Source organism: Streptomyces sp. NPDC001890, assembly GCF_042891445.1.
Taxonomy (GTDB): domain Bacteria; phylum Actinomycetota; class Actinomycetes; order Streptomycetales; family Streptomycetaceae; genus Streptomyces.
In genome coordinates, this window is the sequence record NZ_JBIATE010000016.1 from 122356 (window position 1) to 178147 (window position 55792).

Genomic DNA, 55792 nt, shown 5'->3' on the forward strand with positions numbered 1-55792 from the left:
GCGGCCCGGGGGGGGCGCGGGGGTGGGGGGGGGGGGCCCCACTGGGCGCGCCGTGTGGTTTATGGGCCAGGAGCCCCCCCCCCCCCCCGGGGGGGGGCCCCCCCCGCCGGGGGGCCCCCCCGCCCGGGGGTCAGTTCGTGAACGCCTGCCAGATACTCCACAGGACGAGCAGAGTGGCGACCGCCGCCACGACGACGTCGCCTCCGGAGGGCCTCCAATCGGCCGCCCGGGCGAACAGGTTGATCCCCCCCCGATGCGCTGGATGTGCTCACCCACCGGGTAGTCGCCGTCGTGACGGCGACTACGGTGCCGGACACCGTGCCCTTCCGCGCCGGCGCGGAAGAAGTAGGGCCGGGACACCGTGCCGCAGCGCTTGCAGCAGTACGTGAACGCCACGGACGCCTCCTGATCCGATCGCTGGTCATCCGGATCGTAGAGGGCAAGGGCCGTGCCCACGCACGGGCAGGGGCTCTTTCTCGCCGCTGGCCACGGCGCCGTTGGGACGGGTCCGCGGCGGCGAAGTGGTGTCAACGGGCCGTAGACGGGGGTGTCGACGGCCCGTAGACAGGGGTGAGATGAGCGGTAGATGCCCTGGTAGATGGGGGTGTAGATGGCATCTACGCCTTCACAGGGCCAGATCATGTGATTGCGTCAGGGGAGGGGTTGGGAGCGGTCTGGAGGTCGGGCTGGAGGGGGGTGCTGTGCGCGGCCGCCACGGGGGGTGCGGTGAGGGGGGTGACGGGGCCCGCGCCCGGGGCCTGGACGGGGGTGGCCGGGGGGCCCTCGGAGGGCCCCCCGGAGGCAGGTCGGGCGAAGGCCTCCAGGGCCTCGTCCAACGAGGTGCCGAACACCTCCCGCAGCTTGTCCGCGCGGACCCCCCAGGTGGGCCCCTTTCCCTTGGCCCGGACGTTCCGGCTGACGGGGATCCCCGTGGCGGTGCAACGCTCCCGCAGTTGAATCGGCTTCCAGCCGTCGAAGCCCCGGGCCTCACGCTGAAGCCGTTCGAGGAGCTCGGTGATGTGAACACCCATGTGCTCTGGCGCGGCGTCCCGGACGGCGGCCACGATGAACCGCACGAACTCGCGGGAGACGCGGTCCTGTTCGGATTCCTCGGCCTGCTCCCCCGCAGACTTTTCATGATCGTTTTGGGTGGTAGTCTCCTGCAGCGGGGGAGCGATCATCCATGCGGCGATCGCCCATGCCACTGCGAGGACAGCGGCGCCGACCGGCGCGTACGGGGCGATGTGCGGCCAGACGAGCCACATGAACAGCCAGATGAGACCGGCGATGACGACCCCGGCGAACAGGAAGATCAGGCAGCCCAGACCGACCCGCTCGATCGCGTCATCGGCGGCGACCCGGGACGCCTTCCCGGACGCCTTGGCGCTGCTCGCTGCCGACTTGCTCGCGGAACCGTCGTCGCCGGGTGCGCCGTCCTGTTCCCGAACGGCCGGGGCGGCCTTCGCCGGCGGGGCGTCAAGGTTCGTCGCCGCCGTCCAGCCGAGCTTGATGCCCCGGGCCGTCCTGCGCAGCAGGAACGACGCGATACTGACTTCGGCTCGTCAGGGTGACGTTGGGGTGTCGAGAGTCAGGCCGGTGCCGGCTATGAAGCCGTCGAGGGTGTCGGGCCGGTACTGAAGTCGTTTGAGTCGGTTGCGGACGAGGGCCTCGAGGCGGTCGAGGGCGACCACGGCGAGGTTGGCCAGGCTGCGCTTGACGTGTGCCCAGACCCACTCGACGGGGTTGAGGTCGGGCGAGTAGGCGGGCAGCAGGAACACCGTCAGCCATGCACGCTCGGCGATCAGCTCACGCATGGCGTGGGAGACGTGGGTGTTCAGGCGGTCCCAGACGAGGCTGCAGGACTGCGACCGCGATGGTCGCGGCCCGGTCCGCGTTCCAGGCCAGCTGGCCGATCTGGCGCACGATCCGTGGCAGCCGCGCGAGGATCTGTCCCACCGTGGCCTTGGACGCGGCGCCGTCGTACACGGACCAGTACGCCTCCGCCAGGCCGTCGGCGATGTCACCGTCGTGCGGCCCGGCCGGGACGGCGGCGGGCGGCAGCGGAAGCTCCGCACTGCGCGGGGCGGGCACCGCACCCTGGCGGATGCCGTCTGCGTCACCACCGGTGCTCATGCCCCCCGCCTCGTATCCAGTCGTGCTGAGCGCCGCGCGTAGACGTCGGGCTGCTGCTTCCCGCAGGGCTGGAAGGCGAGCGGGGACCGCCGCCGCTGTTCGAGTTCGCGGCGATGGGTGGGAGTGGGCTCAGTGTTCACGGTGTCCTCCGTCTGTGCGGCCGGTTGGTACTGGTGCTCTAAGAACGCGCCGGATCCGGGGCCGTTACGGCCCCGGGCGGGCGAATCTCTCGAACGTGAATGCGGATCTGCGTCTGGGGCAAGAGCCGCCTGCTTGGTCACTTTTGAACTGACACGTTCGAGTGGTTGACGTCGTGCGGCACCTGGTCAGGGGCTTGCGCGGTCCTTTCGTAGACCTTGGGCAGGAGCGGGGTGCGGTGCCTGGTGACTGACCATGCCCAAGCTCAGCTGGAAGATGACTTGGTTCTCCGCGAGGTTGACCTGCAGGAGTTGGCCGTCTGGATTCGGCGCGTCCCAGGCCGCGGAGGTAGCACCGTGGACGACGGTCGGGTTGAGCCGCAGCCCCGTCCTCCTGCACTGAGGGACTGGGCCGCGGCGGAGGACGCCGACGGCCGTGCGGCGGGTGTTCGGATCAGGCTGTGCGAGAGGGTGTCAGGTGTTGAGGACGGTGAAGGCGACGGACGGGAAGCGGCGGCCGTTGACCTGGAGGGCGAGGGAGTAGGAACCTGGCGAGACCTTCCACTGTGCGGTCGAGCGCAGCGGGTGAGCTTTGGCGAGTGATAGGTCCTCGCCGGGCTTGGCTGTGGCGCGGCGTAGGAAGGAGACCTTCTCCCGTGGTCGGCCGTTCTGCCCCGCGGTGGCGATCACGATCATCGCGTGGACCGGCGTGGTGGCGGTGGCGGTGAGAGCGGCAGAGAAGTTCAGGGTGTCGCCCTCGTGGAGTTCGGTGCGCTCCAGAGTGAGCGGGGAGAGCGCGATGGGCGCGTCGTGGGCGTAGCCGAGGATGGCGTAGGCGGGCGGCCAGCCCTCCTTGAGCCGCTTGCGCAGGGCGTTCCGGGCGATGAAGGCGAAGTGGTCGTCTGCGAGCCGGCCCGACTGCCTCCACCGCTGAAGGGTGGCCAGAGCGAGGTCGGGCCGGCTGGCGGCGATGTCGCCCAGGTGGTTGGCGACTGAGGTGCGGACGTAGAGGTGGACGTCGTTGTAGAGCTGATCGAGGACGGGCAGGCCTGCGTCGACGGGCAGTGCGATCCGTGGAGCCCAGGGCAGCAGGGGCCGGGTGGCCTCACTCGCCAGCCGACGTACCCGGAAGTCCTCGCCGCGGGCCCACGCCTCGACGGCCTTCATCGTCTCGTCGGGAAAGGCGGCGAGAAAGTGCCGGACCGGGAGCTCGGCGGAGAAGTACCCGGTCATGCGGGCCAGCGCGGCGAGAGCCTGGTCCAGGTACTCGGCGGTACGTAGGTAGCGGGAGACATAGTCGGAGTGGGGGGAGTAGAGGTGCAGGCCGAAGTCGTTGGTCACCCCGGCCGCCTCGGGCGTCGGCGGGAGCGAGCGCAGCAGGATGCCGAGTGCATCGGGGCCGGTGACCGGAAGGTGGGCGTGCAGCCCCTCGCTGGTCCGGGCGATCCGGGCGCTCAGTTCCAGCCGGGGAAGGTCGGCCATCACCGACGTCACAAAGCTGTTGGCATCGAACTCGGGGCAGACCGCCTGGACTTCGCGGCCGATGCGGGCGATGCGCTCGGCGTTGAGTGCGGTCTCTTTCAGGGGAACCTTCACGGTCATGGGCAAACCCTAGGGCCGGCTACGGGGGCATCCCTCGTGTTCTCGCCGCGGGCCAACCGGCGGAGTGAACATGAGGTTTTCGGCTATCGGACAGCGGCGCGGTACAGCAGCCGGCGATGGCGGGAGCTGTTGCACGGGGAGGCGGTGTGGAGGGTGGCGAGGTTGTCCCAGACGACCAGGTCGCCCTGCTTCCATCGGTGGCTGTAGAGGTACGGCGGACTGGTTGTGTGGTCCAGCAGCTCGTCGAGCAGGGCCCGGCTCTCCCTCTCGGCAAGCCCGGTGATGCCTCTGATCACCATGGAACCGAGCAGCAGCGAGCGGGCGCGGGTGACTGGGTGGGTCAGGACGAGTGGATGCTCGACCTCCGGGTGGCCGGCCAGGCTCCCGACCGCGATCGACGACTGGCCGCCGCCGGCCTGGCTCTGCAGGACACCGAGCTGCTCGATGGAGTGCACCGCGCGCATCCCCGCGGCGCGCTGCCGCATCGCCGGGGGAAGGTCGGCGTAGGCGCGGGTGGTGTCGGCGAAGCGTGTCTCGCCGCCCTCGGCGGGGGTGACGACCGAGTACAGCAGGGTGGCGGCGGTGAGCTCGGGCTTGAAGCTGTTGTCGGCGTGCCACTCCTCCTCGTGGTCGCCGTCGTAGATGCCGATCGGCGTGCCGTCCTGGTGGATGTTGGAGATGACGGTGAGGCCGGGGAAGCCGGGGACGGTGTAGCGGCGGTCGGTGGCGGTGTCGACGGTGCCGAACAGGGAGGCGGCGGCGAGCAGGTCGGCGTGGTTGAGGTGCTGGTCGGGCAGGACCAGCACGCGGTGGCGGTGCAGGGCGTTGGTGAGAGCGCGCGCTGCGGCCGCTCCGGTCGTGCGGGCGAGGTCGGTCTCGACGCGGGCGCCGAATCCGCCGGGCAGCGGGGTGGTCGCAAGGTCCATCGTGCCTCCGGAGCCTGGGGGCGGGGTGTCAGAACTGGGGGGACTGGAGGAACGGGGTGATGTCGCGCAGTCCGGCGGAGGCGGCGCACAGCCGCTCGATGCCGATGCCGAGGCCGGCGGTGTCCGCGGGTACGGCTCCGGCCGCGACGGCTTCCTGAGCGAGCTGCTGTTCGTCGTCGTAGAGATCGACGGCCTTGGCGCGTTCGGTGAAGGCTGTCCGGTCCGTCTCGTCGGTATAGCCGTGGACGAGCTCGATGCCGTCGACGATCAGCTCGAACCGCTCCAGGACGGCGGTGGCGCCGGGGGCCAGGCGGGCGCACGGCTCGTCGCCGCCGGTCGGGTAGTCGGTCAGGAACACCGCGCGGCCCGCGGTGCCGGCCTCAAGTTCGAGGGCGATGTAGCGGCCGAGGACATCGCGGAACGGGGCATCCGCGTCCACGCCGATCCGGGCGGCCATGCGCGGGTGGAGGTCACCGATGGGCTCGGTGTGCAGGTCGATGCCGAACTCGTCGCGGACGTGGTCGGCGATCGAGAGCCGCTCGGGGGTGTAGGAGGGAAGGTGAGGGCCGACCAGGCGCCAGGCGAGGTCGATCAGGTTCTCGAAGCCGAGGTGTGCGGCGTAGAGGTCGAGCATCGTGAACTCGGCGGCGTGCAGGGCGTCGGGGGACTCGGGCCGGAAGCATGGGCCGATCTCGTACACCCGCGCAAGGTCGGTGCTCACGTTGACGCGCAGCGCCGGGCCGATCATCGCGCGCAGGTACCGGCCTTCGTGGAGGCCGGCGGGCACGCGGCGGCCGGGCCCGAGGTCGGCGCGGCGCGCGACGGGGGTGACGACCTCGATGAAGCCCTCCTCGTGCAACACGGCCCGCAGGCCGTGCAGGACGTCGGCCTTGGCGCGGATGGGACCGGACGGTGCGGACATGCGTACTTCCTCTCAACACAGCTATGGGAAACGGGAGTTGTGGATCCGGGCGCGGCCTGGGCGGTGCGGCCCTCTCGGAGCGCCTCAAGGTAGCCGCACCCCGCCGACGCGCAGAAGACCGCGCGCACCGGCCGAGCGGTCCGATGCACGGCAGAAGGCCGTGATTTGCACGGCTTGCAGATGCGTTTGCCCAGGTCAGCGGCAAGGTGGGCGCAACGCGTACGCAACGCCCCGGCGCACCAGGCGCAACGCCACAACCCGTTGCCGGTGCCCCTGGTGCGGCCCTAGCGTGATGGCACGGCCACTCGGCGCGGTGGTTTCACCAGCGCCCGGCCGGCTTCTTCGAGCCGCGCTCATCTCTGGCTCGACCATCCGATTCACCACGCGTGGCCGCGGCATGCCCGCGGCCCGAGAGGAGAGCAAATGGACCACAACCTGAAGCTCGGTATGCGGCCCTCCGCGGGCGTCAAGCTCGGCATGCGGCCCGGCGCCGCCGTCGTGAAGCTCGGCCAGCGCCCGGGCGTGAAGCTCGGCATGCGCCCCGGCGCCGCCGCCTGACCCCGATCGTTCTGATCGCCTGACGTGCTGCTGGTGGGGCGGGGCGCCCCGCCCCACCAGCAGCAGTTCGGAAGGCCAATGTCCAGTTCCAGTGCAGTGATGTCCCAAGGAGAGCAGATGGGCAGGCCCAGCCGGTGCTCGGTACGCCGGCGCGAGAAGACGCCGAGGCGCACCCGGCACTCGACCGGTGCGTCCGGTCCGGTCCGCAAGGCGCTGGGGCCGAAATTGATCGGCGAGCTGGAGGGCCTGTGCGGCGCTCCGAGCGTTGGCCTGCGGGACGTGGCGTACGACGTCGGCGCGATCGTCGCGGCGGCGCTTGTCGGCTCCCTGGTCGGGTACCTCGTCGGGCCGCTGCTCGCGGTGCTGTACATCGGGGTGCGCCAGCGGCACCTTTCGAACCTGGCCCACGAGTGCGTCCATGCGAAACTGCTGGTCACCGCGCGCGGCAACCGCCTGGTGGGGTACCTGCTGACCGGGATGCTCGGTGAGGGGCTGCGGCCCTACCGGGTCACCCACGGGGTGCACCACGCGCAGCTGGGCAGCGGAGCCGATCCGATGTTCCAGTCGTACCGGGCCGGGCGCCTTCACACCGTCCGGGCGCCGACGAGCCGGACCGCCTTCGTGCTGCGGGTGATCGTCAAGGCCGCGTTGTGGCGGCTGCCGACGTCGGCGCTGCGGGTGCTGCTGACCCGCGGCCCGCGGGAGAGCAGGTGGGCACTGGCCGCGCGCGCGGTGCTGTGGGCGGGCGTCGCCGCCGTGTGCTGGTCCTTCGGAATCCTCGGCGACCTGCTGCTGTACTGGCTGGTCCCGCTGGTGTTCGTCCGGCCGGTGGTCACCTGGATCACCGACCTCGGCAACCATGCCGGCCTGATCCAGAACCGCGACGACGTGCTGCTGCAGACCCGCGGCTGGTCCTCGCACTGGCTCACCCGGCACCTGCTCGGCGGCCACCTCGACGACATGTACCACCCGGTGCACCACTGGTGCCCCAAAATCCCCTGGCGGCGCCTGCCCAAGGCCACCGCCCTCCTCTCCGAGCACCTGGAGCGCTTCGGTGAGGTGCCGTGGTGCTCCGGCTACTTCTTCCGCCGCCGCTCCACCCCAGAGGTGCCGTGCGTGATCGAGGACATCATCACCCGCCTCACCTCCCAGCCCGCGCCCCAGCAGGCCCTGGCTGCCGAGCGTACGGCTGTCTGACCGATCCCCTTCTTCCTGTCCACGACCGGCCCGCCGCAGTGCCGTCCGGGCGGCGCCCCTGTCCACCCGGGCCGTGCCGGCACCCGCCGCCGAGGAGGCGGCCACCCATGACCCAGCCTCAGCTCGCCCCGCCCCCTGCGGGGGTGCACAGCTTCGACGACTTCACCCGGCTGCGCGAGGTCGTCGTCGGCCGAGCCGACCACTACAGCGCACACGACGCCGATCCGACCTGGCGGCTGTTCTACTTCGAGAACGTCGCCCCCCACCTGGCCGACGGACAGCGGCAGTTGTCGATCCCGCAGCAGATCGTCGACGAGCTCAACGAGGACGTCACCGGCTTCGCCGACACCCTCACCGGCTGCGGGGTGCGCGTGCTGCGCCCCTGCGCCCCGGGCAAGGACGTCCAGGTGTCCTCCCCCTGGTGGAGCAGCGGCGCGACGCCGCCGCTGAACGTCCGCGACAACGCGGTCATCCTCGGGGAGACGATCGTGGAGACCGCTCCGCACATCCGCGGCCGGATCTTCGAGAACGACCACCTCAAGCCCCACTTCAACCGCTACTTCGAGCAGGGCTCGAACTGGCTGTCCATGCCGCGCCCTGCGCTCGCCGCCGGCTCCCTCGACACCGCCTACTTCGACCAGCAGGGAATCGACGTCACCGCGGCGACCGCCGAGGAAACCGCTCTGCCGATCGACGGCCTGGGCCTGGAAATGGTCTTCGACGGCGCGCAGTGCGTCCGCCTGGGCCGCGACGTACTGGTCAACGTCGCCAACCACAACCACGAACTCGCCTACCGGTGGCTCGACCGTAACTTCCCCGACCTGCGCCTGCACCGGCTACCAGGGATCGCCGACAACCACGTCGACTCCATCGTCGTCCCCCTGCGCCCGGGCCTGATGCTGCTGCGCTCCCCGCACTACCTGCAGTTCCTGCCGGAGCCCATGCGCGGCTGGAAGGCGATCTACCCGCCGCCGAGCACCGTGACCGAGCAGAACTACGACGAGTTCGGTTTCGTGATCCCCACCGCGTCCCGGTACATCGACATCAACGTCCTGTCGATCGACGAGAACACGGTGGTCGTCAACTCCCTCTACCCGGAGCTGATCGCGCTGCTGGAACAGCACGGCTTCACCGTCGTCCCGGTCCGGCACCGGCACCGGCGCCTGTTCGGCGGCGGCCACCACTGCTTCACCCTCGACACCGTCCGCGACGGCGGCCCCGAGGACTACCTCGCCGCCTGACCCGGCCCGCGCCCGCACACGTCCATTCGGCCGCGCCCGCGCGGCCCGAACCCGAAGGAGTACCCCAGCCATGAGCAGCAGCACCGGAGCGTGGCCCCCGCCCCGCGAATTCTGGACCGACACCCTGCCCGAGAAGACCCACGGCATGACCCGCCCGTATCTGTTCAAGGACGTGGTCCCCGCCTCGGCGGCGAACGCGGCCGCCGTCCTGGACGGCTTCGCCGCGATCCGCCGCGCCCACGCCGCCGGGCAGGAGATCACCGCGAACGCCCGGGTGTACGTGGGCGAGGAGGAACGCCCGGACCTGGTCGACACGGTGCTGTCCGCCAACGGCTGGCCGGAGGGCGGCTTCCCCGCGTGGATGCAGGAGCAGGTCGGCGCCGAGCGGTTCAGCCTGGTCCTCAACACCCTGGAGAGCGTCAGCCCCCCGCTGGCCGCAGGCCTGGGTGAATTCGTCGGCGCGCTGATCGACGGCTGGGGCTTCCCGGCCGGCGGCGCCGAGCTGGTCGCCTTCGTCGGCAACTACAGCGGAACCGCGTTCGGCGTCCACGAGGGCTACGAGAATGCCTTCCTCACCCACTACGGGCCCGGCACCAAGGACTTCTACTGCTGGCCGGCCGAGGAGTACCGCAAGCTCACCGGCGGCAGCGAACCGCTGCTCGGCGACTACACGTGGCTCCTGGAGCACGGCGAGCACTTCGCCCTGGAGCACGGCGACGCGCTGTTCCTGCCCGAGCGTGTCTTCCACGTCGGCCGGCAGAGCGAGTTCTCCGTCTCCGTCGCCATCCCCCTCTACACCTTCCCCGACGCCGCGGTTGCCCGGGCCTGGATTGCACCGGACCTGCTCGGCGCCCTGCTGGTCAGCGAGCCCGACACCGATGCAGGCAGGCCGTCCCCGATGCAGCCCCTGACCGCCGGCCCCGACGAGCTCGCCCGCCGCCTGAGCACGGTGACCGCCGCCGCGTTCACCGCCGCCGCCCAGCAGGCGCCGGCCGCCGCCGAGCAGCACGCCCACCAGCGTTGGTACACCGTCCTCAGCAACGGCGGCTGGCAGCAGACCGAGAACGACCTTGCCCGCGACGAGGCCGCCGCCGCGTTCGCCGCCGTCTCCCTTGTGCCCGGCACGAGCGTCGCGGTCCGCGCCCCATACCGGCTGATGGTCACCGGCGAGCAGGCGTTCCTCCGCAGCTGCGAGACGGCGGCCGACCCCGCCGTCCTCACCCCCGACCTGGTCGAGCGCCTCAGCACCGGCCCGGCCACCCTCCCCGACGACCCGCAGGTGATCGCCGCGATCCGCACGCTCGGCGCCACCGGCGGCCTGACCGTCACCACCACGCCCGAGGAGACCGAGTGACCACCACTACACCCGCGCCCGCGCTCGACACCCTGCGCGGAACCAGCCTCGTCGAGGCGTACCTGCGGGCGAATCCGGAGACCCGCAGCTACATCCACGCCACCATCCAGGGCAACCGAAACAGCGGCGACGACCTCGTCGACAAGCACCTCAAGCCCATGATCGACACGATCTACCGGCAGATCCGAGCCTTGGTCGACCCCGGCACCCTCACCGTGGCCCAGGCCCGCATGTACATCGCGGAGCTCGCCGTCTTCGCCCGGCACAACGCCCAGTTCCTGCGACTGGCCGCCCAGCAGGTCTACGGCTCCTGCCCCGCCCTCGGGCACGAGTTCGACCGCAACTTCCTGGAGGAGGGCGGCGAGCCCGGCAAGGTCCCCGCCCACTACCTCCTCTACACCCGCGCACTGCTCGCCGACCTCGGCCTGCTCGTCAACGGCCACGTCCCCGCCGACGAGACCGCCAAGCTGGTCCTCCAGCACCAGGTTCTCGTGAACTCCCACATGACCGGCCTCATCGCCGGCGGCTACTACGCCACCGAGGGCGTCGCCGTCGCCGAGACCGAGATCCTGCGGGACATCACCAACCAGTACGGCGAGCTGACCACCGGGGCCAGCGGCGCAGCGCTGAAGAACCTCGACTACTACTACCGGCTCCACCTCGACGAGAGCCACGAGGCCGCCCAGATCGGCGGCATGAGCGTGGAAGAGTCCCACATCGAGGGCCTGGCCCGGTTCATCCGTCAGAGTGACCTCTTCCACCTCGACCTGCCGCAGGCCCTGGAGGGCTTCCTACAGATCTTCAACGCGATGACACACTGGTGGACCCAACTGGCTCACCGTGCAAGGGAATTGAACTAATGTCCGAGACTGGCGCCGCCACCGGCTCCGAACCCGAGGTCCGCTCCGGCGGCTGCCTGTGCGGGAAGACCCGCTTCACCGTCACCGGCCCAGTGGACGACCCGCACGTCTGTAACTGCGGGCACTGCGCCAAACGCGCCGGCGCACCGTTCCAGTGGTGGGCCGGGTTCCCGATGGCCGGGCTGAAGTGGACCGGCGAGAGCGGCGAGCCGACCTGGTACGACACCTACCCCGGCCAGACCGCCCGTGGCTTCTGCGGCGGATGCGGCAGCCACATCGCCGCCCGCGACTACGGGAACGACACCATCATCGGCATCCTCGCCACCGCCCTCGACCACTACGGCACCGACTCGGCCCTGGCCCCCACCAACCTCAACCGAGTCGCCGAGGCCGCCCCCTGGCTCGCCCAGTGCAACACCCAGCCCGCCGTGGCCGGCTGACCCCAGACCCTGCGGCGGCGGCCGCGCCTGACAGCGCCCGCCCCCGCAGGCCCGCACCGGGCCGTGCCGGGACCGCCTCCACCCCGCACACCACCGCGCCCAGCACCGACGCCCAGGAGGACCCGTGCGCTCCGACGTCCATGTCGCCACCGAGTACGGATCCCTGAAACGGGTAGCCATGCGCCACGCCGGCGACTTCACCCGCCCCCTGGACGGCCCCGATGTCCATCCGGTCCTCGCCCGCCAGCAGGCCACCAGCAACTGGGCCCCCTACGACCCCGCTACCGTTCGCGCCCAGCAGGACCAGCTGATCAGCCTGCTGCGCGACCGCGGCGCCGACGTGGTCCTGCTCCCCTCGGCACCGGGCTGCTCCACCCAGCACTACCCCCGCGACATCGCCTTCGCCGTCGACCATGTGCTCGTCCGGGCCCGCCTGAACTCCGCGCACCGCCTTCCCGAGACCGACGCCCTCACCGACCCCGCCGTCGGCGGGCAACCCGTCGACCTCACGCGCGGAACGATCGAGGGCGGCGATGTCCTGCTCCCCGACACGGCCCAGGTCCTCGTCGGCCTGAGCGAGGAGACCACCACCGACGGAGCCGACGCGCTTCAGGAGGCCCTCGCCCAGCACGGCATCGACCGCGAAGTCGTCCCCGTGCGCTTCGCGGTCGAGGGGATCGTCCACCTTGACGACCACCTCGCCGTGGTGGCGCCCGGCACCGTACTCATCCACCGCGAGGTGTTCACCGCCGACCAGAACCGCTGGTTCGACGCCCACTTCGACGACCTCGTCCCCGTCACCGCCGCCGAGGCCCGCGCCGTCCAGGTCAACGTCCTGGCCATCGCACCCACCACGGTCGTCGTCGCCGCGGGCAGCGACCGCATCGCCGCCGCCCTGACCGCCCGCGGACTCGACGTCCTGAGCGTCGACTACTCCGAGGTCACCCGCATCCCCGGCTCCCTGCGCTGCACCACCCTGCCCCTGCTGCGCACCTGAAGCTGCTACGCCGAACCACCCGAACCCCGGCCAGCCGTCACCGGGCCGCCACGCCGATCACCCACGCCTCAGAGCCCCGGCGCACCCGAGGGGCCACTTCGCCGCCCGGCCGGCGGCAACTGGGGGACCCCGTTCTGCGGGCGACGAACCGAACCGGACCGACATCCCAGCGAAAGGCGGATCATGCGCGACTTCCAGGAGATCAAGACACACGGACACGCCGTGCGCGTGCACGTGGACCCCGAGCCCGAGCGGGAGGCCCGCCCCGCCCTGTGGCCGACCATCGGGGAGTACCCCATCTACGACCAGTTCCTCTACAAAACCATGACCACCGACGACGAGCGCAACAGGCGCTTTCGCGCCGCGCTGGCCAAGCTGGCGCCGGGCCGACGCGTCCTGGACATCGGAACCGGACAGGACCTCCTCTGGGCACGCGAGAGCCTGCAGGCCGGAGCCCGCAACGCCCTGGCCGTCGAGGTCATCGACGACGCCTTCCACACGGCCGCCAGCAACCTGGCGGCCCTCGACCAGCCGGACCGGATCACGCTCCTGCACGGCGAGTCGACCACCCTCCAGTTCGCGCCCAAGGCCGATGTCTGCGTTGCGGAGATCATCGGCTCCCTGGCGGGCGCCGAAGGCGCGGCAGCCGTCCTGACCGACGCCCGCAACCGCCACCTGGAACCCGGGGGCTTGGTGGTGCCGCACCGCGCGGCAACCCTGGCCGCAGCAGTCCGCCTCTCGGACCTGCTCCCCGGCCAGCCCATCGCGTTCGCCGAGAGCGCCCTCCCGTACCTGCAGAGCATCTTCGACTGGCACGGCAGGCCCTTCGACATACGGCTCCGGGTCGAGAACCCGCACGCCGACGCCCTGCTCTCCGACGGCCGGCCGGTCGAGTTGCTTGAGTTCAACGGCGATCTGCGAACGGAGCAGCGCACGACCACCCGCCTGGCCATCACACGGCCCGGCCACGTGGACGGCGTGCTCACCTGGCTCAACCTTTGGTGCCTGCCGGACGAAGAGCCGCTCGACGCGCTCCGCATGACGACCAACTGGGCCACCATCTACTTCCCGCTCTTCGACGAACCCGTGCCGGTCGCGCCCGGAGACGTCCTGGAACTCACCGTCACGGCGACCCTCAGCGACGACGGCATCCATCCGGACTACCACCTCGGCGCCACGCTGCAGACTGCCGACGGGGGCGAGTGCTACGGCTCCCTGGCATCCCCGCACCACGGCGGCCCCTTCAGAGCGCACCCGATCTACCAGACTCTGTTCCCCACAGCCTGACAGGCCCCGGCGCAGACGCGGCCAGCAACCCCCGCTCCACGACACAACCGCTGGGCCATCGGAGCCGGTGCCACAGCTTCTGACCGGCTGGCCGGTCCTGCCTCGATCCTCACCGACCGGCTGCCCGTACGCCAACAGCCCTCACCGGTGCGCTCCGCCTCACCGGAGCGCCGGCCCTCTCGCCCTTCCCCTCACCCACCACGACCTTCGCCCGGAGACTGCCATTGTCCAGTCCCCTCTCTCACGTCCTCCTCGCCGTTCCTGCCGTGGTGCTGGCCTGCCAGGCCGGCGGCTGGGCCGCCCGCCGGATCGGCCAGCCGCCCGTCATCGGCGAGATGACCGTCGGAATCCTCCTCGGCCCCTCCCTGCTCGGCTGGCTCGCCCCCGGCATCCAGCACGCACTGCTGCCGCCCGCCGTCCTGCCTTTCACCTCCGTGCTCGGCAACCTCGCTCTGCTGGTCTTCCTCTTCCTCGTCGGCCTCGAACTCGACCTGCGCTCTCTGCGCGACACCCGCCATGCCGTGGCCTCCGTCGCCGCCGGCAGCATCCTGCTGCCCCTCGTCCTGGGCGCCGGCCTCGCGATCGCGATGTACCCGGCCCTCGCACCGCCCGGAGTGCAACGCCTCCCGTTCGTCCTGTTCGTCGCCACCGCACTGTCCATCACGGCGTTCCCCGTCCTCGCACGGATCCTTACCGACCGCGGCCTGGCCACCACCCGCCTGGGCACCTTCGCGCTCGCGTGCGCCGCCGCAGACGACGCCCTCGCCTGGTGCCTGCTCATCGCCGTCACCGCCCTGGCCACCGCCGGTTCCCCGCTGGATGCACTCACCGCCCTCGCCCTTTCCGCCGCGCTCACCGCCGCACTCGCAGCGGCGCGCCCCCTCGTAAAGCGGACCCTGGAGCGCACCGCCCGCACCTCCGACGACCTGGTGACGGTGCTGCTGGTCACCGGGCTGCTCCTGGCCGCGTGGGCCACCGACCGGATCGGCGTCCACCCCGCGATCGGCGCTTTCCTGATCGGCGCGACCATGCCGCGTGCAGTGCCCGCCGTCTACCGCAGCGCCACCCGCCTTCAGGCCGTGGTCGTCCCGGTGCTGCTGCCGCTCTTCTTCGTCGACATCGGACTGCGCACCGACCTCGCCGCACTTCCGGCCGATCAGTGGGGCTGGGCAGCACTCGTCCTGGCCGTCGCCGTGATGGGCAAGTGGGTTGGCGCCGCCGGGGCGGCCCGGCTCGCCGGCTGCGACTGGCGATGGTCGGCTCTGATGGGCACCCTGATGAACTGCCGCGGGATCACCGAGATCGTCGTCCTCGGCATTGGCCTTCAACTCGGAGTCATCTCCACGAACCTGTTCACGATCATGGTCCTTATGGCCGTTGTGACCACCGCCGCCACCGCGCCCCTGCTCGACCGCCTCACCCCCAATGCCCCCGAACTCACCACCCCGGCCACCGCCGACGAGCCAGTAGCAGCGCTGCCCGAGGACCCAGGGGCGACCCGATGACCACCGTTCCCGCCGCACGCTCAGCCGCAGGCGACGTCGAGACGGCGGTCCGCGCTCGGCGAAGCACCATCCGCCTCACCGCGCCCGCCCCGAGCCGGGACGAACTGGTCGACCTCCTGTCGGCCGCTGCCACCGCGCCCGACCACGGGCAGCTGCGTCCCTGGCGCGTGATCGCGATCTGTGGCACGGCCCGCGCCCGGCTCGGTGAAGCTGCCGCCGAGGCCGCGCCCACCGCCGATCTGGCCGAAAGGACCGTCACCAAGCACCTGCGCGCGCCGCTGATGCTCGCCCTCGTCTTCCAGCCCCGCGACCATCCGACCATTCCACGCTGGGAACAGCTGGCCGCGACGTCCGCGATGGCCACCACGCTGCTGCTGCTCCTCGACGCCCGCGGCTGGGGCGGCGTCTGGTTCGGCGGCCCGTACCCAAACGCTCCGCAAGTCCGCAAGCACCTTGGGGTCGGCGATGGCGAGCAACTGCTCGGATACCTGCACGTCGGCACCCCCGTACCTGGCGAGGAGCCCCGGCCCCGTGCTCCTGCCGACGTCCGCTCCAAGCTCAGCTGGCTCGGCGACACCGCCCTCTGAACCCGCTCCGTCACCAACCGGTTCGCGCCGGGTCCGGCCCGACTGCGGTCAGAAAGCGTGGAGTGGGCCGCCCGCGACGGCATCGGCCAGACGCCGCGCCAGGCGCCGACTCTTGAGGTACTGAGTGGCCGTCTTCGCCCTCGCCAGCGACTCCTCCCACCCGACCCGGTCACCGCGCAGCCGCGCCAGCTCCGCACCGGTGATCAGCAACTCCACACTGTCGCGCGTTCGCTCCGGCGGCAGTCCCATCGCCACCTTCAGAGCCTCCTCGCCCTCCTCGGCCAGCCCGGCCATCGCCAACGCCCACGCGGCCTGCCCCTCCAACTCCGGGCGGTCCAGCCACGCCATCCACCTCGGGTCCGACCCGCGCCCGGCCCGGTCGAACGCGGCACGCGCCCGCTCCACCGCCGCCCGGCACTGGCCGCCGTCACCGTTGTAGGCCCACGCCCTCGCCTCCGTCACCGCAACGTAGGCCCGCACCAGCGCCGGCGCCCCCGTCGCCGCGACCACCGCACTGCGGGCATGGGTCAGCACCTCCCGGCCCTCACCCCGCACCGCCGCCAGCCGGGCCTGGTGAATGCAGCCACGCGCCAGCCGACCACGATCCCCGATCGCCTGCGCCAGCCGCATCGCCTGCAAGTCATAGCGCTGAGCCAGGCCCGGCAGCTGGTCGTCGTAGGCCATACTCGCCAGCGCAAGCACCGCGTCGGCGACGCTGCCGTACAACAGCCGCCCACGCCCGGCATTGAAACCCCCTTCGAGCAGCGGAACGGCGTGGGCGGAGAGAAAGGCGGCGAACACAGATCGGAACTGCCCGCCCCCGTGCCGGGCGTCCGTCCTGCCGTACAGGTCGGTGTGCGCGTCCAGGAGCTCGATGTCCGCCATGGTCACCCGCCGCTGCCCGCGCCCGGTGACCTCCGTGTCGGGCAGCATGACCAGCGCCTCGACCGCCGAAGGCGTCGATGCGAACGGAATCCTCCGTACCGCCGCACTCCTGGGTACGGCGTCCATCTGCCACAGCCGCCCCAGCATCCGCACCGCGTGTCTCAGGTCGCCGTACTGGAGCGCCTGCTCAGCGACATCCATGTCCTCAGACGACCACCCTAGGGTTTCAGGGGTCACCTGGCGCTTGCAGGCCCGGGTCAGGACGTAGCACGCCGCGGCCGCCAGATCCGGTCCCGGCTGCGCTCCGGCGCACCATCGCGACACGGTGCTCTTGCTTACGGACCGGGGGCGGCCAGTGGCCGCGCAATGCTCGCGGATCCGCTTGGCGAACCCCGACATCGACCACTTGAGCTCGTCCAGCACAATCCGCTCAAGGTCTCCGTTCCGCTGCGAGGCGCCGCGCCCTGAGGCCGCCCCGCTCACGCGGCTGTCCTCGGGATCTGGGTCGCCGTCAGCCCATGCATGCCGGCCCCGGACCTGCTGATCGGGGGACAGATCGGGGCGCAGGCCGGGTCGCGGCCGTGCCGACGCGGGTCTCCTGCCGCTTCACCGATCACGCTTTCCGTGTGGGCGGGTGGTTGAGAATTTCCGTGAGTGTGTCCCGGTGCAGGCTCACCACGACTGTGTGGTGGTCGGACTTGCCCGTCATGTCGTAGACATTGATGTCATGGACAGCGCGCAAGAGCTCCTCGCTGCCGTAGAGCCTGTCGATGCGCGATGCGGGCCCATGCGTGGGGCTGGTGTCGACCGTGGGTGAGACCGCGGTGGTGTCGCCCTTGGTCGTGGCGAGGTGGCGTGCGACGTCGTGCAGGCCCGCGGTGTGAAGGAGCTGGTCCGGCTGGTCGTCCATCCGACGCCTGCCGTCAGGTCCGATGTAGGAGCGGTGCACCCGGTGGGGTTTGTCGGCGATCTCTTCCAGGAGCGGCAGGGCAGGGTCCCCGGGCGCGCCGGGTACCGGGTAGCTGTTGTTGTCGCCGCCGAGCAGCGCGGGGAGCTTGACGCGACGGCCGTCGAGCTGAGTCCACTGGTCGTTCCATGTGGTCAACCACTCGGCTTCGGACAGGCGGTTGCTGGAGGAGGCGTAGTTGAGGTGGTACGAGCCGACGATGAGCGGGGGCGCGTCCGGTGCCGTTCCGTTCAGCCGCAGGCGCTGCACGGTGGGCGGGAGCACCCACATTGGGCCGGTGTCCGTCCACTCGCCGGCCGGGGTGAAGATGGCCGGGTCGTGGTAGACGGCGGTGCAGGACCTCTCGCCGATCAGACCTGCCATGCCCAGGACTGCTTCGGCGGCGTCTGCGAGCTCGCCGCCATTGTCCTGGGCGTCCCACACCTCCTGCCGCAGGAGTAGATGCAGGCCGAGCGACGCGAGTTTCTTGTGCATCTCCTGCCACAGCGAGCGGTTCCCGGCGCCGTTGTTCTCGAAGTTGCAGATTGCTGCCTTGATGAGCACGGTGTGTCTCTCTCAGGAGTAGAAGTGTCAGCGGGTTGGCGTGCGAAGCCGACGGAGGAGCCCGAGGCCGCGCCATGCAGCACGTCATTTCAGATGAGTCCTTGACGCATCGCGTACGCCACCGCGTGCGTCCGGTTGCGCAGTTGCAGCCTGGTCATCACCGAGTGCAGCACGTTCTTGATCGTGCGTTCGGAGTAGGACAGCTTCGTGGCGATGTCCGCGGTGTCGTACCCCTCCGCGACCAGCCTCAGCACATCCACCTCGCGCGCCGAGAGACCGGTGAAGTGCAGCCCGCGCGGGCCGAGCACCTGCTTCTGGAGGCGGCCCACTTCCGTCAGGAGCTGCCCCAGCAGGTCGGGCGGAACACATCCGCCGTCCTGAGCCACTGTCCTTATGACCTCCAGCAGGTGCTCCGGTGTCGACTCGGCACGCTTGACCACGCCGGTGACACCGCACTCCGCGGCGCTTACCAACTTCTGCTCATCGATGTCCGTAACGACCAGGACCGTGCGAGACCTGGTCCGCTGGATCCGGCGCAGCGTCCTCAGCGCCTGTTCGTCGATCTCGTCTGTGGCCACGACCGTGACCTGCGGTGGGCCCTCCTGGTCGCCCTCGTGCATCACGATCCCTGGGTGGAACCGGATTTGTTCGGTGAGGCCCACCAGGGAGATCGGGTCACCTGCTTCGACCGCCACGGATATCCGTGAGTCTGGGACGGAGTTGGTGGTCACGCATGGTCCTTTCCGGTCGCTCCAGGGAGTGCGGGGATCGTGCAGCTCGGTGCCGTGCTGTCACAGCGCGACCCGGATGTTGGGCCGTCCGGCAGGCAGCTTTCCGGGTCTCACGAGGCGAGGGCGGGAGCGGCGGCATGAGCGACTGCCGGCGGCGACGTCTGGGCGGGGAGCGGCTTGAGGGGGTTTCGCGATCGGGTTGTGTTGTCTTACGAGTTCGTCCGGTTGTGCGTAGCCGATCAACGGTCCAGGGGAACGGCCCCGCTCGCCATGGATTGGCAGACGAGCAGACGGTCGGTTTGAACGCCGGCGGCGGCCCGCGGGTGGGCCACGTACCCGCGAACGGTCGCGGTGCGCGGGCCGAGTCCGGCAGCGATTGCAGGGACGCTGGCTCCGGCGGCCCGGAATCCCACGGTCTCGCGTCGCCGACGAGTCAGGAGCGGTGCTGGCGGACGAATTTCTTCCTCACGGGGTGCGGTGTTCACGGACCCAATCCGGGTGCCGGCCTGTACGTCTGTACTCCTGGACCGCCTGGACGTCCCAGATCATTCCGAGGGCATCAAGATCCTTGACGCGCTCGGCTGACAGTTGGCCACGGTTGTGGCGGGATCGAGCTTTCGATACCCATGCTCCGATTCTAAATTCCTCCCCGTCAGAGTTGGATATTGTCCTGGACGCAGGCACGTCAAGATTTCCGAATCTCTTATGCCATAGGCGTGCGAAGGTCATAGCCCGCAGCCATGCCTGTTCATTTGTGTCCACTTTCCTGCCCAGGCCTTTAATTGCCGCGGCTCGTTCGGTGTCGAGTTTTCCGGCTCTGATTGCTCGGTGCTGGCGCTGCAGCCACTGGCCTAGGGCAAGCTTTTCGCCGTCAGCGAGTTCTTCGACGTGACTCAAGCTAATAGCAAGGACGCCGTGTCGCTCGTGGAAGGCTTGTGCTGCTGCCAAATAACGGTGCCATTGGTCATCGACAGGATTCCAGATCATGCCCAGGGCGTTGAGTTCGTCCACTCTCTCTTTGGTCAACTTCCCGCCCTTGTGCGCCTTGCGCTTATGGGATATCCATGATCCCAGGGGGTAGCCCTCAGGGCGTTCCGGCATTTCTTGAAGCTCCTTGCGCTGGACGCGAAGGTGCCCATTCTGAAGCCGATAGGCTCGGGCGGCGGCGATGCCTTGCGCCCAGTCTTCTTCGTGTGTGTTCCACAGCATGCCGAGCTCGTCCAGCGCATTTCTCTGCCAGGAAGAAAGTTTCTCCTTCCGGCCTCGGACTTGATGGATCCACTGTCCGAGAGAGAACCCTTCCGGGGTGGAGGTGGCGAAGTCATAAGGGACGCGCAGGTGTCCGTTTCTCGCGCGGTACTCGGCCGCAGCGGCAAGGTTGCGCATAAAAACTGCCTCTTTGGCGTCCCAGACCATTCCGATCTCTTCGAGCTGGGAAACCCGGGCGGGAGACAGCATATTGTGTTTGTACTTCCTGCGAGCCCAGTGAATCCACTGCCCCAGGGCCAGCCCAGATTGGGTGACAAAATAATTCCGGACCAGCAAGTCGCCGTGCTCGGCGGCGTAGGCCGCAGCGGCGCCCACATGCTCTTCCCAGGAGTCGGTGGTCGAACGGACGGCCTGCGTCGTGATCGCCTCGGCGAACCGGTCCGGCACCGGCATACCGCTGATGTGCAGCCAATCGGGCACATGAGAGAGCGTATTCCGGTCGGGATGGTAACTGCTGGCGCCCAATTCGCGACGCCGGGCCTCCAGGTCAGCGCGGAGGTCGTCGTCATGGGCCGCCAGCGCGCTCACCACATTCCAGACAGGGGCGTACGCGGAGTCCTCCAAAGCGCTGACGGGCTCCTGGCCGGCCCCCATCAGCACGGGCACCAGAATGTAGGCCGTCTTTTCCTTCTCATCTCCCAGACGCAGGGCCCGGCCGACCGCCTGCACGTTGTCGATCGTTGACTTTCGGCAGTCGATGAAGGCAACGCCGCCGACCATGGGTGCGTTATAGCCTTCCTGAAGAACCCGAGAGTTGGAGATGACCACCCGATCAAGGCCAGGGTCGGATAGCTTCGCGAGTTCTGCGCGACGGTCCCTGCGCGATTGGGAACCGTGAACGAAACCGGTCGTCAAAGCGCCTGCCGCATCCAGTCCGAGCAATGCATCAGCCTTGGGCAGCGTCTGCGAGAACCAGCGTGCGTCACGCACCCGATGGTGATAGGTGAGCATGCGACGGATTCCGTACTCCCGTGCAGACTGCAGAACCGCGATCTGACGCGCCAGCACGGGAGCGGACAGCGCGGAGGATCCCAGTTCCAGGTACGGGGCGCCTTCACCGTCACTGACCAGACGGTGCACCTCCTCGTCAGTGACGACGGCGACGAGGACCTGGTAGTCAGCCAAGAGCCCCTGCGCCCGAGCCGTCGCGTAGCTGAGCCGGTACCCGACACGTCCGAAAATCTTCCCGTCATCCATGCTGACGACCTGGGACAGGTCACCCTCACGCGCAACCACCAGGCGCGGAGTAGCCGTCATGTACAGACGAAAAGCCGCAGGCACCAGTCCGTCGTCGTGGATCATCGACCACTGTCGGCCCGCCGCCCCGGCCGAGCGGTGCGCCTCATCGACCACGATCAAACGCCACGGCATCACACCGCCGAGCCGATGAGCATCGACCACCTTTGACAGGCTCTGGTACGTCACGGCCACGGTGCTGCGACCGCTACTCGCGCGCAGCAGGTCAGCGAGCCGGACCGGATCGGAGGTGACCTCCACACGAAGGGCCGTCAAGTCCTCGGCCGCGTCGCGGTCCCGCACCTCTTTCTCGCCGCACACCGCGATGACCTGCCCAATCGCCTCGTCTCCGAGCGTTCTTGCCCACGCCGACAGCGTCTGGGCGACCAGGTCGAGCGTGGGTACCACGATCAGAACAGGGTCGGACGGTGCCACCAGCCGCGAAACCTCGGCCCCGACGCGCGTCTTACCTGTGCCACACGGCATCACAGTGGTGACGCGACCTGCCGAGGAAAACTCCGCAGTCAGCCTTTTTACGGCCTCTCTCTGGTGGTCCCACAACGGTTCTTTGCTCCGCGGGTCGGCCTCACCTGTGCCAATGACGAGCGGGTTATTCATAACGTATAGCTCTCCAGCCAGAAGTTTCGTTGATATCGCTGTTCACACTTCAGGAAGACGGTCTCCTGCACTTGTTGTGAGAGTGCTAACAATTTTGCGCAACCACCTTTCGTATTCATCGGGGGTGCGAGGTACGCGCCTGGACTTTATCCAGTCGTAAAGGTATACAGATCCGTACTGCTTCATGATGTCGACCAGGTCAGGGGGAGGGTTCGCTACCACAGCCTGGAAGACCTTCAGTTCCTCGGAGGCCTGAACAGGATTTCGTGAAACTAATCCTTCCCAAGATCTGAGAGTTTGGTCCTCAGATTTGTCCAGGAAGTAGACGGGGAGCAGTGCGATGAATCTATCCATTCCCGGCGAGATGCCCGTGTATGGTTCGCTGGGGTCGCGATAGACTTCTCGTTGCTTTTTGTGGCGTTTCTTCTTCGGCATGAGGAACTTCCTCTGTATGGATGCTGGCCAATGGGCCTCGGTGAAGCTGCGGGGAGGGGCCTTTCACGAATCTGGGAACCCGGGGCGTGCAGTGAGAAGTTTGTTGCGCCGATCGGGCAGGTACGTCGGAAGGAATGCGGCGTGCCGGGTGGCCTGCGGCTCATACATCGCCGCGGGCCGGTGCAGGATGGTGAAGTCCCGCAACGCCGGCGCCGGCTTCACCCGGCTGAGTGCGCCGGACGGGTGCTGTGGGCGGCCGCTGCTCCGGACGGCGGCGCCAGGGGCTCCCGTTCATCGCTAGCCGCGGCAGCTTGCGCAGGGGTGAGGAAGCTGGCCAGGATTTCGGGCTGCCAGTACCCTCCGTTGCCTTCGAAGGCCCAGTACAGCCGGGTTCCGCCGCGGATGGAGGGCGCGGGGATTCCTCTCAGGAGAGCGCCGCGCCGCCACAGCCTGGCCCCCGCGGTACGCCAGCCGTCGGGCAGCACACCGGGTTTCAGGAGGAAGAGCGCAATGGAGCCTTCGACGTCCCCCAGCACCGGCCCCCACTTCTGCTGCCCATTGCGGAGCAGAGTGGTCAATGCGGTGCGGCAGGCATCCGGGGTCGCGCGCACCACGTCGACACTGAGGCCGGTGACGACATGTCCGTTCAGAATGCCGAAGCCATCAGGCTGCCAGGGCATGGACGCCGGCACGAGACCGAGCGGATCAGTGCCTGCGGGCCGAAGGGGCCGACGGTGTGCGACCGGTTGCGGCACCGAGCGGGGCGGTGGAGTCGGCTGTTTGCGGACCTTGCGTAGCGGGGGCTGCGTTTCCTCCCGCCCGGTGAGAACTCCGCATGCAAAGCCCCGGGCGATCAGCTTGCAGTCGCTCTCGCCCTCGGATCGCAGGAGGAACAGGGCGGTGTCGACCCTTATCCCGGGCAGGCCGGTCTGCACCACAATGTGGGATGCCAGGTCGTCGTCCGGGACGTCGTCCGCCAGGTGCCGCCACACCTGCACCACGTCGGCGGGCAGCTCCGCTACCTTCGCCCCGGGTATGGGTACGACGGTGATCAAGTTGTTCCTGACCGTGGCGCGGGCCAGGGCTCGGTCCGTCTTCACGGAGAGGCCCACCCGACAGCAGCGGCGATAGTCCTTGACCGTGGTGATTCCCCGGTTGTGTTCCTCGGCATGCTGGGCAGCACTCAGACCCTGCACCAGGCCCAGCAGCACCCGGTGCTGGGCAGGACTGGGCTTCCAAGCGCCCGGCGTCTCCGAGCGGTTGGCGGGAAGCCCGATGGTGAACGGCATCCGCAGTACGGACAGGGACATGAGCGGGGACCTCTCTGACGGGTGATCTGGACTCGCAAGGCCGGCATGCGGAACTGGAGCGGAGGCTGTCTACGAAGGAGGCCGCAGCCCTGCCCTTTTGCGTTCCAGGAGGAGTTCCATGGGGAGTGGGGCGGGTCGCCGGGGCCGTCCCAGAAGCACGATCAGCACGGCCCCCACGATGATGCGCCCCATGGTGTGCAGACGGCTCAGCAGCACGGCGAGGCCCGGACTGCGTAAGGCGCTCGCCATTCGCAGGAGTACCACGGCGCAGGCGCGTACGGCGTGTACGGGACCAGACATGAGGGGCACTGTTCTGCGGCCCCGGAAGCAGACCGGTGCGGCGCTGAGAGCACCGCGCTGCCGCGGTTGGCCGTGGGCGACATGAGTCACGTGACCCACCGCTTGCCGGTCGGCAGGTAGAAGGCGTTCCCGTGGGGTCCGTTGGGCTGGTGAACGACCACGCCGGCAGTGGCCAGTTCCTTCAGGGCGCGGTTGACGTCAGCGGACTTTACACGGAGGCGGTGGGCGATGAGGCCGGCCGGCAGTGCCTGGCCCGGACGGTAGTCCTGCTTATTCAGGTACCCGTACACGGCGCCTGTGAGACCGGCGGTCGGGCCGGCGCCGGGCGCGGCAGAGGTGGGCTGGGCTGGTTGCGGACGGTTCACCATGGCTTCCTTCAGGTCGGTGGGCGGCGTGGTGTGCGGGGGAGGGGGAGGGGCCGGCGTGGTCATCGGCGGGGGTTCTGGGCGGTCCGGGAGGGGGCGGTGATCTCGTCGGCGAGGTCCGAGAGTGCCGTCGCGAGAACGGTCACCCGGTACAGCCGCTCGTGCAGAGGCACGTCCTCGGTGGGCAGATCCCAGCAGGCCAGTACCCGGACGGCAGCCTGGCGCAGGCCGGGGTGCTCATGCGGGAGCTGTCGGACTGCCCGGTCGTAGGCGTGGGAGGCCAGGCGTTCGAGGGCCTCGTCTTGGCGCGTTTCCTGCCGGGTCATGTCCTTGTCCGGCAGGCATGTGCCCTGCCGCCAGCGGTTGATGGCGGCGTCCCGGGCGGCCTTGATGTCCTGCCGGTTGAAGGGAGCGCTGTGGCGCGGCCGCGTGGGATGGTTCCGGGCGATCGCATACATGCGCTCCCGCCACACGGTGAGGCGTCGGCCGTTTGGCGGGTTCACGACGCGCGGCTGGGAGGTGCCGGAGAAGTACAGGATGCGCTGGTCGGCGAGGAGAGCCAGAGCCTGGGTCACAGCGTCTGCGGGGGCGAGGAGGATCCGGGTGAGTTCTCTGCGTCCGGGCAGGCCCGTGTCGGGCGGGTAGGCGCCCTGGCCGATGACCGCGCCGAGCAACTGTGCGGCCCGGCGGGCGGCATGGCCGGCGGGCCGGTCGTCCACGACACGCCACCGTCCCTTGACGGCCTCGATGATCCCCGTCGCGGCGAGCTGGTCCAGGGCCGGGCGAAGGGCGTCGGCGTCGCACCCGGTGGCATGGCACAGTTCGGTCAGGGTCAGCCGGGAACCGGGTACGTAGCACCCGGCGGTGACCCGCTCCCTCACGACCGCGACGAGCTGTGAATCCGGCGATGGTGGACAAAGTGCTCGGGACGGGGTGGGCGTGGTGGGTGCCGGCTCGGGGCGGGTTCCGGTGAAGGGTGTGAACGGGCTCACGGAACTCCGATCTCAGCGCCGGGGGAGGGTCGCGGCAAGGACGATCATCGCCACGGCCGCGAGCCCGGACAGAACGGAGAACAGCAGGGGTGTGCCCCTCGATGCTGACGGCTCGGAGTCCGCAAGGCCGTGAGGGGACCCGGGAGGCTGTGGCTTGTCGAGCTCGTCGGCTGAGGAGTTGTGGTGCGCGCGGTGGCTCAGGTCAGCGGACATCGGCGATGGTTCCTTCGGTGCTGGTCTGCCAGGAGGTCTGTGCGGGTCCGGCCTCGACGAGCGCGAGGTGGAAGGCGGCCGCCTGCCGCAGGGCTTCGTACGACGAGTAGTGATCGGTGACGGCGAGGGCGGCATCGATATGGGCGAACAGGGCGCCGCTGCGGTGGTAGTCGACACCCTGGCCGTCCTGCTGGGCCATGATGCGGCCGGCAGGCAGCTCCATCTCCACCAAGTGACCAGGCAGCTGAGGTATCGGATGGTCCTCGCCCACGATCCGGATATCCGCGCCGCGCTCCATCAGCCGCAGCAGATGTTCCACCTGTTCGGCCATGAGCCGTGGGGTGCCGCTGCCGCGCCGGATGACATGCACGTCCAGGACGTAGACCGGGCAGGCCGCGGGCGGCACCGGCGCGCCGCTGCGGTACGTGGAGTGCTCATCAACGGCGCGGGCGTAACCGGGGGTCTGCAAGGGGGCGGGGAGCAGTGCCGTCGACAGCCAGCGCACACGACGGGCCTGGCGGACACAGGCGTCCAGGCGGCGGGCATGGCCCGGCTCATCGTCCCGGGCAGTCCGCGCCTGCGCGGCGGCGTGAATCAGCAGTCCCCACAGCGGCTGCCGGTCCTGGCCGCACCGGTACAGGCGGATGAGTGCCGTCAGCTCCGCGACGGTGATACTACGGTGGCCGTCCTCCATGTCGATGACCGCCTGCGTGGGGACACCGAGGTGTTCAGCCGGCTGCTCGGGCAGCATCATCCGGCGCAAGCGGGCAGTGCGCAGCATCGCGCCGACGGCCTGGGCTGCCGGTTCGGGCGTCGTCATCGGACACGCCCCAGTACCTGGGGGCCGGGTGTGATGAGGGCGGGGAGATCCGCGGAGGCCCCTGGCCGTGCGGGAACGGGCTGGTGCCGGGCGAGTTCGGCAATGACAGCCTGGTCGACCTCGCGGACCCTCTGAAGATTCCGTACGAACCGGGTCGCCACCGCAGCGGACAGCTCCCGCTCGTTGTCGAGGAGGACCAGCTTCTCCTGCACCACCTGCCCGGTGACCGGCGGGAAAAGCGTGCCGTAGATGCCGACGAGATCCGCCTCGGCCACCCACAACAGTTTCCGTCCGGCCTTGCTGAGGACGGGGCACCAGTGGAGTGCACACCGGGCGCAGGAAGGCGGCATGTCGGTGTATCCGGTCGTGGCCGCCGGCCCGCCGGTGCGGCTGGTGGCGCGCAGGACCCACAGCCTCCAGCCCTCGGGGCTGATGGCCGCGGGAGCACCGCACCCCTGGCACAAGAGGTTGAGCATGCAGTGGGCCTGCCGGAACGGGGAGAGAAGGTTCCCGTCCGGCCGCCCGGACGGGACCGCCCCGACGGTGCGCATGAGCAGGACCCCGGAATCGGGGTACCAGTCGTACGGCGTGGGATACCGGTAGTTGACCCACCCGTCGGCCCCGATCACCAGCTCCGGCACATGCAGGCGCTGCTCGCCTGCGGTGAGGGCGATGTAGGGCATGTGAGCGGTGTCCAGCGGTCCCGGTGTGCCGCTGGCGGTGAGGAGCGCGGGGCCGGGCTGCGGCCCGGTCGTCACGGGTCCGCCCGGCGGCGTGAGGCTGTGCATGTCATCCATTTCGGGTACGAGGCGAGTGAGGGTGGGTCAAGGGACCACGGGCGGGAGGGGGTGTCAGGGCAGGCGGAGCCGGTCCCCGCCGAGCGCCTTGTCCCGGGCCAGCCGCAGACGCTTCAGTGACTCGTCCTGCGACAGGGACGCTTCGGTGACACGGGCGAGAAAGCCGCCCATCCGTCTCTCGGCGGTCAGCCCGCTGTAGTACGTCGCGTGGTCGCTCTCGGCGGCATACACCTTGGCGCCGTTGGGCAGCAGGAACTCCGCGAGGTGCTCGGGGAATTCCCCATGGACGGCGGAGTCCAGCGGCAGGACGCGCACCGTGATGAGCTGCTCGGCGACGGCGCCGATGAGGTACGTCATCTGTTCGGCAAACAGGTGCGGGGCGCCGAGGAGCCGCATCAGCACGGACTCCTCCAGCACCACCGTCGTGCGCGTGCCGATGGCAGCGGGGCGTGTGATCTGCAGGTCGATGGGGTCGGGCTGGTCGATGATTCTCGTGCTGTAGCCCGGTGTCCGCAAGAACGCAGGGACGAGCCGCTGGGCGTAGACGCATGCTTTCGTGGCCCGGTGTTCGAGTGCAGCGAGCCGGTCCGGCCATCCCGTGGTGTGATCGACCGCCATAGCGAGGGGCAGCATCTCGCGGTGCTTGACGGCGCAGGCCGTTTCAGAGAGGAACCGGGCGAACCCGCGACGCCCGGACTCCGGCACCTGGTAGGGGCCGGCGAGCAGCGTCTCGGCCTCTTCCTGGGACAGCGGCCTGGCGCCCGATTCGGTACGGCTCATCGACGTGTGCGACAGGCCGGCCAGCCCGCAGACGTCCGCGTTCCGTAGTCCGAGGTTGTCACGGAGGTAGCGCACGTAGTTGCCCGCGATGATCTGACCGGTCGGAAGTTCGGGCAGTTCCCAGTTGCTGAGGCCGGTCATGAGGCGTCCGTACGGCGTGCGACGGTGGCGTAGGCGTGCGACTGGTCTGCGCCGGGGAGCGAGTACTGCGGGGTCTTCGGCCAGTGCGCGGTTGCGACGAGGCCCGGGGATACCGGTTCCCACGGGCCCAGGAGCTGGCGGATGTGCTCTTGTGTACGGGGCCGGAACACGATGCCGTGCTCGGCGTAGAGGTCGGCCAGCGCCGCCATCGCGCCGGGGAACGTGTCGGCGGAGGCGTGGGAGATGGACAGGGCGCTGCCCGGCGCGAGGCGGTCATGGAGGTCCGCGATGCAGCGGGCGGCTTCCTCGTCGCTCATCCAGGCGAACAGGTCGTTGCCCAGAACGGCGACCGGGCGCCTCACGTTGATCACGGACAGCAGAGCCGGGTCGGCCAGGAGGCGGTCGACCTGACGTACGTCGGCACGCACCGGGGCCGTGCCCGGATGCTCGGCCAGGCACATGTTGGCGTGCCCGTACACCATGGGGTTGTTGTCGACGTATGCGACCCGCGGGTCACAGAAGTGCTTGGCCGCGTCGTAGGTGTGCAGCGGCTTCTCCGGCCGGGCGTCCGGGTTGAAGGGCAGCCCGCACCCCAGGTCCAGGAACTGAGTGATCCCGAGAATGCCCGCGATGTGCTCGACCGCCCGCTGACCGAAGTGGCGGTTGATGAGCAGCATCCGCGGCAGCCAAGCAGCGACTTGCCGGAGCTGCTCGGCCAGGAGGCGGTCCACTTCGTAGTTGTCGGTCCCACCGGTGAAGTGGTCCGCGATCCGGGCGCTGCTGGGCACACACGCCCAGTCAGGCATGCGGTAGGGGGGACTCTGTTCTTCGATCACGAGGTTCCTTCTGCGTAAAGGGGTTGGGGCCGGCTGCCCTGGATCGGGGCTGGTCCAGGGGCAGCCGGGGCGCAGGGCTGCGGGCGGGCTACGCGGGGGTCGAGCCCGCCCGGGGTTGCGCCGTCCTGTCCGGTGCCGGTTTCGCCGTGCGGCCTTGCGGCGGCCGCACCGGCTGGACAGGACCCTGGGGAAGCCGTGTCCGTGAGGAGGGTCTGTCCTCACGGACACGGCTGGCCGGGGTGGTCAGTGGTGTGCGTGCTCCGGGTGGATGAGGACGGCCGCGTAGCTGCCGCTGTGGTGATCCGGGACAGGCGTGCGGTATCGGGCCGGGTGGTACGTGCTCACCGGCACGATGCCGGGAGAACGGATGTGCCAGGGGCGGGCGGCGGCCTGTGTGAGATCACGTATCTCCTCCGCGGTCCGCAGGCGCACGGGCAGCCCCGCCGCGGTGAAGCAGTGTGCTGCGGCCGCGGCAGTTCCGTCGTGGCACAGATCGGCGGTGGAGTGGGTGAGCGAGAGGACACTGCCGGGCGGCGCCCAGTCGAGGATCGCCTTCATGCTGGCGCGGGCGTCCGCATCGTCGGGTATCCAGGGCAGGACGTCGTGACACAGGAATCCTGTCGGCCGGGACGGGTCCAGGCCGTGAAGCGGCAGTTCACGCAGGATGTAGAGCGTGTCCCGCAGGTCCGCGTGCATGAACCGGTGATTCGTGGACCGGCTGCCGCTCAGGAATTGGGGTCCGTGTTCGATGACGGCCGGGTCGCAGTCGACGTGGATGACCGTGGTGTCCGGTCCGGCGGACAGGGCGGTGTGGGGGAAGCGCGGGTTGGCGGCCGGCAGGCCGCTGCCCAGGTCGACGAACTGCCTGATACCCGAGGCGCGGAGCATCGCCACCGTCTGGTGTGCGTAGAGGGCGTTGATCTGTACGGCGTCCTCGAACCAGGGTGCTGCGCGAAGGACCTGCTTGCCCAGATTCCGGTCTGCGCGGAGGTGGTGTCTGCCGCCGAGCAGCCAGTGCGTGAGCTTTGCGACGGACGGTGCGGTGACGGGGGCGGGGCCGCGTGCCGTGACAGCCGCGGTGAGCGTGCTCACTGTGCATCCCCCTCGGGGAGGGGCTCCAGGACGACGTCCAGGCGCGTAAGGGTGTTGGAGATGAAGCTGGGCACCGGTGTGCGGGTGTCGCTGTCGGCGAGACGTGCGTGGGGGTAGCGGGCGAAGAACTTGTCCAGGGCGATCGCACCCTCGGCACGTGCCAGGGGTGCCCCCAGGCACAGGTGGGCGCCGTGTCCGAAGGCGAGGTGCTCCTTCTTCACGCGCAGCACGAGGAACTGGTCGGCGTCCTCCCCGTACTCGCCCCGGTGACGGCCAGCTGCGCTGTAGCAAGGGAGGATCGGATCCCCGGCGCGGATGACGGTGCCGTCGGGCAGGGCGATGTCCTCGGTGGCGTAGCGCATCGGAAGGTTCGCGATGGGGGCGTTACGGCGAAGTGACTCTTCGACGACATCGCTCCAGGTGGCGCGGCCTGCGCGGACGTGGCCGAGCTCCTCGGGGTGGGTGAAAAGGTTGAAGCCTGCGTTGGTGATGAGCCCGACCGTTGTTTCGAATCCGGCGGTGATCATCAGCAGGAGTGTGTCGGTGAGCTGCTTCTCGCTCAGTGTCCCGTTCTCGTCGTCCCGTGCGGCAACGAGGGCACTGGTCAGATCGTCGCCGGGATTCTCGCGCTTGAGCGCCACGAGGTCACTCAGCAGTGCGTAGAGCTCTGCCTGGCTGGCCTTTTGTTCTTCCCAGCTGTACGACGTCGAGAAGATCACGTCGGCGAGGTGCCGGACCCGGTCGTGTTCCTCTTCGGGCAGGCCCATGAGCCGGCAGATGAAGAGGATGGGCAGGCGGCGGGCATAGGCGGCGACCAGGTCGACGGGTTCACCGGGGGCATGTGTGGCGTCGATGTCGTCGAGGAGCTGGTCGGCGATCGACTCGATGACGGGGATCATGGCCGCCGTGCGGCGGGCGGTGAAGGCCTTCTGGACGAGCTTGCGCAGGCGCCGGTGGTCCGTGCCGTACGCCGTGAACATATTCTCAACGCTGACCCACAGGGCCAGCGGCCACGTGGCCACGATGTTCTCGAAGTCGCGGCAGTGGTCCCGCGCGCTCTTCGACACCCGCGGGTCTTTGAGCAGTTCCCGAAGCCACTGCGGGTCGTTGACGGCCCAGGCCTCGACGCCGAGGACGTCGACGCGGGTGATCGGGCCGCGCTCCCTGAGCATGCGGTCTTCGCCGGTACGGTCGGGCGCCTGGGGGTTCAGTGCGTAGACGCTGCTGTCCATGCGGTTCTCCTCCGTGTGTGCTGCTCAGTTGGGCAGGGGGGCGGTGGGTGCGAAGGACACGGGCAATGAGGCCAATGCCCGGTGGAAGGGGCCGGGACGCCAGCGGACCTGGTCCGGCGGGATGGCGAGCTGCATGTCCGGCAGCGCTTCGAGGACTTCATCGAGGGCGGCCTTCGCGATGACCATGGACATGTCCGCGGCGGGGCAGGCATGGGGACCCGCGCTGAAGGCGAGATGCGCCCGGTTTCCGAGCCTGCGCTCGGGGCTGCCGAGAGCGGGGTCGTTGTTGCAGGCGGCGAGACTGATTACGACCATCTGGTCCGCGAGCAGTACCTGATCGCCGATCACCACCGGCTGCGGGGGATAGGAGAGGCAGTAGTTCGCCATCGGCGGGTCATTGAACAAACCCTCGAACAGGGCTTCGCGGACACTCAAAGATCCCCTGGAGACACCGTCCCTGACGTGTGCGCTGGACTGGATCCGCAGCGCCGTGTTGGCGATGGTGTTCGTCGTCGGTTCATAACCCGCCCCGAACAAGGTCACCAGCTGCTGGGCGAGCTCAGGACCGGTGAGCTCGGTTTCGTGGGCGATCAGCCGGGTGACGAAGTCGTCACCGGGGCGGGCCCGCTTGAGCTCGATCAGGTCATGCAGCGCTGCCATCAGCACGTCGTTGGCGAGCCCGGCGTCAGGACCGCCTTCGAAGACTGCGGCCATGGACATGCCGATCCGGCCGGCCACCTCGTCCGGGGCACCCGCCAGGTCACTGATCGTGGCGAGCACCACCGGTTTGGCGAACTCGTTCAGGAAGTCGGCCTCGCCCTTCTCGCAGAAACGGTTGACGGCCTGCCGCGCCCTGCGCTGCACGACCCGCTCCAGCCGGTGCAGCGCCACCCCGGCGAGCGCGTCCACGTTCGAGGCCCGGAACCGGGCATGCTCGCGGCCCGCACTGCGCAGGGCGTTGGCCCGGTAGCCGACCATCGGGAGGATCGGGCAGTCGGCAGGCACGGACCGCTGCCACACCCGGGGGTCTGCGGGGAACCTGACCGGATCGTTGAGGATCTTCACCGCGGTGTTGTGGTTGACCACCAGGGTCGCCTCCAGCCCGGGGTACAGCTCCACCGGCACCAGGGCCCCGTGCTCCTGGCGCATCTTCTGGTAGGCGGCATGCGGGTCGGCGGCGAACTCCGGTGTGTACATCGGGTACCGGCGGCAGGGGTGGGTGTTCACGGGCGCTCCGGACGGTTCGACAGGGAAATGAGGTACTCGAACAGGACGATCAGCGCGTCGCGGCCCTGGGCGGCATTGCGTGCGTCGCACCGGACCAGCGGTGTTTCGGACTCCAGATCGAGAGCGGACCGCACATCCTCAAGCTCGAACCTGCGGGTCCCCTCGAACTGGTTCAGGGCCACCACGTAGGGGATGCCGCGGTTCTCCAGGAAGTCCGCCACGGGGAACGTCCTTTCCAGGTGACGGGTGTCGGCCATGAGCACCGCGCCCATCGCTCCCCGCGCGTACTCCTCCGCGATCGGCTGGAACCGCTCCTGCCCCGGAAGACCGAACAGGTACAGCGCGATCTCGCGATCCAGGGTGAGGCGGCCGAAGTCCACCGCGACCGTGGTGGTGGTCTTCGCGTCGCTTTCCATGAGGTCGTCGACCCCGACACTCGCGGCGGTGATGGGTTCCTCGGTGCGCAGCGGTTCGATCTCCGAGACGCTGCCGACGAGCGTCGTCTTGCCGACACCGAAGTGACCGGCAATCAACACCTTGACCGATATCGCTTCCGCGGGCACGTAGGCGCTGTCAGGCAGGGAGAGCGCGGAGGCCATGAAGAACCCTTTCCAGGAGAGAGCCCGAGGTGGTGTCCGGCGGGGTGGAGACACCGACGAGGCCGCTGTCCGCGAGACCGGAGACGAGGATCTTGGCCAGAGTCGGCGGCTGGCCAAGGTGCGCGGCGATCTCGGACACCGACATAGCCCTGTCGGGCCGGCACACATCCAGCACGGCCTTCTCGTCGGGGTTGAGGCCGACGTGGGGCGGACCAGGAGTCTCTGCCGTCGTGACCAGGGACTCCAGCCGCAGTTCCTCGCGTGAGGGTGTGGTACGCCCCCCCGTACGGACATGGGGCCGTACGAGACCGCCGTCCCCGACGGCCGGGCCTGTCACAGCTGCCCGGCCGCGCCGGACCCGAGTCCCGTGCCTCCAGGCGTCTCGGTCCGGGCCTTGGAAGCCAGCTCCTGGGCCAGATTCGGTGCGACCGACATCACCTTGTTGGTGATGACCTCGACGTTCCCGTCGTGCGTGTACTGCACGACCAGCAGCGAGTTCTCCGCCACCGCCGTCGCCATGATCATGGCCTTGTCGTACTCGGCCATGCACTGACGCAGAGCGCCGCCGCCGAACTGGCCGAGCGCCTTGGCAACCGAGACGTATCCGGCCCCGGCCGCGGAGATGCTGTCTGCCGTGTCCCTGTCGAGGTCCTTGCACCGGGCGACCACCAGGCCATCGCCGCTCAGCACCACGGCCCAGGTGACGCCCTTCAGGCTCTTGATGTCGTCGAGGATCCACGAGGCCTTCGTCTGGGCCTGGCGATCGGTGAAAGTCGTCATCGAGATCACTCACTCTTTTCGGAATCGGAAGTGGAAGCGGAATCGGCAGGGGAGGGCGTGCGGCGTGTGCTCCTGATCCAGGCGGTGGCCACGTCGGCACTCCCCGGCTGATCGGACAGCCGGAAAGCCGCCTCGCCGGCTCCGCTGCCCGATGCCGCGGAGACAGAGGCATTCCTCCGCCGCTGGGGCAACCCCGAGGCATGCCGACCATGCCGCCCCGGGCCGGACGGACTCTCCACCGCGACAGGGCGCGGACCGGCCACAGGCCCCACCGCGGTACCGTGCTGCCCGGCACCGGCAGGACTGTTCACCGCGACAGGGCGCGGGCCTGCCACAGGCTTCACCGTGTTCAAAAGGGTGTCGGGCAGGAAGAGAATCTGACGCATCCCTCCCCACGCACTGGATGCGTCGAGATGTGCCGTGAACCCGTAACGGGCTGCCAGAGCTCCCACCGTCCAGAACCCGATCTTGGGATGCGGGCCGAGCTCGTGAAGGTCCACCGGCTCGCCGGACAGCGCCTTGCGCGCCAGGGCCTGCTGCTCCTCGTTCATGCGTACGCCCGCGTCACTGACGATCACCGTGACGCCCTCGTAGGCCGACTCGAAGGTCACATCGACTGGAGCTTCCGGATGGGAGTACCGGGTCGCGTTGTCGAGCAGTGTGGCCAGCGCGTGCACGACGGGCTGCATCGCCCGCTGGTTCACCGCGCGGTGGTCCAGCTCCTGGTACCGCACCCGCTCGTGGGCACGGATACTGCCCATGGCCCCGCGCACGACCGCGGTCAGCGGCTGAGACGTCCAACGCCGTCCTGGATTCCCTCCGGACAGCACAGCGAACGACGCCGCCACCCGGCTCATCACTTGTGCCTCGTGATCGATCCGCGTCAGAGTCCCGAACGACGAGTCGTCCTTGTGCCTGATCAGTCCTTCGTCGATTACCTTGATCAGCGCCTGGCAGGGCGCCTGCACGGACTCGGCCACCGCTCGCACGGTCGCCGCGGTCGCTTCCTGTGCTTCGCGCCGCGCCTCATGGCGGGCCGCCGCGGCACCTTGGTTCTTCATCTCGATGAGCGCCGAGACCACGGCATTGCCCGCGGCTTCCAGGTGTTTCGCGAAGTCGGAACCCGAGAGCCGGGCCTCGACGATGAACTCGGTGGAGGTCGGCGAGCCGCCGGCCGTCACCGCGTCCGTCCACGCACGCACACCCTGAAATGCGAACGCTTCCAGAGCCATATCCCGGCCGCTGCAGTCCTGTTGAGACTGCATCAGCCTCCGATCAAGTTCGCTCTTGTCCCGGAGTAACCGGCTCACCTGCCGGCGAGCCCGTCCAGCGGCGACCGAAGCGATGACGGCGACCGTCAGGACGCAGACGAGCACGACGGCGAGTGCGAGTATCTGGGAGGTCATATATCTCTCAACTCGTTCGGACATCGGGGACCTGAACAAACAAACGGATCAGATCCCCACAGGAATGCGGGAGCAGGAAGAGGAAGCAGAGGCCGGAAGGACTGTGGGCGGGACCGGCGTGAGCAGCGGGAGTACGGCGCCCAGGGGTACCGGCGCGGTGAAGACACGGTGGTACTCGTTCCCGCGCCTGCCCCAGTGCAGGGACTCCTCCGCGGTGGCCGTCCACGGAGGCACGGTCAGCAACCCGGCGTCGCGGAAATCCGCCGGCCACGGCCAGTCGGTTTCCTTACCGGAGCCGGGCGGCAGGATCAGCACCCACTCATTCCCCCGGGCGATGGCCGCCCCCACCGGGTGAGGGTGCAGATGGTCACAGAGATCGAGGAGCCGGCGGGCTGCGGCCGCCGGGAGTGCCACTGTGTCGAAGGCCTCGCCGACCGTCACGTCGAACGGCGAGACACCCACGACGTCGGGGAAGAGATCAGCGACCGTGGGGCCCACAGTGCTCATGCCGCGATCACCGCCATGGCCGCCTGCTCCAGTGCATGCAGGCGTACGGCACACTCCACAATTCCGATGTGGCTGAACGCCTGGGGGAAATTACCGAGTTGCTGGCCGGTTTCCGGGTCGTACTCCTCGGCGAGCAGCCCGAGATCGCTGCGCAGCTCCAGCAGACGCTCGAACAGTGCGCGCGCCTGGGAGAGGCGGCCGGTGAGGGCGAGCGCGCTGACCAGCGAGAACGAACACAGCAGGAAGGAGCCCTCACTGCCGGGAAGCCCGTCCAGGCCCTCGCCGGCCGCGGTGGTGGGATAGCGGTGTACGAGGCCGTCGGGCGTCGCGAGCTCCCGCATGACCGCGTCGACCGTGCCGATCACCCTGGGGTCGTCCGGGGGCAGGAATCCGGTGCTCGGGATCAGCAGCAGGGATGCGTCCAGCTCCTTCGAGCCGTAGGCCTGGGTGAAGGTATTCCGCGTCGCGTCGAAACCGCGCTCGCACACGTCCGCATGGATCTCGTCACGCAGCTCCACGAGCTCGCCGAGGTCCGCATCGAGTACCCCGTCCTCAACGAGGCGGATCGTCCGGTCGACCGCGACCCACGCCATGACCTTGGAGTGGACGAAGTGACGGCGCTCACCGCGGACCTCCCGGATCCCGTCGTCGGGGTCCTTCCAGTGGTTGCGGACGTAGTTGACCAGCCCCAGGTGCAGCGCCGCGGTGTCGTCACACCGTTCGAGACCCTGTTCGTGGGCCACGAAAAGGGTGTCGGCGAGCTCACCCGGAATGTCGAGCTGGAACTGCCCGGCGGCGCCGTTGCCCACCCGGACCGGAGCAGAACCCCCATACCCCGGCAGCCAGTCCAACACCCGCTCAGGCAGCTCACGCTCACCACCGACGCCGTACATGACCTGGAAGTTCTCCGGATCACCGGCCACGGTACGCAGCAGCCATTGCCGCCACGCCCCGGCCTCGCCCCGGTAGCCGGCGTGCAGCAGAGCGGACACAGCGAGCGCCGAGTCCCGTGGCCAGGCGTAGCGGTAGTCCCAGTTCCGCACGCCGCCGATTTCCTCCGGCAGTGAGGTTGTCAACGCGGCGACGACCGCCCCGCTCGGCGCGTAGGTGAGCGCCTTCAGGGTGATCAGGGAGCGGACCACCGCCTTGCGGTAGGGGCCGTCGTACGTGCACTGTGCCACCCAGTCCCGCCAGAACACCCGGGTCTCGGCCAGCGCCGCTGCGCCGTCGCACACTGCTGGCGTGCCGGTGTGGGAGGAGGGCTGCCAGGTGAGGGAGAGGGCGATGCGCTGGCCGGCCCGGACGGTGAAGCGGCTGTGCGCGACGCCGTCCTTCTCCGTCGTGGGGGTGTCGAGCCACAGTGCGTCCGGTCCCCATTCCGCGACCGTGTAACCGTTGGCTTCGTGGATCCAGGGGAGTTCCTTCCCGTACCCGAATCGCGGGCGGAGCGCGGAGTCCATCTCGACCTCGCCGGCCACACCGTCGACGATCCGGATCACCTGCGAGGAAGAGCCGTTGTGGGTCGGCATGAAGTCCGTGACGCGCACGGTGCCGCCGCCCGGGGCGTCCCACTCGGATTCGAGGATGAGGGAATCGCCCTGGTAGCGGCGCCGGTCGGCCCGCGGGGCCTGCTCGCCGGGCCCGACGGCGGGGCCTATCTGCCAGTAGCCGTGCGCCTCGGTACCAAGGATCCGTGCGAAGACGGCCGTGGAGTCGAAGCGCGACGGGCAGAACCAGTCAATCGAGCCGTAAGGGCAGATCAGAGCGCCGGTCAGCCTGTCTCCGATGAGCGCGTATTCCTCGATCTTGCCGGGCATGGAATTCCGATCTCTGCGGGTGAGCCCGGAGTCCCGGGCGGTGCGGGTGACTTGACGGCGGGCCCTGTTTCGGGCGGGTCCGGGGCTGGGGGAGGTCTCCGTGGCGGCGTTGTGTGCCGTCCGTTCACCGATGAGGGTGAGTGCTCCCATGGCCGTGACGATCAGGCTGGTGATGAGCCCACCGGCGATGGTCGGCATCGGCCGGGCCTCAATGCCGGGGCGGGGATGCGGAAGCGGTCATGCGGGCCACCGCTGTGGTGAACGGGGCCGTCACATGGCGGTGAAGGGGGCCAGACCGGCGGTTCCGGCGAAGTCTGCCGGGTGTATCACCGTGCGCGGCCTGGCTCCGAACCGCCTGGATCAGGTTCTCTGTCGCCAGGGCCAGGTCCCGCAGATGCCTGCGCGACGGCTCGTACCCGTGAGGAAGGCCAGTCACGCCGAGAGTCCAGGCAGCCCGAAGGATCGGGTGCCCCGCGTGCACGACGGCGCCCAGTTGAGTGATGTGGCCGCGCAGTTGCTTGGCCAGGTCTTCCACGTCCTGAACGGAGGCCAGGGCGGATGCGTCGTTACTCAAGACCAGAGTGACGGTCTCGGTCGCCGCGGCGACCGCATCCCGGGCAGGCCGCTTTCCGCGACCGCGGCCGGCCCGCGTCATGGCACCAGGCGACGCAGCGGCGAAGCGAGAGGCCACTAAGCGACGAAACACGGATTGCCTCCTGGAGGTGAGTCGGATCCTGGGGAGCGACGAGCACCGTCGACGGATCGCGTGAGGATGTGAACGCACCCTGAAAACGGCTACGTTGAGACAACCGTGAAAATCCGTTGGTGGGCAGCCCAGGAACGTGGGCAACCTCGCCAAAGGCGCCAAAGATCGTTTCGAGGTCGGGGATCGTCCATGGCTCGTACGCGCAACGAAGCGCTGGCAGCTCGAATCGCGGAGACCGGCTGGTCGCAGCCGAAGGCCGCCGCAGCCGTACTCCGGGTCGCTAAGGAAGCCGGAGCCACCGAGCTCTACGGCATCAGCCGGTCCCACATTTCCATGTGGGTCCTGGGGACGCGCCCCAGCGGCCCGGCACCCCATATCCTCTGCGAGGCGCTGACGCGGAAGCTCGGCCGCCCCATCACCCTGGACGACATCGGACTGGAACCCGGCCCGGGCCGTGCGGCGGGCGACAGCGCCGACTGGAGCGCCGACACACAGATGATGCTGGCCGAGTTGGGAAGAGACGACCTCGACATGCTGCACCGACGCCAAGTACTGGCCGGCACCGCGTACTCCGTGGCCGGACTCGCCATCCCCAACCCCTCGTGGTGGCAAGAGGCTCCCGAAGCCGCCACGAGACGCCCCGCGAAATCGTCCCAGACCGTCACCACGGCGGACATCGACGACGTCCGCCAGACCACCACCTTCTTCTCGGCCCGCGACCAGCAGCGCGGAGGCGCCGCCGGCCGCTCCGCACTCGCTGCGCACTTGAGCCTGGAGGCCGCCCCGCTCCTCTCCAGCCGCTTCCCCACCGAACAGATCCGCCGCGACCTGTACTCCGCCGTCTCCGAGATGGCCTACCTCGCCGGATGGATGGCATTCGACGCCTCCGAACACCGACCCGCACAGCGCTACTTCACCCTTGCAGCGAAACTCGCCGCCGAAGCCGGTGACGGTCCCCTCGCCGGACACATCCTGCGCGCCATGGCCCACCAGGCCGTCGACCTTGGACACCCCCGCCAGGCCCTCGACCTTGCCTCCGCGTCGATGGATCCGAAACGGTACGGCCGGGCGAGCTGGCGAGAGAAGGCACTCCTGGGCATCGTCCACGCCCGGGCCCTGGCTGCCTCCGGCGACCGCAAGGGCACCCTCGCCGCGATCAGCCGCGCCGAACGCGACCTCGGCCGCCATACCGGAGACGCCCCTAACCGGGTCGGCTTCTTCGCCGAAGCATCCCTCGCGCACGAGACCGCCTGCGCCCTGCGCGACCTCGGCAACCCCCGCGACGCCGAACTCCACTTCCAGCGCAGCGTCGCCACCCGACGCCGCCAGCTCTACGCTCGCACCCACAGCGTGACCCTGGGCTACCTCGGAGCCGTCCAGGTCCGCCAAGGCCGCCTCGACGAGGCTTGCCACACCTGGACCCAGGCCCTGGACGCCATGACCGGCATCCACTCCGGCCGCACCCGCGACATCCTCGTGCGCATGCAGCAAGACCTCTCCCCGGTCCGCCAACGCGGCGGCCACCACGTCGCCGAACTCGACCAGCGCGCCCGCGAAATGCTGCGCACCATAGGCTGACCGGACCACGCGACCGGCTCCCCGCCGCCACACACGTACAGAACCGGCGGTTCCGGGGACGGAAAGGAAACAGCCGTGACAGCAGAGAAGCCGATCGAGATCGTCCCCATCGCCACCGTGGTGGGCGGCCACACCAGCGTCCTGGACGACTACCAGGGGGGAACCGAAGCGATCATCCGTCTCCACCACACCTACCCGGTCGAGACCCTCCAGGGCATCGAGGACTTCAGTCATCTGACAGTGACCTGGCACTTCCACCTCGCGCGCCCCGAAGACGTGCAGCTCCATGCACGCAGCCCACGCAGCAACACTCGATGGCCGGCGACGGGAACATTCGTCCACCGCAACCACCGACGGCCAAACCAGCTCGCGATCAGCTACCCGCGCCTGCGCGGCGTGGACGGCCGGGACCTCCTGGTCACCGATCTCGACGCGGTCGCTGGCACCCCCGTGATCGACCTGGCACCCTACTTCGGGGAGATGGGACCGCGGGGCCCCGTGCGGCAGCCCGCCTGGCCCGGCGAGATGCTCACGCACTACTGGGACGAAGCCAACAGCCGGTAACCCGCCCACGATCCCTGGGACACGACACCCGCGCTCGCCCACCGGCCAATCCCATGGGGGGCGCGGCAGCCGGTGAAGGGGAGCGGCCAACATCTCCGGGACTGGCCCCTTCTCGCCGATCTCCAGGGTGAACGCTTCCGCGGCGCGGGCGACGACCGACCAGGAAGCCCCAGGACCCGAATCGTTCCAGAGCAGGAACACGCTGTCCGCCAGGCCGACGAGGCGCGCTGCCCGGGCACTGAGACGCTGTTCCATCAGGCGCATCCCGACAGAGCTTCCCAGCGGCGTGGACACGGTCCCTGCCGTGCCGCTTCCGCCACCGATGACAGGCCGAAAGCTACGCGTGCATCCGGCGGAAAGCCGGGCAGAACGACCACGATCAGACATGAACATCCTCGGACAAATTAAGAAGAAAATGGAGAAGGGTCACCGGGGCGAGCGAGGCTGGACCGCTACCCGCAGGGCCGACGTACGGACCGCCACGCACCGCCCCGGTGACCGGTCGAGGGGCTACGACGTCCGTCTGCCGGGCAGCCGGAGAGCTTCGCGGACGTGCGGTGCGAGCAGGGAACCGGCCAGCAGCGGGAGGTGATCCTGGGTCTTGGTGTCCCACGGGGGTGTGTCCCACTGACAGTTGGATGAGGGCGGAAGGGGCAGACGCCCTCCGGGCCCAGACTCGACCGACACGTCCGGCGACAGGGCAAGTGCTCCGCCGGTTCCCGCCTTCACGAGGAGGACGGTCAGCTTCTGATCTGCGATCAGACACGGCACAGGTCCCAGGCCGGACCGGTCGAGCAGGACCATCATCTGGCCGCCGACCGCGTATGGAACCGTCACAGCGTCAAATCCGGAGCACGTTGTTCTCAGACCGGTTCGGGGACGTGCCGCCAGTTCGGCGACGGCCCCGTGCGGCTGCATGACCGTCGACCCTACGATCAGTAGCCAACCCAGCTCTCCGTACGCCCGGATAGTGGCGCTGAGGTCAGATGCCGTGGGCGGCCAGCTCGCCAATGTTCTCACCGGACTTCTCCAATGCCGCTGCCGGAAACGGACCGCTCGACCTGCGACGTTGCCGCACCTGAAGGATTGGCTGTGCGGGAAATCCGTGCCGGAGCACGTCCTGCTTCAGGGCAAGACACGGAGGCTATGCCCCTCTCGCAGACGCCGAACCCGGGACGCATGGGGAACAGCGGCATGCCCAGAGCGCGCACGTACTCCCGCGGGCCGACGAAAGCGGCACGGGCATGGAGGTACCGATGGTTGTCGATCAGGTACCCCTGCCCCGGGGACAGGATGATGGGGCGCTGGTGAGCTGCGATGGCCTCCCTCAGTTCCGGGAGGAACCGCTGCACCAGGGGGCTGAACTGGCCGAGTTCGTCCTGCCGGAACCGCAGGGATACCCGGCCTCCGGGGTGCCGGGTGAAGATCTGTGAAGGGTGTCCGCCACCGTCGCCGTAGAAGGCGGTGCCGGGCAGACTCAGGTGCTCGACAGCTTCCGGGTTGTCGGTCGCCAAGTGATCATGGATGGCCTGCCCGTCGGTGAGGAGGGACTCGCCTCCGGTCACCGACGGCCGGTGGCAGACCAGCAGCATCAGCCGTGCGGGATCGCGGACGTTGGACTGCTCCGTGTGAGCAAGCAGTTCTCCGCATCCAAGTCCCGCCAGCCCCGGCTGCTGTGCTCTCCGACCGATGTCCCGGATCGTGGTGAGGGCGTCTGGATCGCTGTCCCGGTGCGGCACCAGCGACATGATGCGCTGAGTGAAGTCGTGGACGGCCTTCCGGGACGTCAGCCCGTTGACCGTGACGAGGCCGCGCTCGCACAGCTGCTCGGCGATACCGCCGGCTCCCGCTATCTGCTGCCGGCTGCATGGGGCTGCGGATCCGGTGGTGCGCAGACACGTCAGCATCGCTGTGCTCCTTCGCGATTCGGATACGGCTCGACCAGAGTCCGAGGACGACGGGGCCGGGTAAAGCGACAGACTGTCGACCCGGACAAATCGGGTACCGACTCCGTAGCCCCGTGGCGGACTGCTACGGTCCGACGAACCGGCCCTACCCGTCACACCCTGGGAACCTGGATGTCGTACAAACCGTCGCTGTGGCCGGTCTCGGCTAAGGGCGTAGCTCTCGACCGGCAAAACCGCGTGGTCCTGCTGTACAACGAGCGCGGAGAGTGGGAACCGCCCGGTGGACGCCTGGAGATCGGCCCGCCGTCCGGGTCGAACCCCGCCGATCACAGCCTCGAAGAGGCAGTTGAGCGAGAGCTCAGGGAAGAAACCGGCTGGGTGGTCAAGGCCGAACAGCTCCTCGACACCTGGATCTACGTTCCGATCCCCGGCCGCCGGGTCCTGATCGTCACCTACGCCTGCACAGTGCTCACGCCGGACATCCCGCCAGTCGTCAGCGACGAGCACTCCCGCGTCGAGCTTTTCGCCGAGCACGAAGTGCCCGCGCTGAACATGCCCGACGGGTACAAGAAGTCCATCGCCGCGGTGTACGCCACCAGGACCAAGAGGTAACCGAACATGGTCTTGCGTCCCTGCGTCCGGCACGCTGCCTGGCATTGGGCCACACCAGAAGCCCAAGCCGTCCTGGCTACCCGAGACCTCGCAGCAATCCTGCGCTTCCACCGCCGAGTCCACGGCCAGAGCCAGGCCGAGACCGGAGACCTCATCGGCTACGACAAGACCTACGTCTCCGCGATCGAGCTTGGCAAGCGCCGCCTCACGGACGTCACCGCCCTGCGACACATCGCTGAGCGTCTCGCCCTGCCACCGCACGTCCTGGGCATCACCGACCGCACCGACACAGACTTCCGCGCCGTGATCCAGTTCGGCCAGTCCACCGTGCGTCTCGCTGAGATCGCCCGCCAGGCCGGCCACGCCTCGGAAGCCGTCGCCGAACTGTGGCCCCTCGTAGCCCGCCTGGAGGCCCGCGCGCGGGACGGCCACACCGAGCGCGAAGCCCTGCGCCTGCTGGCCGACGCCCGGCTGGGACTTGGCACCGCGCTGGGAAACGTCCTGCCCGAAGAGCGACTCGCCACTGCCGCACACTGGACCGCCAGGAGCCTTCGAGTGGTGAGTTTCCTCGACGACCCCGAACTGACCGCCACGGCGTTGCGAATGCACGGCAACGAGCTGCGCAAGGCCGGACTTGTCGGTGCTGCTGTCAGCCGCCTCGTCTCCGCCGCGGCTCTCGCACCCAACCGTACGAGCCGTGCCGCGGTTCTTCCCCTTCTCGCACGGGCGGCCGGTGCGCTTGGCAACGCGTCGCTCCTCGACCGCACCGTCCAGGACATGAGGGCCCTGCTGGAGGAGGTCGACCACACCAGCCTCGTCAACCCGGTAGCGCTGTACGAGATCGAACTCCGAGGCCTGATCGGCACCGGCCGTGCCCGCGCGGCCATAATCCGAGCCGAACAGGAAGCACCCGCACCGACGATCGCCGTCGCACCCCAGTGGCGCGTCATCGAGCTCATTACCAGCGGCAAGGTCCGCCTCCTGGGCGGAGACACGCGCGGTGCCGTCGAGCTGCTCACCCAAGCCGTGACCCAGGCGCACGCTCAGCGGCTTCCGCATCAGCTGCAACGCATCATCCGTACCGGTGGTGACGCCCTGGCTGAGGTCAGCGGCAAGGCCGAGCAGGCCCTCGCGCAGCTTCGGATTGAGTTGGCCGCGTAACGCCCACGCGTCGTGCCCGCGGGCGGTCGACGTCTCGGCCTCGTTCGAGCGTTCACAGTCCGGCTGGGGCCGTGCCGACCCGAGCCACTGCTTCTGCCGGAGGTGGAAGGAGCGGTGGCGCGGGACGTCGATGGCCACAGACGTGACAGTGTTCAGAGGAGGGCGGGCTGCGGCGGTGGGTGGTTGGAGGGCCATTATTCTCTCGCTTTGTCGTGAGACCTTGACCGGTGGCTATTCCTGATACGTGTGAGAACTGAAAACGGGAAGCGAGTTAGATGGCGGTGGATACCTGATTGGATCCCGGTACCTGGATTTCGTTGATGATTTTCCGGGTGATTCTGGCGAGTTTTCTCAGTTGAACGCGCAAATCTGCTGGGTCCTCGCAGTGCGGCTCGTCCCGCATCCTCCGGGCGTATTCAACGAGACCTGTGGGGTGTCTGGGGTGGGCGAGGAGCAGGGGGAGGAGCTCCATGACGTGGCCGCGCAGCCGCATCATCAGATCGCTGTCGTCCGCCCCTACAGTGCCGCTTCCCGGTGGTTCTTCGCCGAGCGCGAGCGCCACGGTCTCCAGTGCCGAACGCACCACGCGATCGCCACTAACCGCTCGGATGTTCGCGTTCTGGCCAGTGGGCGATGCTATTTCGCCCACGGAACGGTTGTGTGGAGTGCTCATGGGGAACCGCCGGCAGTGCAACTCTTCATGCATCACTCCGGGAGATGAGATTGATAGACCACGAACCAGGAATGGAATTCCCGCAGCCAACTCATCCGTCGGCTGCCCTGGATGGACGGTGAGCCGAGGTGGCTGGAAGGTGAAAGCGAGAAGCATTCTGCAACGAACAGCCGATGATTTGTTATTGCAGCTGCAATATTGCAGCTGCAATAACGAACATTTCGGGCATGGTGGAGGTGGGTGTGAGCCTCTGAGCTGCGCAAACGGAGGAAATGCATTTCCTCGAAAAACTCTGGCCGCAGCAGGAGGACGCCTGAGTCGACGGACGGATCTTCCCACGTACTCCGCAGGTGTCTCTTCGCCCGCAGCCAGGTACGGAAGGAGCATCCAGGTAGCGCCGGGGGGCTCCTTTCTCTTAGAGCCGGTCGCGAGTGCTTCCCGGAGGCGGTAGATGTCTTGGGACGCCGGTGACTGAGAACGGGACGACATGGGAAAGCAGCCACAGACACTGCTGACGGCTCTCATGACAGAACGCGGCCTGGACTACGCCCGCTTCGAGGAGTTGTTCCAGGCTGCTGCCAAGCGCTACGGTCCCCGTGAACGGCCGTCACACCAGCGGGATCCGGGGCTGACCGGCCACGGTTGAACACGGTCACCGACCAGCCCCGGCTGATGACATCTGCGACAACCGCCCTACCCAGAAACCATGTTCCGCCCAGCACCAGAATCCTCATGACCCCGATTCCGTCCCGTCTGGTCATCTCCTCGGACTGAGGTTGCAAAGAGCCGGGGCTCTGGACCGGGCTCTGACCCACAGCAGCGGGAGGTATTCCATGGCACACCGGCGAACGTGCTCCTGCGGAGCGCCTCTGAGTCAGTACAACCCCAACAAGCAGTGCAGGTCCTGTTTTGGATCGTCTCCCCTACCGATCATTCCGCCAGGGATCTGGAACGATCCACAACTGACTGCGGCCTTGGCAGCCGGAGAGCTGGGAGAGCTGACCAAGCGGTTCCGGCACGTGGCAAGGCTGACCCAGTCCGAATTCAGCAGGCTCACTGGGTTATCCCAGAGCCACTTGTCATTGATCGAGGGCGGAAGGCGACGACCCAGCGATGCGAAGAAGAAGGAGGTACTGGACCGCCTGGCCATTCCCGACCACCTGCGGACCACCGGCCCTGGGGCACCGACAGTCCTCCCGTCCGTGGGCGAATCCGACGACAGCCACTGCGGTGACCTGCCCGGCCTAGCCGTACGGGCCGCGGCGCAGTCCCTTGAGTTCGCCGACGAGCAGCTTGGGTCCGGCAGCCTCCACTACGGGACCACCGAGCGGCTCAGAACCACCATCGCCGTGATCGCTATCGACTACGTGCACGCCCCTGTCGAGTCCGTCTTCCTCCGCCTGTTGAACGCGCGGGATGAGCTCTTCGGGCACCTCCGCCAACAGCAGAAGCCCGACGAGACCAAAGAGCTGCTCTTCCTCGCCGGCACCACCTGCCTCCTTATGGCACATGCCAGCCAAAACCTCGGCGATGAACGCTCCGCCCACGCGCAGATTAAGACGGCGTGGACCCTCGCGGACCGCGCCAACCACAACGGGCTCAAGGCCTGGACCCGAGGCACCGCAGCACTTGTCGCGGAATGGTCTGCGCACGCCCAATCAGCAGTCAGCCACACACGAGGCGCTCTCAAGTACGCGCCTACCGGCGAATCCCGAGCCCGTATTGCCGCGATCCAGGCCCGGTCCGCAGCCCGCACCGGTGACCGCCATCTCGCCCTCACGTCACTGGAAGCCCTTTGGCAAGCGCGAGAGCAACTGCCCGAGACCGACAGCCTCCAGGTCGAACAGTTTGGCGGACTTCTCACCTTCCCCGTAGCGAAGCAGGACTACTACATCGGCGGCACCTACGCCCTCCTCGGCGACTATCAGCAAGCCGAGAAGCACGCACTGGCGGCCATCACGGCCTACCAGACCGGTCCCGCACACGAACGCTCCTACGGCGACGAAGCCCTCGCCCGGCTGGATATCACCACAGCAAGAATTGCCATGAACGCGCTCGAAGGTGCCTCCGAAGAACTGACCAAGGTCCTTGAAATGCCACAAGAGCTCCGGATCCGACAGCTCGGTACAGCTGTCCGAAATGTAGCCGCACTCCTCAAACATCCAAGGTTCCACGGAGACCGCCAGGCACGCGAACTCGTGGATGCGGCTTTTGAATACCACGCCATAGACACCACAGCGAAGGCATCGATCTCGTGAACCACCCGCCCGCCGAGGCCGCCGCCCGAGAGGCCGCGCGCCAACTCGGACTGAGTACCCGCTCCCTCACCACACTCCACACCCATGCCACCGCCGTTTTCCTCCTTCCGGCAGAGGACCTGGTACTGCGAGTTTCCCCAGCGGTCCGAATCACGAGCCTGACCAGAGCCGTAACCCTGATGCGCTGGCTCTCCCAGCACGGACTGCCGGTGCCCGAGGCCGCCGATCTTTCCCAGCCCGTGCTCGTTTCCGGACACGCAGTGACCCTCTGGACGCACTATTCCCAGCGCACTGGGACCGGTACCCCCGGGGCCGAGCACCTCGGCACCCTTCTTAAGCAGCTGCACGCCCTCCCGGAGCCGCCCCTCGACCTGCCAGCCTGGCAACCACTGTCCTCACTCCACCAAGCGCTGAAGGACAGCACAGCCCTGCGCGACGATCAGAAGGAATGGCTGCTGACAAGGCGCGCCGAACTGCTCGGTCAATACCGGCAGCTGGAGTTCCCCCTCGGGACGGGATTGCTGCACGGTGACGCCTACCCGGGCAACTGTCTCTGGGACGAGACTACGTCCCCGCCGACCGTACGCCTGGGCGACTGGGATGAGGCGTCCACCGGACCTCGCGAGATCGACCTCGCGAACACATATCAGGGCGTACGGTTCGGCCGCACCGAAGGAGAGCTTTCCGCATTCAGTGACAGTTACGGCTACGACATCACCACATGGCCCGGCCTGCCCGTACTCACACAGATCCGCAGCATGCACACCCTCGGTGCCTACATCAAACGCGCAGACCGAAACGATCAGCGGGCACTAGATCAGTTGAACTTTCGCATCAGCACCCTGCAGAGCAACACTGCCGCTCTCTGGTCTGCAACCTGAACCCACGACTGGACGCTATCCGCGCCTCGCTGGGCGCTGGGAGACGCGCTCGAAGCTGGCCGCGGGCTCCGCGAGAGGCAGGCCACGACCGCCGAGGGCAAGGGATGGATGCACACCTCGGGCGGGCCTGGTCGCAGTGGGGCAAGCTGGAGCGGACGGCCGCCGAATGGCTGTCGGCGGCACGCGTCTCCCCGGGCGAAGTCCGGGGACCAGCTCGCGATCCTGTAGATCGTCGGCGACCTCCGCTTGCGTCACCTGCGGGTGGCCGGCGCGCGCAAGCTGGTGGCGGCCGCGGGACTGGCGACCTGACCTACTGCGCGCGCCAGGACCGCAGGCTGTGGGCGATGGCGTAGCTGTCGAGCCGGAGGGCGCGAATGTCGTTGATCAGGTCGCGCCACAGCTCGTATGTGGTGTCGACGCGTTCGCCGGATGCTTCCAGGTAGGCGACGGCGATGCCGTACCCGTATACCTCGTTCCGCGCAGGGAGCGGGCGCAGCAGCACGCACTCCTCCAGGAACACTGCCGCCCGCCAGAAGGCGTCAGGATGTTCTTGGTCGAGCCGCGGGGGGTCGACCCGGTGCCGGGCCGCCATGCCGACGAGGATGCTGAGGTCGTTGACGGTGAGATCGGTGCGGAGGACGTCCTCCTGGCGGGCCAGGAGCCATCGGTAGTCGACGAGCAGATCCACGAGGTCAGGCCGCCCGCGGGGTCTCGTGCGCGGCCGGTCCCGGGAGGCCGCCGAAGTCGGCGTCGAAGCGCTCCAGGACGCTGGGTTCGCCGATGACGCGGCGGAAGGACGCCGTCGCGGTGTCGAGCGCCCGCTCGTGCTCTACCCTCTTCGCCAGGTCGGCGAGGTAGTGCTTGAGGGGCTGCCCCCCGGCGAGCGCCCGGAGACGGTCCGCCGTTTCTCTGTCGATCTTGACGCTGGTGTCTTCCATGAGTCCAGTATGCCCACCAGCATGCCGCCGGGTATACCCCTCGCGCCACCTGCGGGCTGACCTGCGGAATTACGGAGACCCCCGGCCCCAGCCGAGGGTCTCCACCCCATGACAGCAGGGTGTGCACTGGAAGTGCCGCCCCTGTGTGCGTTTCGATCCTCTCGGCCGTTGTACGAGGCTCGACGTCCGCAACGTCTACGGCGTGCTGGTGCCCTCCTGGGACGGGTTCGCGGACCCCGGCGCGGGCATCGGCCCCGCCGACGTCGGCGCGCACTGGCAGGAAATGGCCCAGCACACCGGCCAGCCCATGAACTCCTCGCTCTGGGAGAACGACCCCGTCTCGTCCACCATCCCGGCCACCGCCGCGCTGCTGCGCGTACGGGACCTCGCACCCGAGGCCGAGCACACCTACCTGCGCCGTCTGCGCGAGCTCGTCATGGCCAAGGGCCGCAACATCGCTCGCCCGGAGCACCTGGCCGCCGCCGCGCTGAACATCGGTCTGAGCGAGGAGACCGCCCAGCAGGTGGCACTGCCACTGGACGCGACCGACCTGGAACGCATCAACCAGGAACGTCGGCTCATGCACGAGCTGGGCGCCACAGCCTTCCCGACCCTGGTCTTCGAGTCCGCCGGGCAGCAGATCCGCCTCACCGGCGTCCGACGCTACCAGGCGCTCGTCGCGGCGCTGCAGACGCTGGACGAGGACGCCGGACCGGGCACGACCCTCAAGGCCCCCGGGAACACACCCGTGCACCTGGACCAGGCGTTCGCCCAGGTCCTGGACACCTACCCCCGGGCTACCACCCGCGAGGTCGCCGCCGCCGGACAGGACGACCCTTCGACAGAGACCGCCCTGGACCGGACGGCCGACCGCACCGGTCTGCTGTGGGCCTGGCGGCCCACCCCCTGACCCCACACCGGACCCCTCCCTCTCACACCCCCGCGAAAAAAGAACCCGCCATGAGTAACATCAAATCCATCCTGTTCCTCGGCTTCCCCAACTTCGGCGAGCAGGACCTCCTGGCCCCTGGGAACGGCTGCACGCCCTGGCCTTCACCCTCAACCAGCAGGGGGACGAGCTGGAGGTCACCCTCGCCAGCTTCGAGGGCGGCACCATCACCACCCACATGCGCGCCCAGATCGCCAGCGAGCGCACCATCACCGCCGATCACCGCTTCGACCTCCTCTACATCCCCGGCGGCATCGGCGCCGGGGCAGCCTCACAGGACGAGCGTGCCCTGGAACTCGTCCGCGCCCACCACCGCGAGGGCCGCGGGTCGCCGCGAACTGCGCCGGCACCGGTATCCTGCACCGCTCCGGCATCCTCGACGGCATTGAGGTGACCAGCTCCGCCACCATCGAGCGCAAGATCAGCCATGAAGGGCACCAGGGTCCTTTCCCCGCGCCGGGACTGGCACGTGGACGCCGAAAACAAGATTTTCACGGCGGGCGGCGCCGGAACCGTTCATGCCAGCACCATCGCGCTGGTCGACGAGCTCTTCGGCCGGGACCAGGCACGTGACCTCGCCGCAACCTGGGACAGCCTCCCCTTCTACGGAGAGGCACTCTTCAACCCCGAAGGCCCGGTCATGAACGATGAACCCGAGGGCAAGGCCGCACTCCAGGACGCCTGGGAGAACACCTTCCTCCCCGAGTAAGACCCGCACCACCCTCATGGCCCCTTGTTCCCCGTCCCGGCCAACAGGCACCGGGGCGGCACAGAGCCCACTCTGGCGTTCCGGGCGACGGTGCCGCCGCCCGGGCACCTCTGCCGGCGGGGCAGGCTGTGGCTCTGGGCTGGCGTGAAGGTCACCTTCGGACAGGCCGGGTTTCGCAGTACAGGCGCCGTACGGACAAGCCGATGTCCAGGGGTCGGTCTCCGAGAGCAACATCTGCGAGGTGCCGTACACACCGGCTGTGGTCCCAGTCGCTCAGGACGCCACACCCGCTACGTCCTGCGGGAGCACAGGAGCGCGAGCCAGGAAAGTCCGCACGGGCCGACAAGGGGGTACCGGGCTGCGGCCGCTCACATGCCTTGGAGGGCCTTACGGAGCCGTTCCTCCAGGGCGTCCCGGGCCGACTTCCATGGCTGGGCGGCTTCATTGATGTCTGTCAGGTCTGGACAGATTCTGGTCGTCACCCAGGAGTTTTCATAGGGACCGATGTCGATGCCATGCTCGGAGCGGTCTCGCTCGCGTTCCTCCTCCCACGTGCGTCGGTCCTCGCCTGTGTGATGGTCGATCCATGTCAGTCCTTCGAGGAACTGCCGGGTCAGCCGGTGCTCCTCATCGTTCAGGACTTCGCTGTGCCTGATCAGAAAGGTATTGATCTTCGGGATCTCGGCCCTCAGATCCTGACCCCCGGGGTGCCACCGTGACTGGATCTCGAGTTCGCGGAGCGCTTGGAGCAGATCCTGGAGGGCCTCCAGCCGTTTTTCGTCATACGGCCCACGGGCGGCGCGGCGTCGCTCCGACTGCTCCAGTTCCTGACGCACCTCCTCGTTCTCGGCTTGTCGTCGCTCGCTGTGCCGCCACTGGAGAAAGCCCATGATGGCGACCAGCACGGTTGCGCTGACAGAAAGCGCGGCAGTCACTAACTCCACTGCGGCATTGTGCCGATAACGGTGTCCCGCCCACCAGTCCCGGGGACCGATCTGCTGCTTAACGGTGATCATCCATCTGGCCGCGCCGTTGATGCACAGGCCCAGCAGCCAACCGTAATGTCAGAGGTGAAGGCCGTTTCTGACAGGACAACGGCTGGCGGTCCCGCGACCCTTCGCACGTGACGCGGGACCGCCACACCCGCTGACGGCCCATCTGCTACTCCGGACCCTTCCTGCCCCAGCGCCAAGAACTGTGCTGTGGGTCGCGGCACCAACTTGTGCCCTCGGACGATCAGGCTCGCGGAGGAACGAACTCCAGTCCCGTTGCCCGGGACCGAGGACAGGAGGCGTCCCTGGTAGGTGATGGCCGCATTCCCCCAGGGCACAGCGCACTGGGCCGGGTCCGTGATCACAGTCCCCCCGGCCGGGACCGTGAGAGGCTCGGTGTTCGGCTCCTGCGGGCACGGGTCATGAAGGAACCCGTTGGCTCGCCCGGCGGGTCTTCCATCCGTTCAGAACCGCCCCTCGGGCTTGGCGATGACGTCATCCTCGCTGCTCCAGAGTGCGACCAACTCCCGTATTCCGCAGCGCCAGAGGCATCTCGGCGAGCTTCTCATTGGTGACCGGCACAGCCTCGCCCGTGGCGCCCTCGCAGCCGTTGCCGACCTCCTTTTGCGGCCGCTACCTACTCCTCGACCTCAGAGGCCTCGCTGAGAAGGATAGGTTGGTTCTATGGCCGCAGCACCCTCGCGCAGACCCCCCTTCCGGACTGCCGAATACTGGGAGACCCTCAACTTCGTCGCGGACAACCTCATCAACGAGACAGATCCCTACACACAGCACCCACGCGGGAACGCACCCGGTGCCCTCCGGAAGCTGTCGAGCCTAGGCTTCGGGGCTCTCAGCCTCTTTGACCTGTGCGCTCTGTTGCTTCTGGCCGCACCTCGGTCACCTGCCGAGCCCTGCAATTCGGGCGATCACGTTCCGAGGAGGCAATCGCCTATCGAGCCGGACCCGACCGCACCGGCCTCCGGCCCAGTCACGGAACTGAGAAGGGGCCCCGTCACGGTGGCCGCACACCCGACCGAGCATCATGTCCAGCACCTGTGGGAACTCGAAGCAGGGGTGGCTGACGCCCTGCTGATCAGTCCACAACATCCCAGAGCGCGCACCGCTGTGCGACGGGCGCTCATGGCCAGAGGCAGCACAGCCCACGACGCGATCGCAATCTACGGGATCGTTTGCGAGATGATCACTGGGGCACCACGCACATCCTGAGGCCCATGCCGCGGCGCCCCTCGAAACTCCGATTCCCACAGTGGAGCTCATGCCTGCCACTGACGACTCTGGGACCACAGACAGCGCAGGACGCAGGATGCTGCTACGCAGCTTGGGGTTTGGAGGGGCCACCGCCGATGGGGCCGGGCGGCCCGGCTTCGGTGATCTTCTTACGGTAGGCGGGGTCGGTGCCCCAGGTCGTCCTGGACTTCTGCTGGTGGTAGCCGTTGGTGCATTCACCGAGCCACATGCGGCCGATCCGTTCGATGCCGCGGGACCAGGCGTCATGCCACAGGTAGGGGCCGGCAGCCGCGTCCTCCTCGTTGCCGTAGGCCGACTCCCAGCCGGTCCACAGCGAGGTCAGCTCCGCCACCACGGCGCCGTGCTCCCACCAACAGGCATGCGGGAGCTGCTCCGTGGTCAGCTCGTAGGTGTCGGCCATGCGGATCACCCACGCGGCGAAGTCGGCCCATAGCTCCTCGCGTTCGTCATCCTTGACCTTGTGCCACACGACAGGTGCGCCGCGGACACGAGCGCTGTCACTGCCTTCTTCCTTCCCTGAGCTTCCCTGCTTGGCCCCACGAATGGCGGCGCCATCTTCCAGTTTCGCCAGGCGCGCGGCGAATCCGGTGAGTTCGCCGTTGATGGACTCCAGCGCGTCGAAGAGCGGGCCGAGCGGATCAGGCATGGGGCACCGCCTTTCGCGTATGGCGGCTTCGTGCCGCACGCGTGGCCGCGTCCTCGAGCCGGAACAGGCGCTCAGCGAAGCCGGTGAGTTCGTCGTTGATGGATTCCAGGGCATCGAAGAGCGGGGCCAGCGGGTCGCCTTGCGGACGGTCAGGCCGCACGGGGCTGGGGGAGGGGGCCTCTTTTAGGCGGATCAGGCGGGTTTGGAACTCGCGATGCTCGCTGTTGAGGGCCTTGAGAACGTCGAAGAGCGGTCCGTGCGGGTCGTCGTGCTCAAGGCAGGGCTGCGCGGGAGCGGGCGCGGGGGAGGGCTCTGCCAAGTGGGCAAGGCGTCGCCCGAGGCTGACGAGCCCGCCGAGCGCGGACTGCAGGATGGCCTTGGACCGCTCAGGTGCTTGCGGCATGGCTGTTCACCTTCTCCAGGGCTTCCTTGGTGGCTTCGCTGATCTCCTTGGCGCGGGGGCCTTCGTGGATCCGCTCGAATTTCACCCGGGTGACGGGGGTACGTCTGTGCACGACCAGGCCTTCGCGTTCCTTGATCTGACGGATGTCGCCGGGCTCGAGCACGGCCCGGCGCCGGGTGGAGATGCTGATGGAGGCGCGGTCTCCGTCGTCGCTTATCGACTCGGTGTCTTCCTCGAACTCGCCGGCGAGCTGGGAGTAGGTTTTGAGCTCCTGCTCGTCCGAGACACCACCCAGGATGACCTTGATGGTGGCGGCGGCGAACATTTTGCGGACGCCCAACTCGCCCCATCGTTCGTGGGCCTGGGCGAGGTTCTGCAGCACGGCGACCATGAAGATGTTCTGGGAGCCGGAGACGGACATGAGGCTGGGGATCTGCGGCAAGGGAGCCACGTTGGCCAGCTCGTCGCCGAGCAGTGCGAGGGGTGGGTCCAGGCGGCCGTTGGGCATCCGGGCCGCGATCACCTTTGCAGTGTCGAGGATGGCACGTGAGAAGGCCGCCAGGATGGGAGCCAGGGAGCTGCCCTCGTCTTCCTCGCCGATGAGGAAAACGGTGCCGCCCTCGGTGAGCCATTTGGTGATGGAGAAGTTCTTCTCGTCACGAGCGGATTTCCCGAAGATTGCTGCGACCTTCTGGTCGTACAGGGCGAGGATGCTCTGCTCGGCGGTGCGCCAGCTTGCCGACCGCTCCTCGGGCGCCGCGGCGTGCTGGGCGGCCAGGGCCCGGGCGAGGTTGGGCTGGTTGTGGGAGGACAGGATGTCCACCGGCTGCCGCTCGGTGGGAGCGGTGGCCCAGCGCAGGATGTCCATGCCGCTCAGGCCGTCGAGCGCTGCTGCGTGCAGCCAGCACGTCATGAGCATTTGAGCATTCATGACGAAGTATCCACCGTTCTTTGTTCCTTCATCCGATTTGGCGGTTCCGGTGAGAGTTTCGGCACGCTTTCGGGCCACGGTGAAGTCCTCGCAGCCGTCCGTGATGGCCCACTGCAGTTGCAGCGGCCAGTTCGACAGACCCGTCGGGTCCAGCACCATGACCGGCCCGTACCTCTCGCGGCTCTTGGCTGTCGCGTAGAGGACGTCGGTCTTGGAGGACGTGGCGAGCACACTGCCGGGGAAGTCGAGGATCCACGGCATGATCAACTGTGACGTCTTGCCCTCGCGGGGAGGGGCGACGATCAGGACGGTCTCCTCGAACGGGATGTACAACTTCACGCCGGTCGGGATGGCGGTGCCGCAGAAGACGGCGACCTCGGTCACCGGCACGTCGGTCACCTTCGGCGGAGTACTGGAGCGCCACGGCAGCGCCCGCGCGGGGCTGGCCGCCTTGTCGAGGGAGCGCCGCGGGGTGGCCAGGCTCGGGCGCAGCGCGCCGAGTCGGGACATGGCCTTCACCTCGCCCATGGCCTCTTCCAACTGGCCGCTGGTGGCCATTCCATCGGTGCCCTCATCACGCGCTGTACGCCAGCGCCGCCACCCGGCCCGGGCTCCCCAGCAGGTGCCGACCGCTGCAGTGAGGAAGGGCGGGTAGAAGGCGAACGGCCCGCCCACCCCGGCGCCGGCCGGGTAGGCGTCCTGCGGGTGCAGCGGATCGGTGACCAGGGCGGGGATGGCGGCCGCCGTCTCGTTCCACGACAGCATGGCGGGCGAGGCGTGTGCGAGCAGACCGGAGAGGACTGCGGCCACCCAGGTCCAGAGGGTGAGAGCAACTGCAGCGATGCACAGCGCGATCCACCAGGCGTCCTTGTAGACGTGCAGGCGGTTGCCCGAGTGCGGGGTGACGACCTTGGCCACTACCGTGCACCCCCGCCCGCAGGTATCGGCTCACAGTCGGCCGGCCGACT

56 protein-coding genes and 1 pseudogene are annotated in these 55792 nt (G+C 68.6%); 20 read left to right on the forward strand and 37 right to left on the reverse strand.

The window, feature by feature from the left end; all coding sequences use genetic code 11:
* Positions 1-638: 638 nt before the first annotated feature.
* The 6 genes and pseudogenes from ACFYY1_RS30145 to ACFYY1_RS30170 form a co-directional block, all read right to left on the reverse strand.
* Positions 639-1265: a hypothetical protein gene (locus ACFYY1_RS30145; protein WP_388591201.1), complete on the reverse strand. Its 627-nt coding sequence runs from the start codon at positions 1263-1265 to the stop codon at positions 639-641.
* Positions 1266-1562: 297 nt separating this feature from the next.
* Positions 1563-1853 (reverse strand): annotated as a pseudogene (locus ACFYY1_RS30150) (transposase); the annotation flags it as partial.
* Positions 1807-2133, reverse strand: a complete 327-nt coding sequence (locus ACFYY1_RS30155; protein ID WP_388591312.1) for a hypothetical protein — start codon at positions 2131-2133, stop codon at positions 1807-1809. The pseudogene ACFYY1_RS30150 and the gene ACFYY1_RS30155, both read right to left, overlap by 47 nt.
* Positions 2134-2744: 611 nt before the next feature.
* The gene (locus ACFYY1_RS30160; RefSeq protein WP_388591203.1) at positions 2745-3872 is read right to left on the reverse strand and encodes a hypothetical protein; all 1128 of its coding nucleotides are present in this window, start codon (positions 3870-3872) and stop codon (positions 2745-2747) included.
* Positions 3873-3955: 83 nt separating this feature from the next.
* Positions 3956-4798 (reverse strand): TauD/TfdA dioxygenase family protein, encoded by an 843-nt coding sequence (locus ACFYY1_RS30165; protein ID WP_388591204.1) that lies wholly within the window; start codon positions 4796-4798, stop codon positions 3956-3958.
* Positions 4799-4826: 28 nt separating this feature from the next.
* The gene (locus ACFYY1_RS30170) at positions 4827-5720 is read right to left on the reverse strand and encodes an amino acid--tRNA ligase-related protein (protein ID WP_388591206.1); all 894 of its coding nucleotides are present in this window, start codon (positions 5718-5720) and stop codon (positions 4827-4829) included.
* A gap of 423 nt (positions 5721-6143) precedes the next feature.
* Here ACFYY1_RS30170 and ACFYY1_RS30175 point away from each other — a divergent pair, with 423 nt between their 5' ends.
* The 10 genes from ACFYY1_RS30175 (at position 6144) to ACFYY1_RS30220 (ending at position 15746) form a co-directional block, all read left to right on the forward strand.
* Positions 6144-6278 carry a hypothetical protein gene (locus ACFYY1_RS30175; RefSeq protein WP_388591208.1) on the forward strand — a complete coding sequence of 45 codons (135 nt, stop codon included), beginning with the start codon at positions 6144-6146 and terminating at the stop codon, positions 6276-6278.
* 117 nt (positions 6279-6395) lie between these two features.
* A complete protein-coding gene (locus ACFYY1_RS30180) occupies positions 6396-7475 on the forward strand; it encodes a fatty acid desaturase family protein (RefSeq protein WP_388591210.1) in 1080 nt (359 codons plus the stop codon).
* A gap of 107 nt (positions 7476-7582) precedes the next feature.
* A complete protein-coding gene (locus ACFYY1_RS30185) occupies positions 7583-8716 on the forward strand; it encodes an inosamine-phosphate amidinotransferase 1 (protein ID WP_388591211.1) in 1134 nt (377 codons plus the stop codon).
* Between the two features lie 70 nt (positions 8717-8786).
* Positions 8787-10070, forward strand: a complete 1284-nt coding sequence (locus tag ACFYY1_RS30190) for a hypothetical protein (protein ID WP_388591212.1) — start codon at positions 8787-8789, stop codon at positions 10068-10070.
* On the forward strand, positions 10067-10930 hold the full coding sequence (locus ACFYY1_RS30195) for a DUF3865 domain-containing protein (RefSeq protein WP_388591213.1): 864 nt from the start codon (positions 10067-10069) through the stop codon (positions 10928-10930). The genes ACFYY1_RS30190 and ACFYY1_RS30195 overlap by 4 nt, the downstream gene beginning before the upstream one ends.
* A complete protein-coding gene (locus tag ACFYY1_RS30200; RefSeq protein ID WP_388591214.1) occupies positions 10930-11370 on the forward strand; it encodes a GFA family protein in 441 nt (146 codons plus the stop codon). The genes ACFYY1_RS30195 and ACFYY1_RS30200 overlap by 1 nt, the downstream gene beginning before the upstream one ends.
* Before the next feature lie 124 nt (positions 11371-11494).
* Positions 11495-12367, forward strand: coding sequence for a dimethylarginine dimethylaminohydrolase family protein (locus tag ACFYY1_RS30205; RefSeq protein WP_388591216.1), 873 nt, complete (start codon positions 11495-11497; stop codon positions 12365-12367).
* 183 nt (positions 12368-12550) lie between these two features.
* Positions 12551-13654, forward strand: coding sequence for a class I SAM-dependent methyltransferase (locus ACFYY1_RS30210; protein ID WP_388591218.1), 1104 nt, complete (start codon positions 12551-12553; stop codon positions 13652-13654).
* Between the two features lie 224 nt (positions 13655-13878).
* The gene (locus ACFYY1_RS30215; RefSeq protein WP_388591220.1) at positions 13879-15159 is read left to right on the forward strand and encodes a cation:proton antiporter; all 1281 of its coding nucleotides are present in this window, start codon (positions 13879-13881) and stop codon (positions 15157-15159) included.
* A complete protein-coding gene (locus ACFYY1_RS30220; protein WP_388591221.1) occupies positions 15156-15746 on the forward strand; it encodes a nitroreductase family protein in 591 nt (196 codons plus the stop codon). The genes ACFYY1_RS30215 and ACFYY1_RS30220 overlap by 4 nt, the downstream gene beginning before the upstream one ends.
* 48 nt (positions 15747-15794) lie before the next feature.
* On the opposite strand, the gene ACFYY1_RS30225 is transcribed toward ACFYY1_RS30220, so the two are convergent.
* The 23 genes from ACFYY1_RS30225 to ACFYY1_RS30335 form a co-directional block, all read right to left on the reverse strand.
* Positions 15795-16832, reverse strand: coding sequence for a transcriptional regulator (locus ACFYY1_RS30225; RefSeq protein WP_388591223.1), 1038 nt, complete (start codon positions 16830-16832; stop codon positions 15795-15797).
* Between the two features lie 412 nt (positions 16833-17244).
* Positions 17245-18141, reverse strand: a complete 897-nt coding sequence (locus ACFYY1_RS30230; protein WP_388591224.1) for an endonuclease/exonuclease/phosphatase family protein — start codon at positions 18139-18141, stop codon at positions 17245-17247.
* 89 nt (positions 18142-18230) lie between these two features.
* Entirely contained in the window at positions 18231-18761 is a 531-nt protein-coding gene (locus ACFYY1_RS30235; RefSeq protein WP_388591307.1) for a response regulator transcription factor, read from the reverse strand.
* A gap of 576 nt (positions 18762-19337) precedes the next feature.
* Positions 19338-21995, reverse strand: a complete 2658-nt coding sequence (locus ACFYY1_RS30240) for a Helicase associated domain protein (RefSeq protein ID WP_388591226.1) — start codon at positions 21993-21995, stop codon at positions 19338-19340.
* Between the two features lie 42 nt (positions 21996-22037).
* Positions 22038-22430 carry a hypothetical protein gene (locus ACFYY1_RS30245; RefSeq protein WP_388591227.1) on the reverse strand — a complete coding sequence of 131 codons (393 nt, stop codon included), beginning with the start codon at positions 22428-22430 and terminating at the stop codon, positions 22038-22040.
* Positions 22431-22648: 218 nt separating this feature from the next.
* The gene (locus ACFYY1_RS30250) at positions 22649-23719 is read right to left on the reverse strand and encodes a helix-turn-helix transcriptional regulator (RefSeq protein WP_388591229.1); all 1071 of its coding nucleotides are present in this window, start codon (positions 23717-23719) and stop codon (positions 22649-22651) included.
* A gap of 407 nt (positions 23720-24126) precedes the next feature.
* Complete coding sequence (locus ACFYY1_RS30255; protein ID WP_388591230.1) at positions 24127-24471, reverse strand: hypothetical protein; 345 nt, start codon at positions 24469-24471, stop codon at positions 24127-24129.
* Positions 24468-25397: a GntR family transcriptional regulator gene (locus tag ACFYY1_RS30260; RefSeq protein ID WP_388591232.1), complete on the reverse strand. Its 930-nt coding sequence runs from the start codon at positions 25395-25397 to the stop codon at positions 24468-24470. The genes ACFYY1_RS30255 and ACFYY1_RS30260 overlap by 4 nt, the downstream gene beginning before the upstream one ends.
* 12 nt (positions 25398-25409) lie before the next feature.
* Positions 25410-25610 (reverse strand): hypothetical protein, encoded by a 201-nt coding sequence (locus tag ACFYY1_RS30265; protein ID WP_388591234.1) that lies wholly within the window; start codon positions 25608-25610, stop codon positions 25410-25412.
* Positions 25600-26430, reverse strand: a complete 831-nt coding sequence (locus tag ACFYY1_RS30270; RefSeq protein ID WP_388591236.1) for a Scr1 family TA system antitoxin-like transcriptional regulator — start codon at positions 26428-26430, stop codon at positions 25600-25602. The genes ACFYY1_RS30265 and ACFYY1_RS30270 overlap by 11 nt, the downstream gene beginning before the upstream one ends.
* Positions 26427-27218, reverse strand: coding sequence for a hypothetical protein (locus tag ACFYY1_RS30275; protein ID WP_388591238.1), 792 nt, complete (start codon positions 27216-27218; stop codon positions 26427-26429). Before ACFYY1_RS30275 ends, ACFYY1_RS30270 begins: the two co-directional genes overlap by 4 nt.
* A gap of 63 nt (positions 27219-27281) precedes the next feature.
* On the reverse strand, positions 27282-28148 hold the full coding sequence (locus ACFYY1_RS30280; protein ID WP_388591240.1) for a Scr1 family TA system antitoxin-like transcriptional regulator: 867 nt from the start codon (positions 28146-28148) through the stop codon (positions 27282-27284).
* Entirely contained in the window at positions 28145-28954 is an 810-nt protein-coding gene (locus ACFYY1_RS30285) for an SAM-dependent methyltransferase (RefSeq protein WP_388591242.1), read from the reverse strand. Before ACFYY1_RS30285 ends, ACFYY1_RS30280 begins: the two co-directional genes overlap by 4 nt.
* A 273-nt stretch (positions 28955-29227) precedes the next feature.
* Positions 29228-30076: an SAM-dependent methyltransferase gene (locus ACFYY1_RS30290; RefSeq protein ID WP_388591244.1), complete on the reverse strand. Its 849-nt coding sequence runs from the start codon at positions 30074-30076 to the stop codon at positions 29228-29230.
* Positions 30073-31308, reverse strand: coding sequence for a cytochrome P450 (locus tag ACFYY1_RS30295; protein WP_388591246.1), 1236 nt, complete (start codon positions 31306-31308; stop codon positions 30073-30075). The genes ACFYY1_RS30290 and ACFYY1_RS30295 overlap by 4 nt, the downstream gene beginning before the upstream one ends.
* Positions 31309-31332: 24 nt before the next feature.
* A complete protein-coding gene (locus tag ACFYY1_RS30300; protein ID WP_388591248.1) occupies positions 31333-32535 on the reverse strand; it encodes a cytochrome P450 in 1203 nt (400 codons plus the stop codon).
* Positions 32532-33134: an ATP/GTP-binding protein gene (locus ACFYY1_RS30305; protein WP_388591250.1), complete on the reverse strand. Its 603-nt coding sequence runs from the start codon at positions 33132-33134 to the stop codon at positions 32532-32534. Before ACFYY1_RS30305 ends, ACFYY1_RS30300 begins: the two co-directional genes overlap by 4 nt.
* The gene (locus tag ACFYY1_RS30310; protein ID WP_388591252.1) at positions 33109-33471 is read right to left on the reverse strand and encodes a DUF742 domain-containing protein; all 363 of its coding nucleotides are present in this window, start codon (positions 33469-33471) and stop codon (positions 33109-33111) included. Before ACFYY1_RS30310 ends, ACFYY1_RS30305 begins: the two co-directional genes overlap by 26 nt.
* A complete protein-coding gene (locus ACFYY1_RS30315; protein WP_388591253.1) occupies positions 33468-33914 on the reverse strand; it encodes a roadblock/LC7 domain-containing protein in 447 nt (148 codons plus the stop codon). The genes ACFYY1_RS30310 and ACFYY1_RS30315 overlap by 4 nt, the downstream gene beginning before the upstream one ends.
* A gap of 5 nt (positions 33915-33919) precedes the next feature.
* The gene (locus ACFYY1_RS30320; protein WP_388591254.1) at positions 33920-35320 is read right to left on the reverse strand and encodes a hypothetical protein; all 1401 of its coding nucleotides are present in this window, start codon (positions 35318-35320) and stop codon (positions 33920-33922) included.
* A 48-nt stretch (positions 35321-35368) separates the two neighbouring features.
* Entirely contained in the window at positions 35369-35827 is a 459-nt protein-coding gene (locus tag ACFYY1_RS30325; RefSeq protein ID WP_388591256.1) for a hypothetical protein, read from the reverse strand.
* Positions 35824-37644, reverse strand: a complete 1821-nt coding sequence (locus ACFYY1_RS30330; RefSeq protein WP_388591308.1) for a glycoside hydrolase family 15 protein — start codon at positions 37642-37644, stop codon at positions 35824-35826. Before ACFYY1_RS30330 ends, ACFYY1_RS30325 begins: the two co-directional genes overlap by 4 nt.
* Positions 37645-37852: 208 nt before the next feature.
* Positions 37853-38299: a DUF6415 family natural product biosynthesis protein gene (locus tag ACFYY1_RS30335; protein ID WP_388591258.1), complete on the reverse strand. Its 447-nt coding sequence runs from the start codon at positions 38297-38299 to the stop codon at positions 37853-37855.
* A gap of 240 nt (positions 38300-38539) precedes the next feature.
* Here ACFYY1_RS30335 and ACFYY1_RS30340 point away from each other — a divergent pair, with 240 nt between their 5' ends.
* A complete protein-coding gene (locus ACFYY1_RS30340; protein ID WP_388591260.1) occupies positions 38540-39928 on the forward strand; it encodes a Tat pathway signal protein in 1389 nt (462 codons plus the stop codon).
* A gap of 75 nt (positions 39929-40003) precedes the next feature.
* Positions 40004-40492 (forward strand): TrmO family methyltransferase, encoded by a 489-nt coding sequence (locus ACFYY1_RS30345; RefSeq protein ID WP_388591262.1) that lies wholly within the window; start codon positions 40004-40006, stop codon positions 40490-40492.
* Positions 40493-41508: 1016 nt separating this feature from the next.
* Here ACFYY1_RS30345 and ACFYY1_RS30350 read toward each other — a convergent pair.
* Positions 41509-42399 carry a TauD/TfdA family dioxygenase gene (locus tag ACFYY1_RS30350; RefSeq protein ID WP_388591263.1) on the reverse strand — a complete coding sequence of 297 codons (891 nt, stop codon included), beginning with the start codon at positions 42397-42399 and terminating at the stop codon, positions 41509-41511.
* 171 nt (positions 42400-42570) lie between these two features.
* Here ACFYY1_RS30350 and ACFYY1_RS30355 point away from each other — a divergent pair, with 171 nt between their 5' ends.
* Together ACFYY1_RS30355 and ACFYY1_RS30360 are read left to right on the forward strand one after the other, a co-directional pair.
* On the forward strand, positions 42571-43011 hold the full coding sequence (locus ACFYY1_RS30355; protein WP_388591264.1) for an NUDIX domain-containing protein: 441 nt from the start codon (positions 42571-42573) through the stop codon (positions 43009-43011).
* Between the two features lie 6 nt (positions 43012-43017).
* Positions 43018-44172: a helix-turn-helix domain-containing protein gene (locus ACFYY1_RS30360; RefSeq protein ID WP_388591266.1), complete on the forward strand. Its 1155-nt coding sequence runs from the start codon at positions 43018-43020 to the stop codon at positions 44170-44172.
* A gap of 271 nt (positions 44173-44443) precedes the next feature.
* Here ACFYY1_RS30360 and ACFYY1_RS30365 read toward each other — a convergent pair whose 3' ends face one another.
* Positions 44444-44821 carry a hypothetical protein gene (locus ACFYY1_RS30365; protein WP_388591268.1) on the reverse strand — a complete coding sequence of 126 codons (378 nt, stop codon included), beginning with the start codon at positions 44819-44821 and terminating at the stop codon, positions 44444-44446.
* A gap of 547 nt (positions 44822-45368) precedes the next feature.
* Between ACFYY1_RS30365 and ACFYY1_RS30370 the strand changes: the two genes are divergently transcribed.
* From ACFYY1_RS30370 to ACFYY1_RS30380, 3 genes are all read left to right on the forward strand, one after another.
* A complete protein-coding gene (locus tag ACFYY1_RS30370; RefSeq protein ID WP_388591269.1) occupies positions 45369-45491 on the forward strand; it encodes a hypothetical protein in 123 nt (40 codons plus the stop codon).
* Between the two features lie 328 nt (positions 45492-45819).
* Positions 45820-47103, forward strand: coding sequence for a helix-turn-helix domain-containing protein (locus tag ACFYY1_RS30375; RefSeq protein ID WP_388591271.1), 1284 nt, complete (start codon positions 45820-45822; stop codon positions 47101-47103).
* Entirely contained in the window at positions 47100-47984 is an 885-nt protein-coding gene (locus tag ACFYY1_RS30380) for an aminoglycoside phosphotransferase family protein (RefSeq protein ID WP_388591273.1), read from the forward strand. The genes ACFYY1_RS30375 and ACFYY1_RS30380 overlap by 4 nt, the downstream gene beginning before the upstream one ends.
* A 310-nt stretch (positions 47985-48294) precedes the next feature.
* Here ACFYY1_RS30380 and ACFYY1_RS30385 read toward each other — a convergent pair whose 3' ends face one another.
* On the reverse strand, positions 48295-48672 hold the full coding sequence (locus tag ACFYY1_RS30385) for a toxin Doc (protein ID WP_388591275.1): 378 nt from the start codon (positions 48670-48672) through the stop codon (positions 48295-48297).
* A gap of 4 nt (positions 48673-48676) precedes the next feature.
* The gene (locus ACFYY1_RS30390) at positions 48677-48922 is read right to left on the reverse strand and encodes an antitoxin MazE7 (protein ID WP_388591277.1); all 246 of its coding nucleotides are present in this window, start codon (positions 48920-48922) and stop codon (positions 48677-48679) included.
* A 145-nt stretch (positions 48923-49067) separates the two neighbouring features.
* On the opposite strand from ACFYY1_RS30390, the gene ACFYY1_RS30395 reads away from it, so the two are divergent.
* The 3 genes from ACFYY1_RS30395 (at position 49068) to ACFYY1_RS30405 (ending at position 50580) form a co-directional block, all read left to right on the forward strand.
* The gene (locus ACFYY1_RS30395) at positions 49068-49832 is read left to right on the forward strand and encodes a hypothetical protein (RefSeq protein WP_388591279.1); all 765 of its coding nucleotides are present in this window, start codon (positions 49068-49070) and stop codon (positions 49830-49832) included.
* A 136-nt stretch (positions 49833-49968) separates the two neighbouring features.
* On the forward strand, positions 49969-50265 hold the full coding sequence (locus ACFYY1_RS30400) for a DJ-1/PfpI family protein (protein WP_388591310.1): 297 nt from the start codon (positions 49969-49971) through the stop codon (positions 50263-50265).
* 33 nt (positions 50266-50298) lie between these two features.
* On the forward strand, positions 50299-50580 hold the full coding sequence (locus tag ACFYY1_RS30405) for a hypothetical protein (RefSeq protein WP_388591280.1): 282 nt from the start codon (positions 50299-50301) through the stop codon (positions 50578-50580).
* Between the two features lie 368 nt (positions 50581-50948).
* On the opposite strand, the gene ACFYY1_RS30410 is transcribed toward ACFYY1_RS30405, so the two are convergent.
* The 4 genes from ACFYY1_RS30410 to ACFYY1_RS30425 all read right to left on the reverse strand — a co-directional run bounded on the left by ACFYY1_RS30410 (position 50949) and on the right by ACFYY1_RS30425 (position 55742).
* Positions 50949-51596, reverse strand: coding sequence for a hypothetical protein (locus tag ACFYY1_RS30410; protein WP_388591282.1), 648 nt, complete (start codon positions 51594-51596; stop codon positions 50949-50951).
* Positions 51597-52905: 1309 nt separating this feature from the next.
* Positions 52906-53490, reverse strand: coding sequence for a hypothetical protein (locus tag ACFYY1_RS30415; RefSeq protein ID WP_388591284.1), 585 nt, complete (start codon positions 53488-53490; stop codon positions 52906-52908).
* Complete coding sequence (locus tag ACFYY1_RS30420; RefSeq protein WP_388591286.1) at positions 53483-53893, reverse strand: hypothetical protein; 411 nt, start codon at positions 53891-53893, stop codon at positions 53483-53485. The genes ACFYY1_RS30415 and ACFYY1_RS30420 overlap by 8 nt, the downstream gene beginning before the upstream one ends.
* A complete protein-coding gene (locus ACFYY1_RS30425) occupies positions 53877-55742 on the reverse strand; it encodes a type IV secretory system conjugative DNA transfer family protein (RefSeq protein WP_388591287.1) in 1866 nt (621 codons plus the stop codon). The genes ACFYY1_RS30420 and ACFYY1_RS30425 overlap by 17 nt, the downstream gene beginning before the upstream one ends.
* Positions 55743-55792: the final 50 nt, after the last annotated feature.

What these genes read in the sequence shown, in the direction of transcription:
- ACFYY1_RS30145 (WP_388591201.1), bottom strand. Translation starts at nt 1,265, where the DNA reads ATGTGGCTCGTCTGGCCGCACATCGCCCCGTACGCGCCGGTCGGCGCC.
- ACFYY1_RS30155 (WP_388591312.1), bottom strand. Translation starts at nt 2,133, where the DNA reads ATGAGCACCGGTGGTGACGCAGACGGCATCCGCCAGGGTGCGGTGCCC.
- ACFYY1_RS30160 (WP_388591203.1), bottom strand. Translation starts at nt 3,872, where the DNA reads ATGACCGTGAAGGTTCCCCTGAAAGAGACCGCACTCAACGCCGAGCGC.
- ACFYY1_RS30165 (WP_388591204.1), bottom strand. Translation starts at nt 4,798, where the DNA reads ATGGACCTTGCGACCACCCCGCTGCCCGGCGGATTCGGCGCCCGCGTC.
- ACFYY1_RS30170 (WP_388591206.1), bottom strand. Translation starts at nt 5,720, where the DNA reads ATGTCCGCACCGTCCGGTCCCATCCGCGCCAAGGCCGACGTCCTGCAC.
- ACFYY1_RS30175 (WP_388591208.1), top strand. Translation starts at nt 6,144, where the DNA reads ATGGACCACAACCTGAAGCTCGGTATGCGGCCCTCCGCGGGCGTCAAG.
- ACFYY1_RS30180 (WP_388591210.1), top strand. Translation starts at nt 6,396, where the DNA reads ATGGGCAGGCCCAGCCGGTGCTCGGTACGCCGGCGCGAGAAGACGCCG.
- ACFYY1_RS30185 (WP_388591211.1), top strand. Translation starts at nt 7,583, where the DNA reads ATGACCCAGCCTCAGCTCGCCCCGCCCCCTGCGGGGGTGCACAGCTTC.
- ACFYY1_RS30190 (WP_388591212.1), top strand. Translation starts at nt 8,787, where the DNA reads ATGAGCAGCAGCACCGGAGCGTGGCCCCCGCCCCGCGAATTCTGGACC.
- ACFYY1_RS30200 (WP_388591214.1), top strand. Translation starts at nt 10,930, where the DNA reads ATGTCCGAGACTGGCGCCGCCACCGGCTCCGAACCCGAGGTCCGCTCC.
- ACFYY1_RS30210 (WP_388591218.1), top strand. Translation starts at nt 12,551, where the DNA reads ATGCGCGACTTCCAGGAGATCAAGACACACGGACACGCCGTGCGCGTG.
- ACFYY1_RS30220 (WP_388591221.1), top strand. Translation starts at nt 15,156, where the DNA reads ATGACCACCGTTCCCGCCGCACGCTCAGCCGCAGGCGACGTCGAGACG.
- ACFYY1_RS30225 (WP_388591223.1), bottom strand. Translation starts at nt 16,832, where the DNA reads ATGGATGTCGCTGAGCAGGCGCTCCAGTACGGCGACCTGAGACACGCG.
- ACFYY1_RS30235 (WP_388591307.1), bottom strand. Translation starts at nt 18,761, where the DNA reads ATGCACGAGGGCGACCAGGAGGGCCCACCGCAGGTCACGGTCGTGGCC.
- ACFYY1_RS30240 (WP_388591226.1), bottom strand. Translation starts at nt 21,995, where the DNA reads ATGAATAACCCGCTCGTCATTGGCACAGGTGAGGCCGACCCGCGGAGC.
- ACFYY1_RS30245 (WP_388591227.1), bottom strand. Translation starts at nt 22,430, where the DNA reads ATGCCGAAGAAGAAACGCCACAAAAAGCAACGAGAAGTCTATCGCGAC.
- ACFYY1_RS30250 (WP_388591229.1), bottom strand. Translation starts at nt 23,719, where the DNA reads ATGCCGTTCACCATCGGGCTTCCCGCCAACCGCTCGGAGACGCCGGGC.
- ACFYY1_RS30255 (WP_388591230.1), bottom strand. Translation starts at nt 24,471, where the DNA reads ATGACCACGCCGGCCCCTCCCCCTCCCCCGCACACCACGCCGCCCACC.
- ACFYY1_RS30265 (WP_388591234.1), bottom strand. Translation starts at nt 25,610, where the DNA reads ATGTCCGCTGACCTGAGCCACCGCGCGCACCACAACTCCTCAGCCGAC.
- ACFYY1_RS30270 (WP_388591236.1), bottom strand. Translation starts at nt 26,430, where the DNA reads ATGACGACGCCCGAACCGGCAGCCCAGGCCGTCGGCGCGATGCTGCGC.
- ACFYY1_RS30275 (WP_388591238.1), bottom strand. Translation starts at nt 27,218, where the DNA reads ATGCACAGCCTCACGCCGCCGGGCGGACCCGTGACGACCGGGCCGCAG.
- ACFYY1_RS30280 (WP_388591240.1), bottom strand. Translation starts at nt 28,148, where the DNA reads ATGACCGGCCTCAGCAACTGGGAACTGCCCGAACTTCCGACCGGTCAG.
- ACFYY1_RS30285 (WP_388591242.1), bottom strand. Translation starts at nt 28,954, where the DNA reads ATGCCTGACTGGGCGTGTGTGCCCAGCAGCGCCCGGATCGCGGACCAC.
- ACFYY1_RS30295 (WP_388591246.1), bottom strand. Translation starts at nt 31,308, where the DNA reads ATGGACAGCAGCGTCTACGCACTGAACCCCCAGGCGCCCGACCGTACC.
- ACFYY1_RS30305 (WP_388591250.1), bottom strand. Translation starts at nt 33,134, where the DNA reads ATGGCCTCCGCGCTCTCCCTGCCTGACAGCGCCTACGTGCCCGCGGAA.
- ACFYY1_RS30315 (WP_388591253.1), bottom strand. Translation starts at nt 33,914, where the DNA reads ATGACGACTTTCACCGATCGCCAGGCCCAGACGAAGGCCTCGTGGATC.
- ACFYY1_RS30320 (WP_388591254.1), bottom strand. Translation starts at nt 35,320, where the DNA reads ATGACCTCCCAGATACTCGCACTCGCCGTCGTGCTCGTCTGCGTCCTG.
- ACFYY1_RS30325 (WP_388591256.1), bottom strand. Translation starts at nt 35,827, where the DNA reads ATGAGCACTGTGGGCCCCACGGTCGCTGATCTCTTCCCCGACGTCGTG.
- ACFYY1_RS30330 (WP_388591308.1), bottom strand. Translation starts at nt 37,644, where the DNA reads ATGCCCGGCAAGATCGAGGAATACGCGCTCATCGGAGACAGGCTGACC.
- ACFYY1_RS30335 (WP_388591258.1), bottom strand. Translation starts at nt 38,299, where the DNA reads ATGACGCGGGCCGGCCGCGGTCGCGGAAAGCGGCCTGCCCGGGATGCG.
- ACFYY1_RS30340 (WP_388591260.1), top strand. Translation starts at nt 38,540, where the DNA reads ATGGCTCGTACGCGCAACGAAGCGCTGGCAGCTCGAATCGCGGAGACC.
- ACFYY1_RS30350 (WP_388591263.1), bottom strand. Translation starts at nt 42,399, where the DNA reads ATGCTGACGTGTCTGCGCACCACCGGATCCGCAGCCCCATGCAGCCGG.
- ACFYY1_RS30355 (WP_388591264.1), top strand. Translation starts at nt 42,571, where the DNA reads ATGTCGTACAAACCGTCGCTGTGGCCGGTCTCGGCTAAGGGCGTAGCT.
- ACFYY1_RS30360 (WP_388591266.1), top strand. Translation starts at nt 43,018, where the DNA reads ATGGTCTTGCGTCCCTGCGTCCGGCACGCTGCCTGGCATTGGGCCACA.
- ACFYY1_RS30370 (WP_388591269.1), top strand. Translation starts at nt 45,369, where the DNA reads ATGACAGAACGCGGCCTGGACTACGCCCGCTTCGAGGAGTTGTTCCAG.
- ACFYY1_RS30390 (WP_388591277.1), bottom strand. Translation starts at nt 48,922, where the DNA reads ATGGAAGACACCAGCGTCAAGATCGACAGAGAAACGGCGGACCGTCTC.
- ACFYY1_RS30405 (WP_388591280.1), top strand. Translation starts at nt 50,299, where the DNA reads ATGAAGGGCACCAGGGTCCTTTCCCCGCGCCGGGACTGGCACGTGGAC.
- ACFYY1_RS30410 (WP_388591282.1), bottom strand. Translation starts at nt 51,596, where the DNA reads ATGATCACCGTTAAGCAGCAGATCGGTCCCCGGGACTGGTGGGCGGGA.
- ACFYY1_RS30415 (WP_388591284.1), bottom strand. Translation starts at nt 53,490, where the DNA reads ATGCCTGATCCGCTCGGCCCGCTCTTCGACGCGCTGGAGTCCATCAAC.
- ACFYY1_RS30420 (WP_388591286.1), bottom strand. Translation starts at nt 53,893, where the DNA reads ATGCCGCAAGCACCTGAGCGGTCCAAGGCCATCCTGCAGTCCGCGCTC.